The sequence below is a fragment of the Janthinobacterium sp. HH106 genome (assembly GCF_001758725.1).
In the GTDB taxonomy this organism is placed as follows: domain Bacteria; phylum Pseudomonadota; class Gammaproteobacteria; order Burkholderiales; family Burkholderiaceae_D; genus Janthinobacterium.
In genome coordinates, this window is sequence record NZ_LRIC01000026.1 from 1 (window position 1) to 57,671 (window position 57,671).

Genomic DNA, 57,671 nt, shown 5'->3' on the forward strand with positions numbered 1-57,671 from the left:
GCGCCGCGCCATCGGCCAGCCAGGCCAGCGCGGCCGTCGAGTCGAGCGCCAGCGGCTGCGCCTCGCGGCCAAACAGGAAGCCCCAGACCAGGCCCGAGGTGTCCGAGCCGTAGGTAAAACCGGCAGTTTCCATCGCCATCGTGAATCTTTCTCGCGCAGTGTGATTGATCGTCGCGCGATGTTAATACACGGATGTGTCCGGAAAATGACAAGGCCACCGCGATGGGTGGCCTTGTCCGGACTACGGCTGCATATTAATTGCGATGGGGATTATCGGGACGGCGGTCGTCGCGGTTCGGAACGCCGTCGCCGTCGCGGTCGTGGCGGTTGCCGTTGTCGCGGTCATAGCGGTTGGGGATGCCGTCGTGGTCGCGGTCGCCGTTCGGGCCGCGTGGCGACCAGCGGCCTTGCTCCATCTGCCAGCGGCCGTCGCGCTGGTTCCAGGCGGGCGGCGCATACACGTAGCCGGGGCGTTCGGCGATCCATACGCCAGGCGTCCAGGCGTAGCGCTGGCTGCGCCATTCCCAGTGGCCGGGCACCCAGGCGTAGCCGTGGCGGGCGCGCGGGATGGCTTCGCGGCGCGGCGGCGGCGGGGCGATGCGGATGTCGTCATAGCGCACCGGCTGCACCTGTGCGGCGACCCAGCCGCCACGGTCCAGGCGCCAGCGGTTGTTCTCTTGTATCCAGGCGGCGCGGCGGTACTGGTTGCCGCCGCGTTCGCGCAGCCATTCTCCGTCGTTCCACACATGGCGCTGGCCATCCCAGTTCCAGTAGCCTGGCGCCCAGACATAGCCGGCGCGCGGTGCCGGCACGCTTTCAAACCGTGGCGGAGGCGGGGCGTTGCCGACGACAATGCTGACGCCGAGCTGATTCTGTGCCATGGCCTGCGCGGGCAGGAAGGCTGCGGCGCTGATGGCAAGCATGGCTGCTGCGTAGAGTGTGATGGGTTTCATGATGTGCTCCATTTCGGTGATTGCGTGAAATGGACTATAGGCGCTTGCCGGCGGTTTTTTGCCTTTGATTCAACTTATTACAATTGACACAATGCTGTGTGTCCGTGTATCCGTGGCCGATACAAATGGCGGCCTGGCGCGGTCGTGTTCAAACTGGCGCCAGGCGGCGTGGGGGCAGCATCGGTGACTCACAGGGCGCTGGCGGTGGTGTTGCCCAGCAAGGCCTGGCGTTCCTCGATCAGCGAGATTTTCTTTTCCTGTTCCGTCAGGCGCTTGGCGCTGACGACGACGACGGGGATGGCGTTCGCCTGCGCCGCATTGCCGGTTTCTGCCGCCTGTGGCCTGGTGAAGCTGGCATAGCTGGCATAGCTGGCACCGCAGGCGATGGCGACGGCGACGGTGAAGATGGCTTCCATGTTTTTCAAGGCTTTCATGATCGTTCCTTTCGGTGGCGGGTGGGTATGCATGCACTGTAGCCAAGCGCGCGCCGGCCCGCCATGCGCATGCGACCAGCCGTGGTTTTGGCGGGATGGCCTGCAAAAAAACGGCGCTGAAATGCCTGCGCGGGCGACCGCTTGAATTGAGGCCTAATTAGCCCTGTATCCGTGCATATGAATGTACTTGCCGCGTGGCATTATTTGATACTGCGCGGTGTAGCGTGCGCCGCCGGCGCTCCTGCTAGAATCGCTACGGTAGCCAGCGCGCACGCAATCATTCTCATCAGGAGTCACACATGTTCCAATTGTTTGGTTTTGGCGGCGCCCGCTGCCCGCGCTGCGAGCACAAGAACGGCGCTGCCGCCGGCTATTGCGCGCAATGCGGCTTGTCGCTGGGCGCTCCCGACAGCGACGCGGTGCTGCATGCCAATCAATGGCATCTTGCTGATGGGCAACTGGCCCTGTTCTTTGGCGTGCGCGAACTGTCCTCGCTGTTTGGCAGCGCCGCACGCCGCCTGCAGGTGCCCGCCGAGTCGCGCGCCTGGATCGTGCAATCGGACGCTTTCACCTTGATACCGGCCGGCGATTACGACAGCGCCGCCTTCTTTGCGCGCCTGCCCGCGCTGCTGCCGGCACGCCCGGCCGAAGTGCTGATCGCGCGCGCCGACGCCGTGGGCCTGGAATTCGACCTGCCCGCCCTGGCCAGCACGGAACTGCTGAACATCGCCGCCTCGCTGCGCGTGGACATCGCGCTGGGCCAGCCCGATGCGTTCGCGCGCCAGTTCATGCGCGCGCCGGGAGCCGTCACGCGCGCTCACCTGCACGCCTTGCTGCTGCCGTCCGTGCGCCAGATCGCGCTGGAATTCATCGGCAGCCGCGCGCTGCGCGAGATGGACGCGAATGCCGACCTGCGGCCCGAATTGAACGAACGCCTGCAATCGGCCCTGACGCAGCGCCTGGCGCCGTCCGGCCTGGCCGTGGCGCGCGTGGAAACGCTGAGTCTGCGGCACGACAAGCGCGCGGGCGAGGGCGATGCCGCCGCCAGCATCGGCACCCTGTGGCTGGGCGGCTTGCCGGCGCAGGAACTGGAACAGCACAGCCTGGAGCGCATGAAGCAGCTAGACCAGCTGTATGACGAGGAAGAATGGCAGCGCATCCGCCGCGAGGAACTGGCGGCGCGCCACGCGCACCGGCGCGCCGAACTGCGGCAGGACGCGACGCTGGAAAAGGCGGAGCTGGGCCATCAGGAAGCGGAGCGCCTGCAAGCGCTGCGCGGACGCCAGATCGACCTGTATGGCCGCATCCTGGAAGCGAAGTCGCGGCGCCAGGCGCTCGACCATGGCGCCGCGCTGGCGCTGGGCGAGCTGGAACAGGAACTGGCGCAAAAGGGCGCCCAGCGCGCCGATGAGGCGGCCAACTGGGAACACGTGCGCGCGCTGGCCGCCATCAAGATGCGCAGCGAGCTGGAATTGTCGCAGCTGCACGGACGCGAACAGATCCAGATGGCGCAGCAGCGCTTTACGCATCAGGTGCATTTGCAGTCGATCGCGCAGCAGGTGGAAAGCGCGCTGCTGATCGACGACGAGACGGGCCGCCGCACCCAGCTGGCGCGCCTGCGCCAGGCGGAAGCGGATGCGGCCCAGCGCGAGGCGCAGCTGGAGGCGGAGCAGCACCAGGCGGCCTGGCAGGGCCTGATGCTGGCCAACGCGGCGCGCAAGCGCGAGGCCGAGCGGGTACAGGAGTGGGAAGACCAGATGCAGCTGGCGCGCCAGCGCGAACTGCTGCGCGCCGAGGCGCACAAGGATGAAGCGGCCCAGGTGCAGGCGGCGGAGATCGCGGAAAAGGTGGCGGCGCTGCGGCGCGGCGGCGCGCGCGAGGAGGCCGTCGCGCAGCAGGAAAAGCTGCTGCGCACCATCGAGGCCGACGGCGTGCACGCGCGCCAGCTGCAGCAGCAATCGCAGCTGGCGCAGCTCGACGCGCTGGCCATCGAGGAACAGCGCCAGCAGCTGCGCCAGCTGGAACAGGAAGCGCAGTGGCAGCGCGACTTGCTGGCCATGACGCAGCAGCGCGAAAGCGATTACGCGCGCTGGAAGGGAGAATATGAGGCGTTGCTGGCGCAGCAAGCGCATGCGGCCGAACTGGCGCGCATCGATATCGACCGCATCGAGAAAATCGGTTCGCTGAGCGATACGGGCAAGGTGGCCATGGCCGCCGGGCAGAACGCGGCCGCGCTGGCGCAAGTGCTCAAGGTGCAGCTGCAGGCCGGCATGAGCGCCGAGCAGATTCACGCGCTGGCGGCGCTGGCGGCGGCCGAGAACAGCGTCGCGCCGCTGGACGCGCTGCGCATGGCGCAGGACAGCGTGGCGCAGGAGCGCAGCTACCTGGAAGGCCAGGCGGAACGCGAACGGCGCCAGCAGCTCGACCTGATCAACCTGCAGAACGCGGCGCACGCGCACGGCCTGTCGGCGCAGGCGCAGCTGGGCGTGGCCGTGGCGCAGGCGCTGCAGCCTGGTGCAGCTTCCGCCGCGCCGGCATCGGCGCCGGCCCGCTGCAAGAACGGCCATGCGCAGCGCGCGGGTCACCCGGAAGATAAATTCTGCGCCGCCTGCGGTGTCGCCCTGCAGCCTTGATGGAAGCGTTTCACCCCAGATGATGCAAAAAGCACGAGACAAACTGCGGGAACTGCGCGCCCTCCACGACGACGGGCTGCTCAGCGAGCAGGAATTTGAACGCCGCAAGAACGCCATCCTCGACGCCGAGTACGCGCCGCCCGGCGCCGCTCCCGTGGCCGCGCCGTTGCCCGTGCGCCAGGGCACGGAGCTGGGCTTCATGACGGGCCAGGAAATCGGCCCGCAGAACCGCCGCTACCGGCTCGAACGGCTGATCGGCACGGGCGGCATGGGGCAGGTATGGCAAGCGACCGACCTGGCCACGCACGCGGAGCTGGGCAGCAGCGAAATGGTGGCGCTGAAGATCTTGCCGCCGCAGCTGACGCAAAGCGCCACGCATGCCAAGTTGCTGATCGAGGAAGCGACCCAGGCGAGGAAGCTCGCGCATGAAAACATCGTGCGCGTCTACGAGTGGGCGCAGGACCCGGCCACGGCCAGCTATTTCATCATCATGGAATGCCTCGATGGCGAAGACCTCGAGCATTATCTGGCGCGCGAGGGCGCGCTGCCTCTGTCCACGGTGCAGCAACTGCTGCAGCCGGTGGCCGACGCCCTGTCGTATGCGTGGGAAAAGCACAAGCTGGTGCACCGCGACCTCAAGCCGGGCAACGTCTTCCTGACGGCGAAAGGCGACGTCAAGCTGCTCGATTACGGCATCGCTTCGCGCGTGCGCAATGCGGACAGCAGCCTGGCGCTGGACATGCCGAATGCGGGCACGCACGGCTACCGGGCGCCCGAGGCCGGCGCCAACCAGCGCCAGCCCAGCCCGCGCCTGGACGTGTATGCGGTGGCCGTGATGATTTACCAGATGCTCGAAGGGCGCATGCCGTTCGACGACGCGCGCAGCGCCAGCCATCTGCCGTCGGCGCCGCAAGCGCTCAACGCGCAGCAGTGGCAGGTGCTGCAGAACGGGTTTTCGCTGACGCCGGAATTGCGTCCGCAATCGGTGCAAGCCTTGCTGGAAAACCTGGAGCGCGCGGCCGGGCCGTCGCCCGAAGAACTGGCGGAGCAGGCGCGCCAGCAGCAGGCGCGCGCGGCGCAGCAGCAAAAGGCGGCGGCGCTGGCCGCCGAACAGGCCCGCGAGGCGGCGCTCAAAGAGGCACGTGCGCGCCAGGAAGAACTGGACCAGCGCCGGAAGGCGGAAATCCAGGCCGCCGCGCTGGAAAAGCAGCGATTGGACAAACTGCGCCGCGAGCAGGAGGCGCAGCGCCATTTCGAAGCGGAAGAGGCGCGCAAGCTGCGCAAGGAAGCGCTGCGCGGCCAGCTGCGCGCGCGCCGCGAAGCCGATGCCGCCACCGCCTTGCAGGAACACCAGGAATTGCAGCGCAAGGCCATCGTCGCCAAGGCGGAGGCGGCCTACCGCGCCGAGCAGGAACGCGCGCGCCGCGAAGAGGCCAGCCGCGCCGCCGCGGCCGCTGTCCCGGCGCCGGCCTCCGCGCCTGTGCCGGAAGCGGACCACGTGGAACCGGTGCCCAATGCGGAAGGCGTCTTGCGCGACGATTTTCTCGATGGCTCGGGACAGGGGCCGGAACTGGTGCTCATTCCCAGCGGCCGCTTCCAGATGGGCGCGCACGAGACGGAACACAAGGCCGCCATCCAGGCCGGCTCGCAACAGGCCTGGCTCGAGCGCGAGATGCCGCAGCACTGGGTCGGCATCTCGCGCCCGTTCGCGCTGGCCCGGCATCCTGTCAGCGTGGGCGAATGGCGCGCCTTCGTCAAGGCGACCGGCTGGGCGGGCGGTTCCGAGACGGACTGGGACAATCCCGGCTTCGTGCAGAACGACCAGCACCCGGTGGTGGGCGTGAGCTGGAATGACGCGCAGCTGTACCTGGCGTGGCTGAGCGAGCGCACGGGCCGCCAGTACCGCCTGCCCAGCGAAGCGGAATGGGAATACGCTTGCCGCGCCGGCACGCGCACGGCCTTCAACGTGGGCGACACGATCAGCACCGAGCAAGCCAACTACGACGGTCTGTATGTGTACAACGGCGGCCCGCGCGGCGTGTACCGGGGCGGCACCAGCCCGCTGGGCACCTTCGCGCCGAATTCCTGGGGCCTGTTCGACATGCATGGCAATGTGTGGGAATGGGTGCAGGACGTGGTGCACGACAATTACGAAGGTGCGCCCGTCGACGGCAGCGCATGGGAAGAGGGCAGCGACAGCAGCCGGCGCATCCTGCGCGGCGGCTCGTGGCTGTACCACCCGCGCTACCTGCGCTCGGCCCTGCGCAACGGTTTTTCCACCGTGCTGTCGAACGACATCGTGGGCTTCCGCGTGGCGCGCACGCTCGATTAGGCAAGTACGGCGCCTGGCGTCGTTGCGCCGGACCCGGAAGAAATGGCGCTGATGGCCGACGCCGTCTTCCGTATCATATGACCAGGTAGCAGGAGAGCGGGCTGCGCCAAGCGGGCAAACGGTGTAAATTGTGGCTTTCCAAACGCACCAAGGAACGCCATGACCATCAAAGCCATCCGCGACCAGTCGCAACCCATGCGCCACATCGTGCACGTGCGCGATCACATCATTTCCGCCGACGCCTCGGTGGAGGAGGGCGGCGGCGACGCCGGCCCTTCGCCGCACGACTTGTACGACGCGGCCCTGTCGGCCTGCAAGGCGCTCACCGTCGTCTGGTACGCCAGACACAAGGGCATCGCGCTGGAACACGTGGAAGTGTCGACCGAGCGCGATGCCAGCGACGAGCGCAAGGGCGTGTACCGCCTGGCCGCCACCCTGCACCTGACGGGCGAACTGACGGATGCGCAGCGCCAGGAATTGCTGGCCGTGGCCGGCAAATGCCCGATCCACAAGCTGATGACGGCCGTCACCACGGAAATCACGACGGTGCTGGCATGAGCGCGGCCATCCTGAAAAGCCACGAGAAGGACTTGGGCGGCGGCTTCATCGTGCGGCGCCTGCTGCCTTCCGCAGTAAAACAGGCCGTCGGCCCCTTCATCTTCTTCGACCATTTCGGCCCCATCGATGTGGCGCCCGACGCCAACCACGACGTGCGCCCGCATCCGCATATCGGCCTGGCCACCGTCACTTATCTGTTCGAGGGCGCGATCGACCACCGCGACAGCATCGGCTCCTGCCAGCGCATCGAACCGGGCGCCATCAACTGGATGACGGCCGGGCGCGGCATCGTGCATTCGGAGCGCACGCCGCACGACCTGGCCGGGCAGCCGCACCGCACGCACGGCTTGCAGCTGTGGGCCGCGCTGCCAAAGGCGCACGAGGAAGATGCGCCGAGTTTCACGCACACGCCGCAGGCCGACATTCCCGTCGTGACGCTCGATGGCGCCGTGGTGAAAGTCCTCATTGGCACGGCGTTTGGCCAGACTTCGCCCGTGCGCACCTACATGCCCACGCTGTACCTGGACGTGGCGCTGCAGGCGGGGCGCGAGTTGCGGCTGGAGGACTTGCCGGCGGAAGCGGCGATCTATCCGATCAGCGGGGAGGTGCTGGTCGACGGCGTGGCGCTGCTGCCACACACCATGGCCTTGCTGGAGGAGGGTAAGGCGCCTGTCGTGACGACAGGCGGCGGGCCGGTGAAGTTCGTCGTGATCGGCGGCGAACCGCTGGACGGCCACCGCTACCTGTTCTGGAATTTCGTCTCGTCGAGCAAGGAGCGCCTGTCGCAGGCGGCCGACGACTGGAGCGCCCAGCGCATGGGACAAGTGCCGGGCGAGACGGAATTCATCCCGTTGCCGAAGGCGCCATTGCGTCCTCCGGCATAAGCTGGCTTAGAAGCGCGCGCGCAAGGTCAGTTGCGCCTTGCGCGGCTCGCCATAGAAATTGCCCCAGGCCGGCGCGCCCACCGTCTGGTAGTAGCGCTTGTCGAGCAAGTTCGTCACGGACAGCGATGCCGTCCAGTTGCGGTCGATCTGGTACGCGGCGCGCGCGCTCCACAAGGCATACGCGCCTTGCGCCACGGTCACGTCGCGCGTGACGCGCGAGCTCTCCGTCTGGAAGTTCACGCCGCCGCCCACGCTCCACTGCTGCAAGGCGCCGGGCAGGCGGTAGTCGCTCCACGTGCGCAGCATGTGGCGCGGCGAGTAGGTGCTGGCGAACATCACGCCCGCGTTCGACGTCTGCTCCAGGTACTTGAAATTGTTCAGCGTGTAGCCGGCGAACAGCTGCCAGCCCGGCGCCACTTCGCCGCTGATTTCCGCATCGAGGCCTTCGCTGCGCACCTTGCCCGTCGAGAAATAGCACTCCGTGCCGCTGGAGCAGGTATTGGCCAGGTCGAGTTCCGCGCGGTTGCGCTGCTCGATGCGGAACAGCGCCAGCGAGGTGTTCACCTTGCCGTCGAACAGTTCACCCTTGACGCCCACTTCCAGGTTGCGGCCCTTGAGCGGGTCGAGCAGGGCGCCATCGGCCGTGCGCTGGTTTTGCGGCTGGAAGATGTCGGAGACGCTGGCGTAGCCGGACCAGCGCTTGTCGAATGCGTAGATCACGCCGCCATACGGCGTGACGACGCCGTTTTCGCGGTACGGGTCGATGTACACCTCGCCCGTGTCGCGGTACACGCTGCTCCATTTGTAGTTCGACACGCGGGCCCCCGCCACCACGGTGAGCGGATCGCTGACGCTGAAACGGGCCACGCCGTAGGCGCCCGTCTGCGTCATTTTTGTTACGCTGGGGTCGCCCCGGTAGCTGTGTTCGCGGAACCAGGCGTCGCTCGGTTCGGCCACGCCGTGATTCGGCTGCAGCGGATTGTTCGCTTGCTGCAGCAGGGCCAGACTAAAATCGCTGTCGCTTTCCAGGCGGTTCGTGCTGATGCCGGCGCTGAAGCCGTGGCGGCGGCCAAAGGCGTTGAATTTACCGTCGAGCGACAGGTCGAGGCCCTTGTTAGTGCTGCCGTAGTCGAACACGCCGCCATACATCATCATGCCGGCCAGGGTGGCGGGGTCGATCGCGCCCTGGCTGAACATGTATTTCACGTCATGCCGCTCGCGCGTGTAGTTGGCGCTGGCCTTGAGCGACCAGTCGGCGTCGAAGTGGTGCTCGAATTCGGCGAAGACGGCCGTCTGGCGGCTAGCCCAGCGGTTCCAGTCGGCACCGAGGAAAGTCTCGCGGGGCAGTTTCGGATCGCTGCCGTCGCGGTAGCGCGGCATGCCGGAAAAGAAGGGCGTCGCGTGCAGTTTTTCGTAGCTGGCGCCCGTCGTCAGCTTGCTGCCCGGCGCCAGGTCGAATTCCAGCACGCCGTACAGCACGTCCGTGCGGCTGTCGGCCACGTCATAAAAATAATCGCGCTGGTCATGCGCGGCCACGGCGCGGCCGCGGATGCTGCCCGATTCGTTCAAGGGGCCGGTGACATCGACTTCGCCGCGCACGTCGTTCCAGCGGCCCGCGCTGAGTGCCAGCTGCACCTGCTTTTCCGCCAGCGGACGCTTGCGCACCATGTTGATGGCGGCGCCCGGCGAGCCCGTGCCCTGCAGCAGGCCCGTGGCGCCGCGCACGATCTCCACGCGATCGAGCATGGCCGTATTGCTGGTGAAGCTGTTCGCCTGCGGGTAGTACATGGCGCGGTTGACGCCGTCGAACTGGTACGTGTCGACCATGAAGCCGCGCGAATACACATAGCGTCCGCCCATGGGGCTGTCGTACATGGTGATGCCGGTGGTGTTGGCCAGCACGGCGTCGATGGTGTTGAGGTTCTGGTCATCCATCTTTTGCCGCGTGACGACGCTGACGGACTGGGGAATCTCGCGCAAGGTCTGCACGCCCTTGCCGACGGTGACGGCGCGCGCCGCATACGAGTTGCTGTGTTCACTGACGGGGTCGCGCTCCATGCTGGCGTTCACGACCACGGGCGCCATGGTCTTTTCCACGCCGGCCGCCGGCGCGGAGGAGGGCGCCGCCTGGCGCAGCACGTAGGCGCCGTTCGGCAGCTGCACCGCTTCCAGGCCGCTGCCGGCCAATACCTGGGCAAAGCCCTGCGCCACATTGTGGCTGCCGCGCACGCCGGGCGAGCGCAGGCCGCGCGTCTGCGCGGGATCGGTCGACAGGCTGACGCCGGCGGCGACGGCAAAATCGTTCAAAGCGGTGGCCAGCGGGCCGGCCGCAATGGCGTAGGCTTGCGGCGCAGCGCTTGAAGCGGCGGCCTGGCCTTGCGCCAGCGCGGGCGCGGCGACAAAGGCGGCGGGGGCGGCGCACGCCATGGCGAGGACGGCCAGGCGGATGGCGCGCGCGGCGGGATGGAGGACGGGGGTGGTCAGGTGCATGCTCGGTCTTTCTGCTCAGGGTAAGGGCTATGGTGGATGAATCGGCTTCTTACCTGTCAAGCCGAAGCAGCGCAGCGAAACACCAACCCCTGGCGCAAAAAAAACTGAAAATAATTAGCTTGAACGGGCCGCCACCGTGGCCCAGTAGCGCGTGAAGTAGGTCACTTGCAGTCCGTGCGAGGCGCACAGGCTTTCCAGCACGGCGTCGATATCGTCGATCCGGTAAGTGCCCGTGACGGGGCGTTTCGCCACGCTTGCGTCACAGGCCAGGCGTCCGCGCCGGTAGCGCGACAGTTCCTGCACCAGCCGTTGCAGCGGCCAGTCTGCCGCCACCAGCATGCCGCGCAGCCAGCTGTCCTGGTGCGCGGGCATGGCCAGCACGGCTTCCAGACCGGTGCCGCCAAAGCGCAGCTGCTGCCCCGCTTCCAGGCGACGCACGGCGTCCGGGCGCGCCGCGCCGCGTACTTCCACGGCGTGTTCGAAGACGCTGACGACGCTGCCACCGTCATCGCAGCGCACGCCGAAGCGCGTGCCCAGCGCGCGGATCACGCCGTGCGGTGTGTCGACGAGGAAGGGGCGCGCATCGGGCGCCGTCGTGACCATGACTTCGCCGTGATGCAGGCGGATGCGGCGGCGCGCGGCGCTGTAATCGACGTCGACGGCGCTGTCCGTATTCATCTCCATCTGCCCGCCATCGGCCAGCGCCACGTGGCGGCGCTGGCCCGGCACCGTGCGCAAGGACGCCGTCCACGCTTGCCAGGGGGCGGACTGCAAGCCCGCCTGGCCCAGCATGATGCCGCCGCCGGCCGCCACCAGCATGGCCAGCACTTTCGCGGCGCTGCGCCGTCGCTGCTGCGCCGCCTGCAGGGCAGGAATTGCCAGCGCCGGCGGTATGATGGCCAGCTGGCCGTCCATGCGTTGCAGCAGCGCCCAGGCCCGGTCATGCTCGGCGCTGGCGTCGCGCCATGCCTGCAGGGCGGCCGGGTCGGCGCTGCCGCACTGGAGTTCCACATGCCAATGGGCGGCGGCGGCCAGCACCTTGCGGGGGATGGGCGCTGACTGCGGGGTGGAAGGGGAAAACATCAGCCGGCCGCCAGCATCAGGCATTCCGTGTAGGCGCGCACCAGGTGCTTTTTCACGGTGGGCAGGGATACGCCGAGGCGCCGGCTGATGTCCACGTAACTCAGTTCTTCGATTTGCGCCAGCAGGAAGATGGCCCGCGTGCGCGCGCCCAGGCGGTCGAGCAGGCGGTCGATGGCGAGCAGGGTTTCGATGATGATGGCGTGCGTTTCGGCGCAGATCGATATCGGCTCGGCTTGCTGGGCCAGCGCTTCCAGATAGGCCTGTTCCAGCGCCTGGCGCCGGTAGCGGTCGATCAGCAAGCCGCGCGCGATGGTCGCCAGGTAGCCGCGCGGCTCGCGCAGCGGCGCCAGCGGTGCCACCTCGCGCTTGCCCAGCAGGCGTAAAAAAGTGTCCTGCGCCAGGTCGGCCGCCTCGGCGCGGTTGCCCAGCTTGCCGCGCAGCCAGCCATACAGCCAGCCATGGTGTTCGCTGTACAAGGTGCTCAGGTGGCTGGCATGGGTGGGACTGACGGTACTCACTGCGTTCTCCAGGCAAGGGATGGGCTGGGCTGACGGAACGCGGGGTGCCGGCTGGCTGGGCTGTTTGAGAATGATACTCATTATCACATTGCCATGCGGGCGGCGTCAATTACTGTCCGTCTCCCAGGCGCCAGCGTTCCTGCCACTGTTGCAGATCCGCCCAGGCTTGCTGCAGGGCAGTAGCGGACCAGCGCAGCAGGCCGTCGAACGCCAGCACGGTGCGCTGCCAGTGGATACCGTCGAAAAACACATGGTCGGCCACGATGGTGGCGGCCAGCCAGGCGGCGATGATGACGATGATGTCGTGGCGGCCGCTTTTCCACCAGCGCAGCGAGTGGCGGCGGAAAATCCACGGCACCCCCAGCGGATTGGGCCAGTCGGCCAGCAGATGCATGATGCCGCCGGCGGCAAAGCCGAACAGGGGCGGCGCCCACAGGTGGTACGGCAATTGCAGATACGTGTAGACGAGCAGGGCGATCCAGGCCAGGCCCCAGTGCGTCCACGTGCGGTGCGTGATCCACAGCTTGTGCGTGCGCGCCCACCAGGCCACTTCCAGCCGGTCCGGCGCCGTGCCGCCCAGCGCCCCCATTACAAAGGCGAGCATGCTCAGCACTTGATAGGGGCCGCCGGCGCCAGCGTGCGCGACGAGGGCCGCGGCGATCACGCCGGCAGCCCAACCGGTCGCATGATGCGCTTTGTTGGAAGCCATAGGAAATGTAAAACGCCGCGCAGGCGCTTTGTGAAATGTTATGGATATTAACTGGATGAATATACAGTACGAAAGGGCGTCGCTGTGGGCTATTTGCGGAATATCTGTCGATAATTTGTTAAATTGTGTGTCGGGATGGACGTGATGGCGGACTCGGCGCCTGATGCCGGCCGGTCAAGTATGTTGTGCGGCTGATAATGTATTTGGCGCAGGGCGCGCTATGCTGAAAGCAGTCTTACGTTTTAAGAGGTGTCGCCATGAAAATCCCGCGCGAATTGCAGATTCCCGCCATCGTGTTTACGCTGGAAGCGGTGTTTATTCTGGGATTGTCGATGATTTTTCTCGTACTGATACCACGCTAGTGCCTTGCGGATAACTGCAGATTTACAACAGTGTTCTTATGCAGTTTGCATGGTGCTATCGCACAGCGCCGCGCCTTCGGTGCGGATGATCCAGCATTCCGGATACGGTTCGCTGGCGAAGCGGTTGTGCCGCGCGAAGCCGCTGAGCTTGTCGAGCGCCGTGGCCGGGGCCAGCGCGGTTTCCTTGCCGCTGGCCGTGTCCAGATGCCAGAAACCGCCGTTGCGGTGGAACAGCACGGGAAGGCAGCCGGCCTGCGGCGTGGCCAGGTGGCTGGCCGGCGTGGGCTGGGTGTCGGGCAGCAGCAGGTAAAAACACTCGGCGCGGGCGCCGTGGTCGATGCGGTGCAGGATCACGCCGTGCGCGAGGATGGCCGTGACGCTGAGCACGACGATGCCCTTAATGCTGGCGGACAATTCGATGCGCATGCCCAGGCGCAGGGGCACGGGTTTGTGCTTGCCGGGCCATACGCCGTCGAGCAGCATGCCGTAGCGCGACACGTCTTCGATTTCAAAGCCTTGCTGGCTGCGCCGGATGATGGCGTGGCGGCCCGACAGGCGGCGCGTCAAGCCGTTGTTGTCCTGGCCGTCGGGGCTGAAATGGCTGAGCAGCACATCGGCTTCGGGGTCCACCAGCTCGAAGCGTCCCAGCATGCATTCTTCCAGCGCGAACAGGCGGATCTGGCGCTGCTCGCCCGCTTCCGGCGCCGCATTGACCAGGCAGGCAGCCTGGCTCGGGTGCGGATGGCAGTGGCTGGCGGCGGGCAGGTCGACTTCGATCAATTCCTCGTCCCAGGCGATGGTGGTAAAACCCATGTCGATCTTGCCTTGCGGCGCCGACAAATCCACGTGGGCGATGCCGGCATTGCGCGCCGTGACGTCGAGGTTGCAGCCGTCGCCGCCCGTCACGCGGGCAATCGAGGCGTCGTCGGCCATCACGCGCACGTTCTTGTGCGTGCTGAGGAAAATCTGGTGGATTTCCGTCAGGGTGGCGTCGCGGCGCGGTACGAGGATGACAAACGTGCATACCCATTTCTGCGCCACGGCGCCGTCGACGTGGCTGTGCACTTCGACCTCGATCTGGTATTGCCCGTGCTCCTTGTTACGCGAGGAAAACTCGACAAATACGGGGCGCCAGTCGCCGCGCGTGGTGCGCACGAAATCATGCTGGACGGCGCCGCGCGGGATCAGGTCCGAGCGCAGGCGCAAGGTCAGCTGCGGCGCGCAGGCGGCGCTCATGCCGCGCAATTCCATTTTCAGGGTTTGCCGTCCGCCTGCCGCGCGGGGATCGAAGCCGCTGATGTGCAGGTGGGCATGTATCGGCTGGTAGGCGGGCGTAGTGGCCGGCTGTGCGGCGGGCACTGGGGTAAATGCCGGCAGGCTGGCGGGGGGCGAGGCTGGCATGGGGTTGGTCAGGCTGGTCACCGCTTGAGCAGCATCGCGTATCACCGCATCGCGCAGCCCGGCATCATGCGCACGGGCGTGCGGAAGCGCCGTTGCCGATGGTTCGGAACGGGCGCTGCGCAGTGCGGTCAACAGGTCGTAGCTGCTGGGGGCATTCGTCGCTTGCGGGTGGTTGCCCGCGCAGACTGTTTCCCCAGGCAAGACCCAGAACGTACAGTGCGGGTGCTCCGGGTTGCTGCATTTTTTCATGACATTCTGACTCGAATCGAGCGGGGACATTGCGCCCTCTGTTCTACATGAGAGCTTACGCGCTTTTGCGCCTGCTTGGCAACTTTCGCGGCGCTTGAATGCGCTCTTTTTGCCCAAATTCATCCCCTTGGTCACACCTTGCCATACATGTCATGGAAACTATTGCTAAAAAACACATTTTATGTCTTTCCAGATATGTTATTTTGATATCGCCAGTCCAGCTGCGTTCAGCTGCGCTGTTTGCTGACGATGACTTCCAGATACTCGCCCGGCACCACCAGCGAGTGAGTGCCCGCTGTATTCAGGCGTTCGAGCAGGGCGAACAGCTCCTGCTCCAGCGCCTCGGCGCCAGGTGCGTCCAGCGCGGCAAAGGCCTTGTGGACGGGGCCGTAATAATCGCGGAAGACCTGCACCCAGTGGTGAGCGGAGGCGTAGCGGAAATTGAAGACCTTGCGCTGGCTGTGCACCTGCTCTGCCGCCTGGCCGAACAGGTCGCGCACATACGCTTCCTCGCCCCAGCGGGCCGGCGACACCACGCCCGCCGGGGGCGGCACATATTTGCCGATGGTCTTGAAGAGTTGCCCGATAAAGCCGTCCGGGGTCCAGTTGGCCATGCCGATGCGTCCGCCGGGACGCAGCACGCGCAGCATTTCGCTGGCCGCGCGCCTGTGGTCGGGCGTGAACAGGACGCCGAAGGTCGACAGGGCTGCGTCGAAACTGGCATCGGCGAAGGGCAGGGCTTCGGCGTCGGCCACGCGGAAGGTCACGGCCAGCCCTTCCGCTTCGGCGCGCGCGCGGCCTTTGTCCAGCAGCGCCGGCACATAATCGGTGGAGACGACGCGGGCAAAGCGGCGCGCCGCCGCCAGGGTGGCGTTGCCGTTGCCAGCGGCGATGTCGATGACGTCTTCGTGGGCGCGGATGTCGGCAGCCTCGGCCAGCGACTCGCCGACCGGCTGCAGGGTCACGCCGATGACGGCGAAGTCGCCACTGGCCCAGCCTGCTTGCTGGCGCTGCTTGATGGCGGCGTAGTCGGGCGCGCCAGCGGCGCCGGCCTGCGGTGTAGGAATGGTGTTGCTCATGGCATGCTCCTGTGACGTTGGAGAGGTCCTTTCGTCAGACCGCGCGCCACGGGCATGGTTCAATTTATACAGGCTGTCGTGAGCGTGGCGGCATTTTGCATTATGCTGGCGCAACTGTTGCCCTCAACGCCGCCTGACGCCGAAAGATGACCATGCCTGCCCAACGCCCGTTCCAGCTTGCCATTGCCTATGGCGCCGCCTTGTGCGTATTTCTGGCCATCGACGCCCTGTGGCTGGCGGTGCTGATGAAACCCGTGTACGCCGCGGCGCTGGGCCCTTTGCTGGCGGACACGCCCCGCTGGGCGCCGGCCGTGTTGTTTTATCTGCTGTACGTGGCCGGACTGCTGGTCTTTGCCATCCTGCCCGGCTTGCGGGCGCGCCGCGGACGCACGGCGGCGGCGCTGGGCGCGCTGTTGGGGCTGCTTGCCTACGGCACCTATGATTTGAGCAACTATGCGACCTTGCGCGGCTGGCCGCTGGCCTTGACGGCGATCGACATGGCGTGGGGCACCGTGCTGTCGGCCGTGTCGGCCACGGCCGGCTACCTGGCTGCTAGCCGCCTGGGACGGTGAATGCCGCATCGAAGCGCAGCGCCACCACGGTAATGTTATCGCTATACAAGCCTTTTGGCGGATGCAAGAGGAAGTCGTCGAACAGGTCGCTGACGGCCTGAGCCGCAGTCTTGCCGGCACACAAGGCGGGCCAGCGGGCGGTGAGGGCGAGCGGATCTTCGCAGGCCCAGAAACCGTCGCTGGCCAACAGATAGTGGGCGCCGGGACGCACGCGCAGCACGCGGCGGTCGCCCAGGTGCGCGAGGAAGGGCGGCAAGGTGGCCGCATCGAGGCCGCGCAAGGGCTTGTCGAGCTGCAAGCTGTCGCTGATGGCGTTGCCTAAAATAAAGGCCTGCGAGATTTGCGGATGGTGCTCGCCGTGCACGGCGGCGCGCCAGCGCGTCTCGTCGAGCGCGCCGCGCATGGCGTACACGGTGGCCGGCACGTGGTCGACGGTGAGGATGCTGGCAACCCCGTCGGCAATTTCATACAGGCGCGAATCGCCCACGTGATACAGCAGCGGCGCTTCGCCGGGCGGCACTTCCAGCAAGGTCAGGGTGGTGCCCGGCGGGCGGGCCTGGGCTGGCGCCGTCCTGGCGAAGGTATCCTGCAAGCGCGTGTGCAACTGGTCGAGTTTGGCTGCCAGGCTGGCCGTGTCGAGGCAGGCGGGTATGGTCAGCAAGCCTTGCACGGCCGCTTCCGCCGCTTCGCGCCCAAGGCCGTGGCCGCCCATGCCGTCGAGCACGGCGGCACGCACGTGGCCGCGCGGCCAGCCCGGCACCTGGCAGTGGAACGGCGCCTGCCGCGACAGGCAGACGGCATGGCCGCTGGCATCGATCAGCAGGAAGTTGTCCTGGTTTTCGCGCCGGGGCATCGGGCCGGCGCCCACGCTGGTGCCGGCGGCGGCATCGAGCCAGGGGCCAAAGTCGAGCGCGTCTTTAATTAAATGCATCGGTTGGTGCGGTCCAGGCGGCCAGCAATGTTGATCGTAGGACACAGCTTAGCCGAAATCGTGCGGGGGCGATACCTTGCCTGTTTCGCAAAAAAACCTGCGGCAGCAAGCTGGCGCAGGTTTTATATGGTGGCGGGTGTCGCTTAACGGCGATGGCCCCAGCCGTGGCCGTGACCGTGGCCACGGTCATAGTAGTCGTAGCGGCCATGGTCGCGGTAGTAGCCGCGGCCCGGCTGCACGTAGACGACAGCCGGCGGGCCGTAGTAGCGCGGTGGCGGCGCGTAGTACACGGGCTGCGGCGCCGGGGCGTAGTACACCGGTTGCGGCGCAGGCGCGTAATAGGTTTCGCGGTAGCCGCCGCGATAGCCGCCACGGTCGTAGTAGCGGTCATTCGTGCTGATGCTGTTGCCGACGGCGGCGCCCAGCACGCCACCGACGATCGCACCATTGCGTCCGCCGGTGCTGTTGCCAATGGCCGCCCCGACAACGGCGCCTGCAACGGTATTGAAGTCGCGGTCACCGGCGACTGCGGCCGAAGACACAGCCACTGCCGCTACCATTACCGCACCCAGGAGTTTCTTGTTCAACATGGCATTTCCTTCCATTCCGGCGAGATCACAATGATCTGCATGAACTGGACTATATCTGCTGCCGCAAGCTTGTTCCACGTCTAATACAACTTATTACAATCGGGGCGGGGCGGTAACAAGTCAGCGCCGGCGCGCCTGCCATTCTGGACGAAGCAGGCTGTACATTTTGGCGTCGCGCATCACGCCGTTGATAAAGAAAGCCTGGCGTATCAAGCCTTCCTGGGTAAAGCCGTTCTTTTGCGCGATGCGCTCGGAGCCGATGTTCAGCGGGTCCATCAGCAGCTCGAGCCGGTGATACGGATAGGCGCTGAACAGGTAGTCGACCACCAGGCCCGTCGCTTCGCTGATGTAGCCGCGCCCGTCCCGCTGCCGGTCGAACAGGCGGTAACCGATTTCGCGCGAGGCTGGCGTGCGGCTCTTGAAGTGCGTGATCGTGCCGATGATGTGCTGTGAGTGATCTTCGATGAGGAACAATTCGCTGTCTTCGGTGACAAAGCCCGATTGCAGGAAGTCGCGCCGCATGGCCTCGGGCGACTTGAATTGCATGGAGAAAAACTCGCCGCGCGAGGGCAGGTCGTTGACGAGGGAAATATAGGTATTCAGGTCGGCAGCCTGCAAATGCCGGATGGTGCAGAGGGTTCCCTTGAGCATGTCGGTTTCCGGTAGCGATCACGAATCTTCATGGTAATCGACTCTGGGGGCAAGAGGCAATCGGTCCCGTAAAAGTTGCTGCAATGACAGAACAAATACGCTATCGTAGACAGCCGCGCCTTGCCCCTGGCCACGGCGTACCCGCTTCGACCTCGTTGACTGGAACTGACATCACATGCAAATCATCCTGACTGGCGCGCCATTGCGCCGTTCCGTTTTATCCATCGCCCTTGGCTGCATCGTCAGCGCCGGCGCCTTTGCCGCCGCACCGGGCAATACGCCGCAAGCGCTGGCGCAGGTGCGCGACACGGCGCTGCAAAGCGACTGGGCCTACGCCCGCCTGGCCGACATGACGGACCTGATCGGCCCGCGCCTGTCCGGCTCCGCCGGCGCGGCCGCCGCCGTGCAGCAGGTGGCCGACGCCATGCGCCAGCTGGGCGCCACCGTCACCCTGCAGCCCGTGAAAGTGCCGCACTGGGTGCGCGGCGTGGAAACGGCGGAAATCGTCGACTATGCGGGCCGTCCGCAGGGTGTCTCGCAGCGCGTGGTGCTCACGGCCCTGGGCGGCTCGGGCGCCACTGCGGCCGCCGGCCTGACGGCACCCGTGATCATCGTCAAGAGCCTGGACGAACTCAAGGCACGCGCGCCGGAAGTGAAGGGCGCCATCGTGCTGATCGACACGCCATTCGACCAGGAGATGGCCGAACGGGGCCTGGCCGGCGTTACCTACGGCCAGGGTTCGCGCGCGCGCTTCCTCGGGCCGAAGGCGGCGGCGGAACTGGGCGCGGCGGCCGCGCTGGTGCGCTCGGTCGGCGGCGCGAACTTCCGCATCCCGCATGCGGGCGCCACGGGCTTGGACGACAACAAGCGCATTCCGGCCGCCGCCGTCACCGTGGAAGACGCCTTGCTGATCGGCCGCCTGGCCGCGCGCGGGCCCTTGAAAATGCACCTGACCCTGACGCCGCAAAATCTGCCGGAAGCGGACAGCTACAACGTGATCGCCGACTGGCCCGGCACGGACAAGGCCGGCGAAGTGGTGGTGGTCTCGGGCCACCTCGATTCCTGGGACCTGGCGACGGGCGCGCACGACGACGGCGCCGGCGTCGTGGCGGCCATGGGCGTGGTGGAAACCTTGAAAAAGCTCGACTACCGCCCGCGCCGCACCATCCGCGTGATCGCCTGGATGAACGAGGAAAACGGCGGCCGTGGCGGCCAGGCCTACTTCGAGGCCCACAAGCAGGCGCTCGGCAAACAATACGCGGCCATCGAGATGGACAGCGGCGCTGGCCGCCCGTTCGGCATCCTCGCCAGCGTGGGGCCGAAGTCGGAAAAACTGTTCGCACCGCTGCGCGCTGCCTTGCTGCCGATGGGCGCGCACGTGTTCACGCGCCGCGACGCGCTGGGCACGGGCGACCTGCACCGCCTGGAAACGGGCGGCGTGCCCAGTTTCGAGCCGCTCGTCGACAGCCACAGCTACTTCCACTACCACCACACGCCGGCCGACACCCTGGACAAGGTCGACCCGGATAACCTCAAGCGCAACGTGGCGCTGATGGCGTCGCTGGCCTGGTTCCTGGCCAATATCGACGGCGAGATCGGCCGCGCGCCGGAGCAGGGCGAGTAAGCGCCAATGTCGCTACCCGATCTGAACCTGTTGATCACCCTCGATGTCCTGCTGGCCGAAGGCAGCGTCACGCGCGCGGCGCGGCGCTTGCGTCTGAGTCCATCGGCCATGAGCCGCGCCCTGGCGCGCCTGCGCGAGACGACCGGCGATCCGCTGCTGGTGCGCGCCGGGCGTGAACTGGTGCCCACGCCGCGCGCGCTGGAGCTGCGCGAACGGGTGGGCCGCCTGCTGGGCGAGGCGCTGGCCGTGCTGGGACCGGTGCAAGCGCTCGATCCGCGCCAGCTGGCGCAGACGTTCACGCTGCGTGCGAGTGACGGCTTCGTGGAAAATTTCGGCCCGGCCCTGCTCGCGCATATCGGCGCGCAGGCGCCTGGCGTGCGCCTGCGCTTCGTGCAAAAGCTCGACCGCGAAAGCGTGCAGCTGCGCGAGGGCAGCATCGACCTGGAAACGGGCGTGATCGGCAGTCTCACCAGCCCGGAAGTGCGCACGCGCAGGCTGTTCGGCGACCGTTTCGTGGGCGTGGTGCGCAGCGACCATGCGCTGGCGCAAGGAGCGATCAGCGCCGAGCGCTATGCGGCCGGCCAGCACGTGCTGGTGGCGCGGCGCGACCAGGATACGGGACCGATGGACGACGCGCTGGCCGCGCTGGGATTGCAGCGCACGATCGCCAGCATCGTCGGCGGCTTCACGGCGGCGCTGGCGCTGGCCGCCGGCTCCGACCTGATCGCCACCGTGCCGGAACGGCATACGGGCAATCTGCGTGCCGGCATGTTCAGCTTTGTGCTGCCGCTGGGCATGCCGGACCTGACCGTGTCGCTGATGTGGCATCCGCGCATGGATGCCGACCCCGCCCACCGCTGGCTGCGCGGCTGCGTGGTCGACGCCTGCGCGGCCCGGATCAGCGCCGGCTGATGGCGCCGGCAGCGGCCTGCTGCACGGGCCCGTCGAAGCCGCCGGCCATGGCCGTGTAGCCGCGCGCCGTGGCGATGGCCACGTCGCGGTGCGCCGTCACCAGCTGCTCCTGCGCGGCCAGCGCAATGCGTTCCGCTTCGAGCACGCCGAGCAGGCTTTCCGCGCCTTCCTGGTAGCGCACGCGCGCCAGGCGCGCGCTTTCCTGCGCCAGCCGGTGCGCCTCGCGCAGTTCCGCTTGGCGGCTGCGCAATTGCACCCATTGCGCGATGGCGCTGTCGGTTTCCTCCAGCGCCAGCGCCAGCGCCTTGTCGAAGCCGGCCTGCGCGGCCTGCACTTCGGCCCCAGCCGCGCGGGCGCGGGCGCGGCGCGTGCCGCCATCGAACAGCGGCAGGGAAAACGCGGCGCCCGCCTGCCAGCGCGCCGCATCGCCGCCATTCCAGTCGCCGGCCACGCCGGAGGCGCCAAACAGCGCGCCCAGGCTGATGCGCGGGAAGCGTTCGGCGATGGCGGCGCCTTCGCGCGCGCTGGCCGCTGCCAGCGCCCGTTCGGCCGCGCGCACGTCGGGCCGGCGCAGCAGCAGGTGAGCCGGCTCATCCGTCAACAAGGTTTGCGGCAGCGTCAGCGGCATCGGCTGGTCGAGCGCCGCCAGTTCCGGCGCATCGAGACGCTGTCCGGTGAGCGTCGCCAGCCGGTTGCGCGCGAGGCGTTCTTCGGCGTTCAGGCTGGGCAGGCGGGCACTGGCCAGGCGCATCTGCGCCTCGGCGCGCATGCGCTCGGCCGGCGCGGCGCGGCCCGCGCTTTCGCGCTCGCGCACCAGTTGCAGGGTGCCGGACTGGTTCGACAGCTGCTCCTGCAGGCTGGCGCGCATCTGCTGCGCGCCGCGCAGCACCAGGTAGGCGTCCACCACCTGCGCCAGGATCAGGCGCCGCACATCGTCGCGCACGGCGGCGCGCTCGTCCGACGATGCCTCGGCAGCGGTGATGCTGTGGCGCACGCGGCCGAACAGGTCGAGCTCCCAGCTGAAGACGGCGCTCCACTGCAGCGGCGAGGCGATGTGCGGCTGGCCGCCGCGGCTCTCGATCGCCGCCAGGCGCGCGCGTCCGGCCTGGGCGTCGAGATCCACCGCCGGCAGGCGGGCGCCGCGCGCGGCCTGCGCGAACTCGCGGGCGCTGGCCAGGCGCGCGGCGGCGATGCGCACGTCGTAGTTGTCTTGCCAGGCGCGCTTGACCAGCTGCTCCAGGCTGGCATCGCCCAGTGCCTGCCACCACAGCGCCGGCGGCGCGCCGGCCTGCAGTTTCGGGCCGCCCGCTGAGGGCAGGGCAGACAGTTGCGCCGGATCGAGCGCCCGCGTCGCCGTGGGCGTGCCGGCGCTGCAGCCGGCCAGGGCCAGCATGGCCGCCGCCAGCAGCGGCGCGGCGCGGCGCGTGTTCAGGTGTGTCATGCGGATCATGCGGCTTCTCCCAGCGCGACCGTGTGCGTGGCCGGCGCCGCGCGGCGCCTGCTCAGCAAGGTGAAAAACAAGGGTGTAAACAACAGGCCCGACAAGGTCACGCCCAGCATGCCGGCGAAGACGGCCGTGCCCATCGACTGGCGCATCTCCGCGCCCGCACCGGAAGACAGCATCAGCGGTATCGCACCCAGCAGGAAAGCCAGCGACGTCATCAGGATGGGACGCAAGCGCGTGCGGGCGGCGGCGATGGCCGCTGCGCGCGCATCGGCGCCGGCCGCCATCGCCTGGCGCGCGAATTCGACGATCAGGATGGCGTTTTTGGCGGCCAGGCCGATCAGCACCACGATGCTGATCTGCGTCAGCACGTTGTTGTCCAGGCCGCGCCACGACACGCCGATCAGCGTGGCCAGCACGCAGCTGGGCACGATCAGCACGACGGACAGGGGCAGCAGCCAGCTTTCAAACAGGGCCGCCAGCAGCAGATACACGAGCAGAACGGCCAGTCCCAGCACCATGCCGGTGCTGGCGCCCGCGTGTTTTTCCTGCAGCGCCAGTTCCGTCCACTCGTAGTCGAAGCCGGCCGGCAGGCGCGCCTTGAGCAGTTCTTCCATCGCGGCGATGGTCTGCCCCGTCGAGTAGCCGGGCCTGGTGCTGCCCTGGATTTCGGCGGCAGGATACAGGTTGTAGCGCGGCACGCGGAACGGCGCCGTTCCTTCGCTGAAGGTGGCCACGCTGCCCAGCGGGACCATGTCGCCGCTGGCGGTGCGCGTCTTGAGTGCGGCCAGGTCGGCCACGCTGCGCCGGTAGGGCGCGTCCGCCTGTGCGGTGACGCGCCAGACCCGGCCCATCAGGTTCATGTCGTTGACAAACACGGGTGCCAGGTAGCTTTGCAGGGTCTCGTTGATGCGCAGCGGCGGCACGCCCAGGTATTCGGCCCTGGTGCTGTCCAGTTCAACCTTGATCTGCGGGCTCATGGCGTTGAACGGCGTGAAGGCGCCCGTCACCGAGGGCAGTTTCCCCGCTTCCTCGGCGATGCCGCGCGCGGCCGCCTGCAAGGCTTGCGGTCCCAGGCCGCCCGTGTCGCGCAGCATCAGCTTGAAGCCGCCGCCGGTGCCGATGCCGCGCACGGAAGGCGGCGGTATCACCATCACGCGCGCCGCGCTGATGGGCGCCAGCTTGCCGCGCAGGGCGCCCAGCATGGCCGGCCCGTCCAGGCCACTGCTGGCGCGCGCGCCGAAGTCCTTGAACATGGTGAAGATGACGGCCGTGTTGGGCGCCGACGTAAACGTGGCGCCGTCGGTGCCGACGAAGGCGGCCGTGTGGGCCACGCCGGGGTGGCTCATCAGGCGTGCCGTGACGTCCTGCACCACTGCGCTGGTGCGCGCCAGGGTCGAGCCGGCCGGCAGCTGGATCGAGACGATGGCATAGCCGCGGTCCAACTGCGGCACGAAGCCGCGCGGCGTCGCGTCCAGGCGCCACAGGGTCAGACCCGCCAGCACGAGATACACGGGCAGCATCAGCCAGCGCCGCGAGAGGATGCGCCCGGTCAGTTGCACGTAGCCGCCCGTCAGGCGGGAAAAGCCGCGGTTGAAGATGGCCATCCAGCGCGCGCCCAGGCTGTTGGCATCGTGCTGCGGCTTGAGCAGCAGCGCGGCCAGGGCCGGCGACAGCGTCAGCGAGACCAGTGCCGAGATCACGGTGGAGGCGGCGATGGTGACGGCGAACTGGCGGTAGAACATGCCGGAGATGCCATCGATGAAGGCCGTTGGCACGAACACGGCCACCAGCACCAGCGCGATGGCGACCAGCGCGAAGCCCACCTCGTTCATGCTGCGCTGCGCCGCGGCGACGGGTCTCATGCCGTCCTCCATGTGGCGCTCGACGTTTTCCACCACCACGATGGCGTCATCGACGACGATGCCGATCGCCAGCACCAGGCCGAACAGCGACAGGGTATTGAGGGAATAGCCCATCGCGGCCAGCACCGTGAACGTGCCGACCAGGGACACGGGAATGGCCAGGATGGGAATGATGGCGGCGCGCCACGAGCCGAGGAACAGCAGCATGGCCAGGCACACCAGCAGTGCCGCCTCGAAGATGGTGTCGCGCACCTTGTCGATCGAGGAACGGATGAATTCCGTCGGATTGTAATAGGCATGGTAGGCGACGTCCTGCGGGAAATCGGCTTCCATTTTGGCCAGCAGCGCCAGCACGCGGTCGCCGGTGGCCAGCGCGTTCGAGCCGGGCAGCAGGCTGATGCTCAGCGCGATGGCCGTGCGGTTGTCGACGAAGCCGCTTTCCGCGTAATCCTGCGCGCCCATCTCGACGCGCGCCACGTCGCGCAGGCGCACCACGCCGCCGTCGGCATGGGCGGCGACGATGATGGCCTCGAATTCGGCCACGTCGCGCAAGCGGCTTTGCGCCTGCACCTGCACCTGGTAGGCGCCATCGCTGCCGCCGGGCGGCTGGTTCAATACCCCGGCGGCGACCTGCGAGTTGGCTTGCCGTACCGCCGCGATCACTTCCGGCGCGCTCAGGCCCAGCGAGGCCACGCGCGCCGGATCGAGCCAGATGCGCATCGAGAAGTCGCGCGCGCCGCGCGTGTAGATGTCGCCGACGCCTTCGATGCGGGCCAGCTGGTCCTTGACGGCGGTGCCGATGAAGTTGGAGATGTACTGCTGGTCGCGCGTGCCTTTCGGCGAATCGAACAGCACTACCATCAGCTGGTCGGGCGAGGCCTTCTTGACGGCCAGACCCAGCCGGCGCACGGCGTCGGGCAGGCGCGCTTCGGCCACCGCCACGCGGTTCTGCACCAGCGACTGCGCCTGTTCGATGTCGGTGCCCGGCTTGAACACCACGCTGATGGTCAGCTTGCCGTCGCCCACCGATTGCGAGGACATGTAGAGCATGCCGTCGACGCCGTTGATTTCCTGTTCGATCGGCGCGGCGACCGTATCGGCGATTTCCTGCGCCGAGGCGCCAGGATAGCTGGCCTTCACCGTCACCGTGGGCGGCACGATCTCGGGAAACTCCGAGATCGGCAGGCGCATGGCCGACACCGCGCCCACCAGGGTGATGAGGATCGACAGCACGATGGCAAACACGGGACGGCGGATGAAAAATTGGGAGAAACGCATGCTTGCTCCTTATGCGCCGCTGGCGCGGGGAGTCGCCACCAGGACCTGGTCGCCCGGGCGCACCTTGGCCGCGCCGGAGACGATGACCCGCTCCTGCGGTCCGAGGCCGGACAGCACGATCTGCTTGTCGCCCTGCAGGCCGCCCAGTTCCAGCTTGCGCGGCGCCACCTTGCCCGCCGCGTCCACGACGAACACCATCTTTTTGTTCTGGTCGCTGAGGATGGCGGCGTCGGGCACCAGCAGGCGCTCTTGCGCCGCGCCGACGGGAATGCGCACGCGCGCAAAGCTGCCCGGCATGACGGCGTGGTCGGCGTTGGCCAGGCTGGCGCGCAGGCGCACCGTGCCCGAGCGGACGCTGATCTCGTTGTCGACAAAATCGACGCTGGCTTCCTGGGCGGGGCCGCCGCCGTCGAGCGCCAGCTGCACCTTGGACGGCAGCCTGCTGTGCTGGCGCAGGCGCTGGAAATCCGCTTCCGACAGGTCGACCGTGGCGCGCACGGGGCTGTGCGCGACGATGGTGGTCAGCACGCCACTTTGCGCGGCGCCGCCGGCCACGTAGTTGCCGACGTCGACGCGGCGGTCCGACACCGTGCCGGCGATGGGCGCGCGCATGGTGGTGAAGGACAGTTCCAGTTCGGCGCTGCGCAATTCCGCCTGGCTCAGCATGACGGCCGCCTGCGCGCCTTCCAGCTCGCCGCGCGCCCGTTCCAGCTCCTCGGTGCTGGCCGCGCCCGTCTGCTGCAGCCGGCTGCTGCGTTCGAACTGGGCCGTGGCCAGCTTGCTGCGCGCATGGGCCTGGGCCAGGCTGGCCCGGGCGCGGTCGCGCGCCGCCGCGAAGGGGCGCGGGTCGATGACGAACAGCGCATCGCCGGCCTTGACCTGCTGGCCATCGCGAAAGGCGATCTGCTGCAAGTAGCCCGACACGCGCGAGCGCACTTCCACGCGCTGCGATGGTTCGATGCGGCCCGTGTAGTCGAGGGTGGCCTGCACCATCGACGTTTCCGGAAGCGCCACGGAAACGGTGGGCTTGGGCGGCGGGCCGCCAGGCGCGGCCTGGGACCGGCCGCAGCCGGACAAGGTGGCGCTGCAGGCCAGGGCCAGCAGCAGTGGGAAGGGCAGGGACGGGGTCGGACGGGGGCGCATCATGCGGGGTCTCCAGAAGGCGTAGGGGGCTTGGCCAGGGCGCGGCCGAGCGCGAAAATGGCCAGCGCGGCGAGTATCAGCGCGCTGGCGACGGCAAAGGTGGCGTGCATGCCACGGATCATGGCGGCTGGCTGGGCGCCGGCGAGATCGCCAGCGCCGGCGGCGAAGACGGCGCCCATCACGGAGGCGCCCGTGACGAGGCCCAGATTGCGCGACAGATTGAGCATGCCGGAGATGAGGCCGCGCTGGTCGGGCACGATGTCGCCCATCACGGCCGTATTGTTGGCCGCCTGGAACAGCGCGTAGCTGGCCGTGAGCAGCATGATCGGTGCGACGTAGCCGGGGATGCCCAGGCTGGCCGGCAGCAGCGACAGCACCAGGCAGGCGGCGGCCACGCCGCACAGGCCCGAGCCGCCCATGCGCTGCGCGCCGTAGCGGTCCACCAGCCAGCCAGACGGCACGCCGCAGAACGCCGCCACCAGCGGCCCGGCCGCCAGCACCATGCCGGTGACGGCCGTGCCCAGGCCCAGGCCGCGCGCCAGGTAGAACGGGCCGACCACCAGGGTCGACATCATGACCGTCGACACGAGCATGCTGGTCGCCAGGCCGGCGCTGAGCACGGGCGCGCGCAGCATGGCCAGGCGTATCAGCGGCGCCGGCGCCTTCAGCTCCACGTAGACGAACAGGGCGCCGCCCACGCAGGCGGCCAGCAGCAGCGCCACGTTGCGCATGCCGAAATGGCCGCGCCCCAGGGTCATGGCCAGCGCATACGCGGCCAGGGTCAGCGCCAGCAGCAAGGTGCCGCGGTGGTCGAAGACGGGCCGCCTGGCGTTGGCGCCATGCTGGTCGGCCGGCAGGAAGCGCCAGACCATCAGCAGCGCCACGCCGGCCAGCGGCACGTTGACGAGGAAGATGGATTGCCAGCCGAAGCGCGCGATCAGCAGGCCCCCCAGCGCGGGCCCGAGCGTGGTGCCGACGGCCGACATGGTACCGAGCAGGCCCATGGCGCTGCCTGTCTGCGCCTTGGGCACGGTGCTGCCGACAAAGGCCATGGTCAGCGCCATCATGACGGCAGCGCCCAGGCCCTGCAGGGCGCGCGCGGCGACCAGCAGCCACAGGGTGGGCGCCAGGGCGCACAGGATGGAGGCGGCGGCGAACAGGGCGATGCCGGCCAGCAGCAGGCGGCGCCGGCCGAGCATGTCGCCGAGGCGGCCCACGCTGACGATCAGCGCGGTGATGGCCAGCAGGTAGGCCAGCACGATCCATTGCACGTCCTGGAACGGCGCATGCAGGGCCCTGGCCATGTCGGGCAGGGCCACGTTGGCGATGCTGGTGCCCAGCGCGGGCAGCAGCATCGACAGGGACAGGCTGGCAAGGGCGCCGCGCACGGGCATGGTGGCGGTGCCGGCCGGGGTGGTCTGCTGGCTTGGAGGTAGGGGTTTTGACGGCGAATTCATAAGGTGGCTTGTCCATCCAATAAGAGTCATTCCATGGTAGCGAGGGATTTGGCATGGCGGAAGACGCATCATTTGCACTATATTGTTGCGTTTGACGCCATGTCTGGTGCGTGGGCGGCGCTGCAGCATCTGGCCCATCTCGAAGGCGGGCGGGCTGTCGGCCAGGTGGCAGCGGACGATGCGCCCGGGAATGCCGGCCACCGTGCAATGGGCGGGCACGTCCTGCAGGACCACGCTGCCGGCTGCCGCCTTGCTCATGGTGCCGATTTCGATGTTGCCGAGGATATTGGCGCCCGCGCCCAGCATCACGCCCGAGCGTATCTTCGGATGGCGGTCGCCATGCTCCTTGCCGGTGCCGCCCAGGGTGACGTTCTGCAGGATGGAGACGTTGTCGTCGACTGCGGCCGTTTCGCCGATGACGATGCCGCTGCCCTGATCGAGCATGATGCCCGCGCCGATGCGCGCGGCCGGATGGATGTCGATGCCGAAGATGCCGGCCGCATGGCTGGACAGGGCAAAGGCGGCCTCGCTGCGGCCCGCCGTCCACAGATGGTGCGCCATGCGGCAGGTTTGCAGCGCGTGAAAACCCTTCAGGTTCAGCCGCGCGTGCAAGCTGTCGGGGCAGGCGGGATCGCGCTGCGCGATGGCCGCAAGGTCGGCCGTGATGCTGGCCAGGATGGGCGGCTGCGTGCTTGGATTGTCCTCGAACAGGGGCCGCAGCACGGCCGGGCGCATATCGCGCGCGCCCAGGCGCTGTGCCAAGATGGCGGCAGCCCGGCGGGGCTGTCGTGCGGCAGTATCAGCTTGGCGAGCTGCTGCGCCATGCCGCGCACCTGCGTCCACACGCCGGGAATGTCGTCGGACTGGCTGGCTGCGGCGGCATCGATGCGGCGCAAGGGCGGCGCAGGCGGCAGGGGGCTGGCATAGGTCAAGTAAGTCATCGTGGTGCCTGTCCAGGCAAAGGAAGGGGGAAAGTGGAGCGCATGGCAACAGGGCCGGCGCCGGCTGGCAAGTGCCCGGGCTCCCGGAAGGCAGGGCCAGGCAATTGCGGATACACGATAAGCCGCCACGAAGGACGAAGCAAATCGTAAATACTGAGCGTGCGGCTCACGATTCCTGATGCTTGGGGAGGCAGCGGCGCATGCCGCGCTGGCGCGCGGGCAGGCGGCGCCAGGGGGAGGTGCGATGAGGCGGGAGGGAGGGGGCGGAGCGTGGCCCCGCGAAATTACAGCGCGTTGAGCGGAATCTTCAGGTAGCGCACGCCATTGTCTTCCGGCTCGGGCAGCTTGCCCGCGTTGATGTTGACCTGGATGGCGGGCAGGATCAGGGTCGGCATGTCGAGGGTGGCGTCGCGGCCCGTGCGCATGGCCACGAATTGTTCTTCCGTGATGCCGTCGCGCAAATGGATGTTGCTTGCGCGCTGTTCCGCCACCGTCACTTCCCAGCGCGGCGCGCGGCCGTTGGGCGGGTAGTCGTGGCACATGAACAGCCGCGTCTGCGGCGGCAGCGCCAGCAAGCGCTGCACGGAGCGGTACAGCAGGGTAGCGGAACCGCCGGGGAAGTCGCAGCGGGCCGAGCCTACGTCCGGCATGAACAAGGTGTCGCCCACGAAAACGGCGTCGCCGATCTGGTACGCCAGGTCGGCCGGCGTGTGGCCGGGCACGTGCAGGGCGCGTACTTCCAGTTTTCCGATATGAAACACCTGGTCGGGCGCGAACAGCTGGTCGAACTGCGAGCCGTCGGCCCTGGCGCCGTCCTGGTGGTAGACGGCGGCGAAGGCCTGCTGCACCGTCTGGATGGCGGCGCCGATGGCCACGTCGCCGCCCAGCTGCTGTTGCAGGTAGGGCGCGGCGGAAAGATGATCGGCGTGCGCATGGGTTTCCAGCAGCCAACGGCACTGCAAGCCGTGTTCGCGCACGAAGGTGATCACCTTGTCGGCCGAGGCGGTTGAAGTGCGGCCCGCCTTCGGGTCGTAATCGAGCACGGAATCGATGATGGCGCAGTCCCGTCCATCCGCTTCGTAGACAACGTAGGTGACGGTGGCGGTGGTCGGGTCGAAGAAAGCTTGGATTTGTGGAGTCATCGCGGCGGCAAGGGACGGGCAAGGGAATGGCATTATATCGCCAGAGTTCGCTAAAAAAATGCTGCAAATTGACATTTGACATGCGAAAAACAGATAAGCGGGCATGCATGCCTCCGTCGCAGCCGTGCGCACGCTCGCGCTTGCAGCATGGTAACCTCATTCTTCCAAGGAGGAATTCATGAACGATATCACTGCACGCAGCGAACAGTACCGCGGTTTTACGATTTCCGTGACCCCGCAAAAAGATAACGACGATTTATGGGATTTTACCTACCGCCTGCAGCGCGACGGTGAGCCGGAAGCGCAGGCGATCACGCGCAGCCGTACCCTGGGCGGCTACGCGGCGCCCGAGACCGCTTGCACGGCGGGCCTGGAAGTGGCCAGGACGGAAGTGGATAATCTGCTGCGTCCTTGAGCCAGCGTAAATCGTTTAGCCTGAAAGTCGGCCTGACCGCGCGCCGGCGCGTGAAACACGTCGCTAGCGGTGCCGCTTCATGCTACGATTTCCAGTATTGAGTCAGTCACCAAGGAGGCACCCCATGAATAGCAGTTCTAAAATTCACTATAAAGGCTGGGAAATCGTTCCCCTGGCCGTGCCCACCACCGATGGCAAATGGTCGGCCAGCTGCGACATTGAACGCGCCACGGCGGAAGGCCTGGAGGTGTTCGAAGGCTCGACCATGCAATTCGTGCGCGACGACGAGGAGGGCGCCATTGCCGCCGCCTGCGAAGAAGCCGTGCGCCAGATCGACAACATCATCGCCAATCCGCTGGTGCGGCTGGCCTAGTCCTTGAATTTCCAGCAAACCTGCAGCCGGCGCCCGCCGGCTGTTTTTTTATGCGCGTCGCCGGTGGCAGTCTCATATGTTTCATGTTTCAATGTTTCAAATGGAATGATTGAAACATATTTGAAACATCATTGGCCTGAATCGTGACATCGCTGTTCCCTGGCGTGACAACGCGTGCAGCGCCGATGCGTGGCCATTTCCCTGGTTTTCACTGTGCCGTGGTGCATTTTCCGCGCGAGCGCATGGTGCTGGCACGGCATTTGCAATATCAATGTTCATAGCCACTCCGTGAAACATTCGGGACCGTCCGAAACCCATAAGGTGAACACATGACTCAATACTCCGCAGGTGCCGCATTCCGCAAGGCCGTCCAGGAAGAATCCCCGTTGCAAGTCGTCGGCGCCATCAACGCCAACCACGCCTTGCTGGCCAAGCGCGCCGGCTATAAGGCCATCTACCTGTCCGGCGGCGGCGTCGCGGCCGGCTCGCTGGGCTTGCCCGATCTGGGCATTTCCAGCCTGGACGACGTGCTGACCGACATCCGCCGCATCACCGACGTGTGCGATCTGCCGCTGCTGGTCGACGCCGACACGGGCTTCGGCGCCTCAGCCTTCAACGTGGCGCGCACGGTGAAATCGATGATCAAGTTCGGCGCGGCCGGCCTGCACATCGAAGACCAGGTGGGCGCCAAGCGCTGCGGTCACCGTCCGGGCAAGGAAATCGTCAGCAAGGAAGAGATGGTCGACCGCATCAAAGCGGCCGTCGATGCGCGCACGGACCCGAATTTCGTCATCATGGCGCGTACCGATGCGCTGGCCGTCGATGGCCTGGAAGCGGCACTGGAGCGCGCCGTCGCCTGCGTCGAAGCGGGCGCCGACATGATCTTCCCGGAAGCCATCACGGACCTGGACATGTACGCCACGTTCGCCAAGGCCGTCAACGTGCCGATCCTGGCCAACATCACGGAATTCGGTTCCACGCCGCTGTTCACGCTGGACGAGCTGCGCAGCGCCCACGTGGGCCTGGCCCTGTACCCGTTGTCGGCCTTCCGCGCCATGAACAAGGCGGCGGAAAACGTCTACCAGGCGCTGCGCCGCGACGGTACGCAAAAGAACGTCGTCGACACCATGCAGACGCGCATGGAACTGTATGAATCGATCAACTACCATGATTTCGAGCAAAAACTCGACGCGCTGTTCGCCGCGCAAAAGAAATAAGCAGAAATAAGCAAAAAGCAGGGACCGCATGCCGGTCCCGCAGTGACGCACCCGAGACTATTCAATCTGGAGAACACAATGACCGCACCGCAAGCCGCCACTTTCAAGCCTAAAAAATCCGTCGCCCTGTCCGGCGTCACCGCCGGCAACACGGCGCTGTGCTCGGTCGGCAAGACCGGCAACGATTTGCATTACCGCGGCTACGACATCCTGGACGTGGCCGACAGCTGCGAGTTCGAGGAAATCGCCTATTTGCTGGTGCACGGCAAGCTGCCGACCTTGGCGGAACTGAAAGGCTACAAGGCCAAGCTGAAGTCCTTGCGCGGCTTGCCGTCGGCAGTGAAAGCGGCGCTGGAAGCGCTGCCGGCCGCCGCCCACCCGATGGACGTGATGCGCACGGGCGTGTCCGTGCTCGGCTGCACCCTGCCGGAAAAGGACGACCATAACGCGCCGGGCGCGCGCGACATCGCCGACCGCCTGATGGCGTCGTTTGGCTCCATGCTGCTGTACTGGTACCACTACAGCCATAACGGCAAGCGCATCGAAGTGGAAACGGACGACGACTCGATCGGCGGCCACTTCCTGCACCTGCTGCATGGCGAAAAACCGTCGGCGTCGTGGGAAAAAGCCATGCACACGTCGCTGATCCTGTACGCGGAACACGAATTCAATGCCTCGACCTTCACCAGCCGCGTCATCGCCGGCACGGGTTCCGACATCCACTCGGCCATCACGGGCGCCATCGGCGCACTGCGCGGCCCGAAACACGGCGGCGCGAACGAAGTGGCGCTGGACATCCAGAAGCGCTACGACAATGCCGACGAAGCGGAAGCGGATATCCGCGAGCGCGTCGCCAACAAGGAAGTGGTGATCGGCTTCGGCCACCCCGTCTACACGATTTCGGACCCGCGCAACGTGGTCATCAAGGAAGTGGCGCGTTCGCTGTCGCAGGAAGCGGGATCGACCAAGATGTTCGACATCGCCGAGCGCCTGGAATCGGTCATGTGGGAAATCAAGAACATGTTCCCGAACCTGGACTGGTTCTCGGCCGTGTCCTACCACATGATGGGCGTGCCGACGGCGATGTTCACGCCTCTGTTCGTCATCTCGCGCACCTCGGGCTGGGCTGCCCACATCATCGAACAGCGCATCGACAACAAGATCATCCGCCCGAGCGCCAACTACGTCGGCCCGGAAGACCTGGAATTCGTGCCAATCAAGGACCGTAAATAATGAGCACCGCAATGAGTACCCCCATGAATACCCTGTACCGCAAACCCTTGCCGGGAACAGGGCTGGACTACTTCGACACGCGCGCCGCCGTCGATGCGATCGCCCCAGGCGCCTATGCCACCTTGCCCTACACCTCGCGCGTGCTGGCCGAAAACCTCGTGCGCCGCTGCGACCCGGCCACCCTGAACGCCTCGCTGAGCCAGTTCATCGAACGCCGCCGCGACCTCGATTTTCCGTGGTTTCCCGCCCGCGTCGTCTGCCATGACATCCTGGGCCAGACGGCCCTGGTCGACCTGGCCGGCCTGCGCGACGCCATCGCGGCCCAGGGCGGCGACCCGGCCCTGGTCAATCCGGTGGTTCCCACGCAGCTGGTAGTGGACCATTCGCTGGCCGTCGAATGCGGCGGTTTCGACCCCGACGCCTTCGCCAAGAACCGCGCCATCGAAGACCGCCGCAACGAAGACCGTTTCGACTTCATCGACTGGACCAAGAAAGCGTTTAAAAACGTCGACGTGATCCCGCCCGGTAACGGTATCCTGCACCAGATTAACCTCGAGCGCATGTCGCCCGTGATCCAGGTGCAAAATGGTGTAGCCTATCCCGACACCCTGGTGGGCACGGATTCGCATACACCGATGGTCGATGCGCTGGGCGTGATCGCCATCGGCGTGGGCGGCCTGGAAGCGGAAAGCGTGATGCTGGGCCGCGCCTCGTGGATGCGACTGCCCGATATCATCGGCGTCAAGCTGACGGGTAAACCACAGCCGGGCATCACGGCGACCGACACGGTGCTGGCGCTGACGGAATTTTTGCGCAAGCAGAAGGTCGTCTCGTCCTACCTGGAATTCTTCGGCGAAGGCGCATCGCACCTGACCCTGGGCGACCGCGCCACGATTTCCAACATGGCGCCGGAATTCGGCGCCACGGCCGCCATGTTCTACATTGACGCGCAAACCATCAAGTACCTGAAGCTGACGGGCCGCGACGACGAACTGGTGAAACTGGTGGAGCTGTACGCCAAGGAGACGGGCCTGTGGGCAGACAGCCTGGTGGACGCGCAGTACGAGCGCGTCTTGAGCTTCGACCTGTCGTCCGTCGTGCGCAATATCGCCGGGCCGTCGAATCCGCACAGCCGCGTGCCGACGTCGGAACTGGCCGCGCGCGGGATTTCCGGCGTGGTGGAAAACGAGCCGGGCAAGATGCCGGACGGCGCCGTGATCATCGCCGCCATCACCAGCTGCACCAATACGAACAACCCGCGCAACATGATCGCGGCCGGCCTGATCGCGCGCAATGCGAACCGCCTGGGTCTGACGCGTAAACCATGGGTCAAATCGTCGCTGGCGCCCGGCTCGAAAACCGTGGAACTGTACCTGCAGGAAGCGGGCCTGATGCCGGAACTCGAAGCATTGGGCTTCGGCGTGGTCGCTTTTGCCTGCACCTCGTGCAACGGCATGTCGGGCGCGCTCGACCCCGTCATCCAGGACGAAGTGGTGTCGCGCGACCTGTACGCCACGGCCGTCCTGTCGGGCAACCGCAACTTCGACGGCCGCATCCACCCGTACGCGAAACAGGCTTTCCTCGCCTCGCCGCCGCTGGTGGTGGCCTACGCGATTGCCGGCACCATCCGCTTCGACATCGAAAAGGATGTGCTGGGCCATGACGCGGACGGCAAACCGATTCTGTTGAAAGATATCTGGCCGTCGGACGAGGAAATCGACGCCATCGTCGCGTCCAGCGTCAAGCCGGAGCAGTTCCGCAAGGTGTATATCCCGATGTTCGCCGCGCAGGCGGATGACGGCATCAAGGTCAGCCCGCTGTACGACTGGCGTCCGCAGACGACGTATATCCGCCGTCCGCCGTACTGGGAAGGCGCGCTGGCAGGCGCGCGGCCCTTGAAAGGCATGCGTCCGCTGGCCGTCCTGGGCGACAACATCACCACCGACCACTTGTCGCCATCGAACGCCATCATGCTCGACAGCGCGGCCGGCGAATACCTGGCGAAGATGGGTTTACCCGAGGAAGACTTCAATTCCTACGCCACGCACCGGGGCGACCATCTGACGGCGCAGCGCGCCACGTTCGCCAATCCGACCTTGAAGAACGAGATGGTCATCGAGGACGGCAAAGTGAAGGCCGGTTCGCTCACGCGCATCGAGCCGGAAGGCAAAATCTCGCGCATGTGGGAAGCCATCGAGGTGTACATGGAGCGCAAGCAACCCCTGATCATCATCGCTGGCGCCGACTATGGTCAGGGTTCCTCGCGCGACTGGGCCGCCAAGGGCGTGCGCCTGGCCGGCGTGGAAGCCATCGTGGCCGAAGGTTTTGAACGCATCCACCGCACCAACCTGGTGGGCATGGGCGTCTTGCCGCTGGAATTCCTCCCTGGCGTGAACCGCAAGACCCTGGGCCTGGACGGCAGCGAAACCTACGACGTCGTGGGCGAGCGCACGCCGCGCTCCACCTTGACCCTCGTCATCCACCGCAAGAACGGCGACAAGGTCGAAGTGCCCGTCACCTGCCGCCTCGATACGGCGGAAGAGGTGTCGATCTACGAGGCGGGCGGCGTTCTTCAACGATTCGCGCAGGATTTCCTCGAATCTTCGAAAGCCGCGTAACGGTAGGTCGGATTAGCGCTTGCGCGTAATCCGACCTTATCTGCCGAAACGCGCCAACAATGTGTCGGATTACGCGTGGCTAAGCCACGCTAATCCGACCTACCTCTTCCAGGAAAATTCATGACCCACGTACCCCAAATCAAAATCCCCGCCACCTACATGCGCGGCGGCACCAGCAAGGGCGTGTTCTTCCGTCTGCAGGATTTGCCCGCCAGCGCGCAAGTGCCGGGCGCGGCGCGCGACGCCTTGCTGCTGCGCGTGATCGGCAGTCCCGACCCTTACGGCAAGCAGATCGACGGCATGGGCGGCGCCACGTCGAGCACCAGCAAGACGGTGATTCTGGCGAAAAGCACGATGCCGGAGCACGACGTCGACTACCTGTTCGGCCAGGTCTCGATCGACAAGCCGTTTGTCGACTGGAGCGGCAACTGCGGCAACCTGTCGGCCGCCGTCGGCTCGTTCGCCATCGCCAGCGGCCTGGTGGACGCCGCCCGCGTGCCTGCCGACGGCATCGCCACGGTGCGCATCTGGCAAGCCAATATCGGCAAGACCATCATCGCCCACGTGCCCATGACGCAGGGCGAAGTCCAGGAAACGGGCGACTTCGAACTCGATGGCGTGACCTTCCCGGCCGCCGAAGTGAAGCTGGAATTTCTCGATCCGGCCGCGGACGAGGAGGGCGGCGATGGTGGCAGCTCAGCCATGTTTCCTACTGGCAACCTCGTCGATGACCTCGACGTGCCCGGCATCGGCGTGTTGAAAGTCACGATGATCAACGCGGGCATCCCGACGATTTTCGTCGATGCGCACGCCATCGGCTACACGGGCACGGAACTGCAGGACGCCGTCAATGGCGATCCGGCCGCGCTGGCCCGCTTCGAGACCATCCGCGCGCATGGCGCGCTGCGCATGGGTTTGATTTCCCATCTTGATGAAGCGGCGAAGCGCCAGCACACGCCGAAGGTGGCCTTTGTTGCCAAACCGGCCGGCTATGTGTCGTCGAGCGGAAAAAAGGTGGAGGCGGGCGACATCGACCTGCTCGTGCGCGCTCTGTCGATGGGCAAGCTGCACCACGCCATGATGGGCACGGCGGCAGTTGCCATCGGCACGGCGGCGGCTATTCCCGGCACCCTGGTCAACCTGGCAGCGGGCGGCGGACCCCGCAACTCGGTGCGCTTCGGCCACCCGTCGGGCACCCTGACGGTGGGCGCGCAAGCGCAGCAGGTCGATGGCCAATGGCGCGTCACCAAGGCCATCATGAGCCGCAGCGCGCGCGTGCTGATGGAAGGCAGCGTGCGCATTCCCGGCGACGCGTTTTAAGGCCAGGTAGACCGATGCGCAGGCAGATCAGTTGATATTTCTGCTAGCAAAGAAACGGAGCGACAAGGAAAATGGGGGAGCGTCAGCCGCGATGCGTGCAGCGCAGACGCTGGCGACCTCCCATACTTCCCGACGGGTGAACTGATGTTATTTAACTCTTACGTCTTCCTGTTCGCGTATCTGCCCATCACGGTGGCCGGTTTTTTCATCCTGGGACGGCGCAGCGAATTATGGGCTGCCGCCTGGCTGGCGTCGTCGTCGCTGTTCTTCTATGCGTACTGGGATTACCGCTACCTGCCGCTGTTGCTGGGCTCCGTTGTCTTTAACTATGGCTGCGCGGCCTGGCTGGCGACCAGCCCCCGGCCGCGCAAGAAATGGATACTGGCTGCCGCCATTGCCGCCAACCTCGGCTTGCTTGCCTACTATAAATACGCGGGATTTTTCGTTGCCAGCCTGGCGCAATTGCTGGCGCAGCCAATTCCCGCTTTGCACGTGATTCTGCCGATCGGCATCTCGTTTTTCACGTTTACGCAGATCGCCTTCCTGGTCGACACCTGCAAGGGCAAGGCACAGGAAAGCCGCTTCGTCCACTATCTGCTGTTCGTCACGTATTTCCCGCATCTGATTGCCGGTCCTGTCTTGCATCACAAGGAAATGATGCCGCAATTCGCCGACCGGCGTACCTTCCGCCTGTCGGCCAGCAATATCGCCATCGGCAGCACGATTTTTTTCATCGGCCTGGCCAAGAAGGTGCTGATTGCCGACAATATCGGCGCCTATTCGGCGCCCTTGTTCAGTGATCCCGCCGCGCCATCCTTGCTGATCGCCTGGGCTGGCGTGCTCGCGTATGCCTTCCAGCTGTACTTCGATTTCTCCGGCTATTCCGACATGGCCATCGGCTTGTCGAGATTATTTGGCGTGCGGCTGCCGCTGAATTTTGCTTCGCCCTATAAAGCGCGCAATGTCGCGCAATTCTGGCGCCGCTGGCACATGACCCTGTCGCGCTTCCTGCGCGACTACCTGTATATCCCGCTGGGCGGCAACCGCTGTGGGCCCGTGCGGCGCTACCTGAACCTGATGATCACCATGGTGCTGGGCGGCCTGTGGCATGGCGCCGGCTGGAATTTCATCGTCTGGGGCGCGCTGCATGGCGCTTACCTGGCGATCCACAAGGCCTGGAGCACGGTGACGCGCAAGCTGCACCTGCCGTCCGATACGCGCGTTGGCAACATCCTGGCGACGGTCCTCACTTTCATTGCCGTCTGCGTCGCCTGGGTCTTCTTTCGCGCACCCGACATGGCAACCGCCCTGACAATCATCCAAGGCATGGCGGGCGGCTTTGGCCTGGATTTGCCAGATGCGCTGGCTCCCCATTTGCTGCCGCTTCAGTCTGTGCTGGCCGCCATGGGCATGGGCTATTACCTGGGCGGCGGCACGGTGTTCATTGAAAGCTGGACGTGGATAGCGGTGGCAGCGCTGATTACTTTTTCCATGCCGAATACGCAGCAGATCATGCGCCACTTTGATCCGGCGCTGGATTTTCCTGCCGGTGGGCAACACCTGCGCGCCTGGCTCACCTGGCGCGCCTCGCCTGCGTGGGCGGCCGCCATCGCCGTGCTCGCGCTGGCGAGCATGCTGGCTCTGAACCGGCCCGCTGAATTCCTGTATTTTCAATTCTAGAGAGGGCGCATCATGACGGCATCCCCTTTCAAATCCTATCTGGCCGTACTGGCGCTGGCGCTGGCGGGGGGCGCCGTGCTGGCGGGCGCCTTCGTTTTCGTTGTCGACCCTTATGGCCTGTATGGCGTCGTCCGGCGCGATAATTTCAATGCCGTCAAGCCGGGCCTGAGCCGCTACCAGAACCAGATCAAGCAGGAACATGCGCTGCGCAGGCAGCCGCGCTTCATCATCCTCGGCAATTCGCGCGCGGAGATCGGCTTCGATCCGCGCGCCAGCGCCTTGTCGGCGCTGGGCGCCGGCTACAATCTGGCGATTCCGGGCACGGGCCTGGCGACATCCGCCAGCCAGTTTGCGCAACTGCGCCAGGCCGGCGTCAAGCCGCGCACGGTCATCGTGGGCATGGAATTCATCGATTTTCTCAATCCCGCCGTCGCACCGTCCGCACGTCCGGCGCCAGCGGCCGCCGCGCCGGCGCATGGCCGCGCGTTCTGGCGCTTCGATGCGCTCTTTTCGCTGGCCTCCGTCAAGGATGCCGTGCACACGCTGCGCATTCAGCACGACGATGAGGCGGCCACCTTGTCGGCCGATGGCTTCAATCCCTTGCTGGAGTACGGCGCCCATGCGCGCCGGGATGGCTACCACAAGATGTTCACGCAGCGGGCGCAGGAAAGCGCCGCCAACTTGCGCAGAAAATCGACGCGGAGCCTTGCCACCGAAGACTTTCGATTGCTGCGCACCTTTTTGCTGGCGATGGCGGCCACCGAGGCCGATATCAAGCTGGTGATCTATCCGTATCACGCGCAAATGCTGGCCATGTTCGAGGCTGCCGGGCTGTGGCCCCTGTTCGAAGTATGGAAAGCACAGCTGGTGCGGGAAATGGGCGCGGTCAAGGCGCGCTACCCGGATGCGCATATTTCCCTCACGGATTTCAGCGGCTATGGCGCATACAACTGCGAGCCGATACCCGCCGCCAATGAGCGCGGCACTGCCACGCGCTGGTACTGGGAGGCCGGACATTTCAAGAAGGCGCTGGGCGATATCGTATTGCAGCGCGTGATGTCGCCGCAGGATGTTGCGCCTGGCGATGGGCAGTTTGGCATGCCGCTCGATGACGCCAGCCTCGAGGAAAACCGCGCGCGGATCGCGCAGGAACGCAACAGTTGCGCGGCGGCGCAGCCGGCATTGTTTTCAAGGCAGCTGCTCGCCACACAGCATAGCCACACTGGAGGAAGCAGATGAACAGATAAGCAGAACATGCACGAACAAAAAAACACAGATTGCACGCCTACCGGAGGAGACATGAATTTCGCAGCATTTTATCAACGCTCGATCGACACGCCTGACGTTTTCTGGCGCGAGGAAGCCGACAAGATCGACTGGCATACCCCGTTTTCGCAGGTCCTCGATTATTCCCGCCCGCCTTTCGCCAAATGGTTCGTCGGCGGCACCACGAATTTGTGCCACAACGCCGTCGACCGCTGGGTGGACCGTCAGGGCGATGCCGCCGCGCTGATCGCCATTTCCACCGAAACGAACACGGAGCGCAGCTACAGCTTTCGCGAGCTGCAGCGCGAAGTGGAGCGCTGCGCCGCCATATTGCAGTCGCTGGGCGTGGTCAAGGGCGACCGCGTGTTGATCTACATGCCGATGATCGCCGAGGCGGCGTTTGCCATGCTCGCGTGCGCGCGCATCGGCGCCGTGCATTCCGTGGTGTTCGGCGGCTTTGCCGCCAACAGCCTGGCCAGCCGCATCGACGATGCGCAGCCAAAATTGGTGTTTTCCGCCGATGCCGGTTCGCGCAACGGCAAGGCGATTGCCTACAAGCCGCTGCTCGACGATGCCATCCGCATCGCCGCGCACAAGCCGCAGCATGTGCTGCTGGTCGACCGCCATCTGGTGCCGATGGAACGGACGCCTGGCCGTGACGTCGATTACGCGGTCCTGCGCGAACAGCACCTGGACGCGCAGGTGCCAGTCGCCTGGCTCGAATCGAACGAGCCGTCGTACGTGCTGTATACCTCGGGCACGACGGGCAAACCGAAGGGCGTGCAGCGCGACGTGGGCGGCTATGCGGTGGCGCTGGCGTCGTCGATGCAGTACAACTTCTGCGGCAAGCCCGGCGAAACCTTCTTTGCCACCTCGGATATCGGCTGGGTGGTGGGACACTCCTACATCGTCTACGGCCCGCTGATCGCCGGCATGGCCACCATCCTGTACGAGGGCTTGCCCATCTGTCCCGATGCGGGCATCTGGTGGAGCATCGTTGAAAAATACAAGGTCACGCGCATGTTCTCGGCGCCGACGGCCATCCGCGTGCTGCGCAAGCACCCGGTGGAACTGATGCGCAAATACGATTTGTCTTCCCTGAAGGCCCTGTACCTGGCAGGCGAGCCGCTCGATGAAACCACCTCGCAGTGGATCGCCGATGAACTGAAGGTGGACATCATCGACAACTACTGGCAGACGGAGACGGGCTGGCCCATTCTCTCGGTGGCCAAGGGCATTGCCGACACGCCGACGCGCCTGGGCAGCCCCGGCCAGGCCATGTACGGCTACCGCGTCAAGCTGCTCAACGAGGCGACGGGCCAGGAGTGCGGCGCCAACGAGAAGGGCGTGCTGGTGCTGGAAGGCCCGCTGCCGCCCGGCTGCATGCAGACGGTCTACGGCGACGACTCTCGTTTCGTCGACACCTACTGGTCCACCTTCAGCGGTCGTCAAGTGTATTCGACCTTCGACTGGGGCGTGCGCGACGCGGACGGCTATTACTTCATTCTGGGCCGCACGGACGACGTGATCAACGTGGCCGGACACCGCCTGGGCACGCGCGAGATCGAGGAAAGCATCACCAGCCATCCGAACGTGTCGGAAGTGGCGGTGGTGGGCGTGGAAGACAAGCTCAAAGGCCAGGTGGCGATGGCTTTCGTGATCCTCAAGGACCCGCGGGGTTTCGACAGCGTCGAGGCGAAAACGGCGCTGGAACGCGAAGTGATGGCCGTGGTCGACCGCCAGCTGGGCGCCGTGGCGCGGCCCGCGCGCGTGCTGTTCGTGGCGCAGTTGCCGAAGACGCGCTCGGGCAAGCTGCTGCGCCGTTCGATCCAGGCCATCTGCGAAGGGCGCAGCCCGGGCGACCTGACGTCGATGGATGACCCGGCATCGCTGCAGCAGATCCAGGCAGCGCTGGCTTAAGCGCCATGACGAGAACGAAGTTTATCAATCGATAAACTTCGTTCTCAGATCCGGTCGCTTTCCTTGCGCACGACCCTGCCGACGATCAGGCATTCATTGCCGCGGCACAGCTTGCGGTGGTATTTGCGCTGGTCGGGGTTGTCCGACGTCAGCCACCATTCGCCGATGTCGCGCGCCATGCGCTTGACCACCGGTTCGCCTTCGTAATTGATGGCAAACACGATGCCGTCGGCCGGCCGGTTGTCGGCCGTATTGATGATCACCACATCGTCCTCGTACAGGGCCGGCTCCATGCTCTCGCCCTTGACCTTGATCGCCACCAGTTTTTCAGGGTGGTAGCCATTGCGCTCGACCCAGCTGCGCGGCACGCTGATGGTGCTGCCGTCGTGCGTTTCCGGTTCGATGGCAAAGCCCGTGATGCCGGCCGACAGGCGCAGCTTCACCTTGCGGATCGGGTAGAAGCGTTCATCTTCGCCATCTTCCACGACCACGGGCTGCACGCCGGCCAGCGCGCGCGCGGCCATGGCCGCCTGGTCGGGCGCCGCGCCCTGGTCGAAGTACATGCTGTCCAGCTGCAGGTCCGCTTCCAGCTTGCGCGCGATCTTTTCGCTGAACGCGCGTCCCTCGCGGTAGGTGGGCGAGAGGATTTGCGAGATGCGCGCCTCGCTCCAGCCGCTGACGTCGGAAATTTTCTTGCGCGTGTTGTCGTAGTGCTCGCGGATCAGGGCCAGCAGGCGGTCGCGTCTGTATTGATACATATTCATCTCCACATTAAACCTGAAATTTACCGTTTGATAAATTACCAAATGCTTGACTTTAACATTAGCGATTGATAAAGTCCACTCGTTGCCTGTCGCAAACGCACTACAGCGTTTGCCGGTTGGCGACACCACGGGAGGTCAGGCAGATGTTGAACAGCAGTCAGTCGGTTGAAAGCAGGGCGGCGCCGCGGCAGGGGCGCCAGTTACAGGGACGCAGCAAGAAGTCGCAGCTGCATATTGCCCGCATCGCGCAGTACATTCGCGAGCAGGGCCAGGCCAGCGCGGCGCAGTTGTCCGCCTTGCTGGGACTCGACGCGGGCACCATGAGCCGCTATTTGCGCCACATGTGCGGCATGGGGCAGATTCACCTGGCGCAGCGCCATTGCACGGAGCCGGGACGCCAGCGGCCAGCCCTGTACGCGCTGGGCGAGCAGGACGACGAGGTCGACGGCTGGGCCGAACTGCCGCCGCAGGTGCGCCGCACGGCCAGCTGGCCACGAGGTGCGGCGCGCCGCGATCCGCTGGTGGCGGCCCTGTTCGGGCCGGCGCGAGAAAACTAAGACAAGAATCAACGAGGAGAAAATCATGGGGTTTGCAGAAAAATTCATCGCATCGCTGTCGTCGCAGAACCTGCGCGACGATGCCGTCCACCACGACCTGGACGTGATCGCGGCCGCGGCGCTGGCCGGCGACATGGGCGCCTTGCTGTGCCGCGTCAAATACGCGGACGGCACCGTCAGCCGCTTGTTCGAGGGCAATGCCGGCAACCTGGCGCAGCTGCTGCGCACCTGGACGGCGGCCGTGACGCAGAAGGGCCGCGCGCGGCGCTGGGTCAAGGCGCAGACGGCCTGGGATGCGCAGGCCGCCAATACCTTGTACCGCCGCGTGGCCGAAGCGTCGCTCGCGCATTGGCTCGACAGCAAATGCAAGGTTTGCCACGGCACGGGCGTCGTCGCCGCCATGCAGGCGGGCGCACCGGTCGTCTGCAAGGCGTGCCACGGTGCCGGCGAAGCGGCCATCAGCTGCTCCGGCGGCTTCGAGCTCGAACGCATCAAGGATATGGTCAGCGAGCTGGAAGGCATCTTCCAGTCGCACGGGGCCCGCGCCATGCGCCGCCTGGGTCACTGAAAAGTTTTTTGCAATATGCCTGGCGCTGAAAAAAATGCCCCTACAATAGAGTCTCGATCACGCAGCAACAGCAACACCGGCAACACCGCAGGACCACATGCTTCTCCACTCGTAATAGACGCGCTTTCGGCGCGACACCGATAGGGGAAATCAGCGCAGCGAACGGCCTTTATGGCCCCTTCGCCCATCTTCCGTCCGGCACGGCCCCGCGCCATCCGTACGCCAGCCCGCCGCCTCACCGCGCGCGGGCTTTTTCGTTTCATCTCCCATTTTTCAGTTTCTCCCACAAGACCGCCCCGGCGGTTTTCATCCCACGAAAGGTATTACTTATGGCATCGACAGCAAACGGCATCGACAGCTTGATCGTTATCAGCAAACAAAGCGCCGAAGGCAGCAAGGCCGCCGCCGGCGGCGGCCAGATTTATCCCCGCGTCACGGCCACCTTCGACACGGAAGCGGACAAATATGCGAGCGCCGAGATCGACGCCAGCCAGCAACAGGGCGATACCCGCCTGGGCAATTTCCGCACCACGGGCGCCATCAAGGCCGAAGCGGCGTGCGGCACCTACGCGCCGCTGATGGCGGCGCTGCTGCGCCGCGACTTCACGGCCGGCGGCGTCGCTGCCGCGCAAACCACCATCGCTGCCGCCGCCTCCGGCCTGACGCGCAGCGCCGGTTCCTGGCTGGCAGAAGGTTTCCGCGCCGGCAGCGTGGTGCGCATCACCGGCATGACGGCGCCGGCCGCCGCCAACAATGCAAAGAACTTCTTCGTCACGTCGGTGACGGCGACCAACCTGAATGGCCAGTTCATGGACGGTTCGGCCATGATCGTCAAGGCGGCCGGCGACTCGGTCGGCGTGGCGGCCGTGGGCAAGCGCAGCTTCACCCCTTTGAGCGGCCACACCACCGACTGGTTCACGGCCGAAGTGCAGGACCCGAAGATCGGCGTGCACCGCAGCTTCGTCGACCAGCTGGTCAGCAAGATGGACATCGCCGTGCAGCCGAACGGCATCACCAGCCTGGACTTCACCCTGATGGGCAAGGCGGAAGGCCCGACCACGGCCGTGCCGTACTTCCCCACGCCGCTGGCCGCGCCGGGCACCGGCAAGTTCTCGGGCGCCACGGCGATGCTGTCCGTGAACGGCATCCCGTCGCAGATCTGCACCGGCATGTCCGTCTCGCTCGACGGCCAGGTCAAGGTCGACCCGGTGATCGGCTCGAAGTACTCCACGGCCACCTCGCGCGGCAAGGTGATGGGCTCGGGTCAGTTCACGGTGCTGCTGCAGGACGCCACCTACCTCGACTACTTCAAGTCCGAGATGGAAATCCCGCTGGCCTACGCCATGGCGTCGGGCACGGCGCCAACCGCCGACGTGCTGGCGCTGGCCATGGGCCGCATCAAGATCACGTCGGCCAAGATCGACGACGGCGAGAAAAACAAAATCGTCACCTGCGCCTTCGACGTCCTGCGCTACAAGGGCACGGATGCGCAGCATGAAGCGACCACCTTGAGCATCCAGGACAGCGCGCTGTAAGCGGCTGACGCTTGCTACGGAGCCGCCGTGATGGCGGCCTTTTACTTTTTACTTCATACAGAAAGCAGCACACATGAACAACGCACAAAAAATCCAGGCAGGTTTCGACATCGGCAATATCCACGCGGCTGCCACGCCCGTCACCTTCGACGTGCCCGTTATCTTCGACGCGGACGGCGAAGCGGTGGCCGGCCTGACCATCGTCGGCAAGAACAGCGAGCAATACCGCCTCGCCAACAACGCCGTGCGCGCAGAAGGTTATAAAAAATCGGCGCGCCGCAAGACGGCCATCGATGCCTCCACCGACGAAGGCGCGGAACTGCTGGTGCAAGCGATCGACGGCAACCAGAAACGCTTGGCCCTGGCCGTGGTCACGGGCTGGTACGGCTTCACCAGTAACGGCGCACCAGTGCCGCTCGATGCTGCGCTGCTGGAAGCGGCCTTTGAAAAATACCCGACCTGGCAGGAAAAAGTGACCACGGCGCTGGAAAACGAGTCGAATTTTTTGAAACTCTGACGGCCAGCCTGCTGCGCTACGCCGGGCACCAGTTCGAGCGCGGCGCGCGGGCGGCCGATGGCCATGCCAAGGGGGAGCATATCGATGCGGCCCGGCGCCATCCATTGTTCCGCGCGCCGCCCGAGGAAGCTGCGTCGCCCATGCCGTTCGAGCTGGCCCACGTGTGGGAATGGTTCGCGCAATTGAACCGCAAGCGGCAGAACGGCATGGCCGTCAATCCCATCGCCAGCACGGAAATCCTCGCCTGGCAGGCGCGCCACGGCATCGCCATCGAGCCGTTCGAGCACCAGCTGCTGGACCAGCTCGACGCGCTGTTTTTGTCGCACCAGCATGCGGCGGGCTGACCCGCATTTTTCAACCCGGCCGCCATGCGCGGCTTTTTTTATGGGCCAAACATGCCAGAGATAACTGAGTTAAAGATTGCCGTGAATACGGCGGAGATAAAGACGGGGACGCAGGCGGTGAATGACCTGGCTGCCGCCAGTAAACAGACAGGCGAACAGGCCGAGCAAGCCAGCACCAAGTTTCGCAACTTCGAACCACGGGTGCGCGCGCAGGCTGAAGCGGCCCGCATGGCGACCGAGATGAACGTTGCCATGGGCAAAGGTGGCAGCGATGCTGCGGACGGCTTGCTCAAGGCAATGGAGGCGGTCGATGGCTTTGCCAAGGCCTCGGCCAAGATCGGTGCAGGGGGATTGAACGCCGACATCGGGCAAATAAAGGATGGCCTGGGCGAGATGGCCAATGCCACCGGCTTGACGGAGCTGGCCATGAAGCGCCTGGGCGCGGGGCCGCTGCTGGTGCTGCAGATGGCCGCCGACGTGGCGGCGTTCGTGGCGGAGGCCTTCGTGCAGGGCCAGCTGGAATCGGACAAGTTTTCCCGTGCGCTGGAACTGACCGGCAATGCCGCCGGCATCACGGAAGGTCAGTTCAACACCATGGTGGCGTCGGTCTCCGATGCCAGCCAGGGCGGCCTGGGTGATACGCGCGTGGTCTTGCAGACTCTGGTGGAAACGGGGCAGTTTACCAGTGAAGCGCTTAATTCCGTAGGTGCCGCGGCCGTCACGATGGCGCAAATGAATGGCCAATCGGCCGGCGCCGTGGCTGCAGACTTCGCGGCGATGGCCGATGGCGTGACCAACTGGGTCGATACGCACGATAAGAACTACAACATCCTGACGGGCGCGCAGTATGCGCATATCGCCGCGCTGGAAAAGGAAGGCAAGACGCAGGAAGCCATGGTCGTGGCGAGCGACTTGATCAACGCGGGTCTGCAAAAACGGGCTGAAAAGCTCAGCATGATCGGCACCTTGCTGCAAGGCAGCAAGAATCTCTGGTCCAGCTTCATGGATGGCATGCGTTCCATCGGACGCGAGGAGACGCCGGAAGACGAAATTGAAAAAATCAAAAAACGCACGGCCGACGTGCGCCGTACCGGCCAGCTGGTTCCCGGCACGCACCCGGCGGCACGTCTGACTGGCGAGCAGATGCAACAGTTCGAGCAGGAGCAGGCCAAGGCGTTGGCAGTGGCAATGAGCAAGCAGACGCAGCTGGAAGCAAAGGCGAAGGCTGATCAGGCGGAATCGAAACGCAATGCCGACTCGAAGCAGGCTGTGAAGGACCTGGACGAAATGCAGAAGCGCTATGTCACCAAGGCGGAACGTGAGAGCGCGGAAATAAAGAAGCTCGAGGAAACCTTGGCCAATGCCAGGGCCGGCGGTGTCGCCGTCTCTCCCGAAAAGGAGAAAGAGTTGCGGCAGAAAGTGCACGCCTCGTTTGCGGGATCTGCCAAGGTTGCCGCGCCCCCTGCGGCTGGCTCGGATCCCCGCGACGCCGTGCTGGCAGGTGAGCTGCAGGCGATACAAAGCGCATTGCGCATCAAGACCGAAGGTTATGACCAGCAGGCCAAGCTCGATGAAGCGCGCCGCAAGGGCGGCGCCTTGAGCGAGGATGAGTTTTTTGCGACCCGCCGCATGGCCATCAGCGCGCGTGGTGCGGCTGAGGTGGCGGCCTACCAGCAGCAAGCCGACGTATTAAAAGGTTTTCAGGCGAAGACGGCGCAGGGCCGCCAGGAAAACGCCAACAAGATCGCCGAAGCAGGCGCGGCGCAGGTGCGCGTGCAGCAGCAAGTCAACGCCGATCTGGCGCAACTGGAGGAAACGGCGCGCCAGGAAAAAGAAGCGGCGGCGAAGAAACGCGATGAGGAGGCCAAGACAAAAGAGACCAAGAACCGTGCCGATGCCAAGGCGGCGGATGAAAAAACGTGGAAAGACATGGTCGATGGCGCCAAGGCCATGGGCGACGCGCTGGAAAAAGCCTTCGGCAAGGCTGGGGCCGCGGTAGGCAAGCTGGGCACGGCCTTTGCCGATTATCAGAAGGCCCAGCGTGATGTTCAGCGCACCTTGGGAGAAGGGCTCAAGGACGCCGGCAACGATGAACCCAAAAAAGACGCTGCGTATGCGAAGGCCCGCGAAGATGGCGCGCAGGCGCAAATCAAGGGCTATCGTGACATGGCGGGTGCGGCCAAGGGATTTTTCAAGGAAAACAGCGCGGGCTACAAGCTGATGGAAGGGGCCGAAAAAGCGTTTCGGGCGGTGGAAATGGCCGGCCAATTGCAAAAACTGGCCACCAGCCTGTTTGTCTCGGGTTCGTCCGCCGCTGGCGTGGTTGTCGGGCAGGCGACAGAGACCGGCGCGGTAATGGCTGGTCAGGCCGCGCAGAATGCGGCCAAGGTACCCGGCGTGTTCATGTCCTTCATGAGCTCCATGGGGCCGTGGGGCTATGCTGCAGCGGCAGCGGCGATTGCCGCCGTGCTGGGCGGCGCCTTCAGCGGCGGCGGTGGCGGCGTCGACACGACGGCCAAGGATCGCCAGGCCGCCAACGGCACTGGCACCGTGCTCGGCGATTCATCCGCGAAATCGGCGTCGATCGCCAAGAGCCTGGAAATCATGGAGAAAAACTCCGGCCTGGGCCTGGCGTATTCCTCGTCCATGGTGGTCTCGCTCAAGCAGATCGTGTCGGGGATCGGTGGTCTGGGCAGCTTGCTGGTGCGCTCGGACATCCTGACGTCCGCATTGGGAACCAAAGGCAGCTCCAGCGGCGGCTTCATCGGTAATGTCGTCAGCAGCATCTTTGGCGGCAAGACCACGGTGCAGGATGTGGGCATCGTGACCAACTCGTCAAGCCTTGGCGCGCTGGAAAAATCCGGCTTCAATGTGAATTCCTATGTCGACATCAAGAAGCCCGGCGGCTGGTTTTCCAGCGACAAGAAGTCCACGAACCTCACGGCCATGGGCGCAGAAACGAACGATCAGTTTACCAAAATCGTGCTGGGCCTGCGCACGAGCATCGTTTCGGCTGCCGACTTGCTGGGTATTGGCGGCGATGCCTTCACGGCGCGCTTGAATTCCTTCGTCGTCAGCCTGGGCAAGATCAGCCTGAAGGATTTGAAGGGCGAAGAAGTACAGAAGGCGCTGGAAGCGGCTTTTTCGAAGCTGGGCGACGACATGGCCAAGTTCGGCGTGGGCGGCCTGGAAAAATACCAGGCCGTGGGCGAGGGCTATCTGGAAACATTGGCGCGTGTGGCCAACAACTACATGCAGGTGACGGACGTGCTGGCCGTGTTGGGCAAGTCGTTCAACAGCTCCGGTCTTGCCGCCGTGGCCCTGAGCGAAAGCCTGATAAACGCGGCTGGCGATCTCGATACCTTGACCAGCGGCACCAGCTTCTTCGTGCAGAACTTCCTGAGCGAAGCCGAGCAGATGGATCCCATCACCAAATCGGTGCGCAGCGCGATGGCGGCGATGGGACAGTCCGGCGTGACGACGAGCGAGCAATTCAAGGCGCTGGTGCTGGCACAGGACTTGAACACGGCCGCCGGCCAGAACATGTATGTGCAGCTGCTTGCCATCGCCGAGCCGTTCAAAAAGGCGGCCGACTATGCGGCAGACCTCAGCGCCGCCACCGGCGAGCTCGCCGAAGTGAGCAAGACAGCCAGCAATATCGCCAGCGAGCGCAAGGATATGCAGCAGCAGTTGAACGAATTGACGAAGACGGAAGCGCAGTTGCTGGCGGCTCAACGCAGCAGCGTTGCCGAAGTCAATCGCGGGCTGTTCGACCAGATCCAGGCCGTCAAGGCGGTGACCAGCGCGAAGGATGCGCTGGCCAAGGCCTACGAGACGGAATCTACGGCGGCCAAGTCGGCGCTGGAGAAATCGAAATCGTGGGTGACGACTTTGAATGGCCTGAACTCCAGCATGGCGCTGGGCGCCCAGTCGACGCTGACGCCGGAGCAGAAGTACGCCGAGGCGCGGGCGCAGTTCGAGAAGACACTGGCGGCGGCGAATGCGGGCGACGCGACGGCGCAATCGGGCTTGTCTGCCGCCGAACAGGCGTTTTTGACGGCATCGCAAGTGGTCAATGCGTCCGACGCCCGCTATGCGGCCGATTATGCCCGTGTGGTGGAAGCGAACAAGGAAGCATTGAAATGGGCGGCCGCGCAGGTCGACGTGCAGCAGGCCAGCCTCGATGCGCTCAATGCCCAGGTATCGGGCTTGATCACCATTAACGACAGCGTGCTGACGGTGGCGCAGGCCATTGCCGGCTTGCGGGCGGCGATGGGCGGTGCGGCGGATCTGGGTGTACAACTCGGTAATCCTCCCGTCATCGCCGCACTGGCCGCGATGACTTCCCCTGTTGCAGCGGCCGTCTTCGACCCCGTGCGCTACTCGTCGTCGGCGAACGTCGGCTCCGACGTCCTGGTTGCCGAAATCCGCGGCCTGCGCGAAGACAACCAGGCCATGCGCGTGGAGCTGGAAGGCTTGCGCGCCGACCAGCGGGCGCAAACGGGCGCCACCATCCAGGCCACCTTTGAATCGAACGCGAATGCCGCCAGGACGGTGGTCGATGGCGTGGATAAATCGTCCCGGGCATCCGCCTGGGCCAATGCGGTGAAAGGAGAATACGCATGACTGATGCGCAATTTCAGAAATGGCTGCAAAGCCCGTCGGCCATCCGCATGGTGCTGATCGAGGCGCAAGTGAATGTAGCCGGCAGCGAGGTGACGCGGTATATCGCTTCGCGGCCCTATGTGACCGGCCCGCAGGAGGTGCCGGAAAATACCGCCTACCTGCCGCTGGCCAAGGGCGGCCTGGCCTTCACGGAACAGGTCAGCCTGTCCGGCGAGGCGGGACTGTCGGGCGGCGATATCGAACTCGATAACGCCGACGGGGCTCTCGATGGTTGGCTGGATGACGTCTGGATGAACCGGCCGATCAAGGCCTGGGCCGGCGATCCTTCCTGGCCACGGGCCGACTTCCAGCTGGTCTTCGACGGCATCATCGCCGACGTGGCCAGTGCGGGGCGCGAGTCGGTCAACCTGGTGCTGCGCGACAAGCTGCAGCGCCTGAATACGCCGATCTCCGAAACCAAGCTGGGCGGCACGACGCCCAACAAGGACGCCATCCTGCCGATACCGTTTGGCGAGTGTCACAACGTGGCGCCCTTGCTGATCAATCCCGCCACCCTGGAATATGGTTTTCTCGGCGCGGTCGAGTCGACGTTCGAGGTGCGCACGAACGGCAAGCCGATTGCCGTGGGCTTGAATGACCAGACGGGGCGCTTCAAGCTGACGACTGATCCGTTTTCCACCACGATCACGGCCAGCGTGCAGGGGGACAAGGGCGGCGGTTATGCGCCGCGCATCGCCCCGCTGGTGCAGCGCATCGCCACGGCCTACGGCAAGGCGGCCGACCGTTTTACCGTGGCGGACCTGGATATGGACAACCTGGCTGCCTTCGATGCGGCCCACCCGCAGCCGGTGGGGCTGTATGTTGCGGACCGCACGAACCAGGCGCAGGCCATCCAGCAGCTGGCGGCGAGCGTGGGCGCGCAAGCGCTGATGTCGCGCACCGGCCAGCTGCGCCTGGTGCAGATCGCATTGCCGGCCGCCGGCGTGCCGGTGGCGATCGGTCTGGAGCAGATGCGCGAACGCTCGCTGCGTCCCGCTCAGCGCTTGCCCGTGACGGCGGCCGTGAAGATCGGTTTCGACCGCAACTACACGCTGCAGGCTGGCCTGATGACCAGCATTCCGCCCGCGCATGCGGATTTGTATGCCACGGAATGGCTGACCGAAACGGTGGTCGATGAAGCCGTGCGCACACGTTACCGCCTTTCCGACGACCCGGCGCAGATCGATACCTGCCTCAAGACGCGGGCCGACGCCCGCGCGGAAGCGCAACGGCGCCTGGCCTTGAACAAGGTGCCGCGGACCATTTACGAATTCGATGGAGAACCCGAAATGATGATGCTGGAACTGGGGCAGCCCGTACAACTGCGCGCCGAGCGCTTTGGCTTGCAGGATGGCATGCCGGGCGTGGTGGTGCTGCTGTCGCGCTTCTGGCTGACGGGCCGGGTGACGGTGGGGGTGCTCGTATGAGCGCGATTGTGGGGGAGCGTGACAGGTTGATCATGAGTACCGTCCGCGCTTCGCACCGGCCAACGACCGCGTGCTGCTGCTGGCGGCGACTGCACAGGCGTTCAAGGTGGCCGCCACGACTATTGCCGCTCCTGCCAGCATCGATTTCACGGCTGGCCTGGTGAACATGCAGGGCCAGGTGGCGTTCACCGCCAGCAATGCCAGCGTGCTGACGCGCGTCGGCAACGTGGCCAGCCTGGCGTATGCCGGCATGGTGGGCGACAGCGTGACGATCACGGCGACCATTGTGGCTGACGGTTTGACCTACACGGCCAGCCAGACGGTGAGCAAGATTTTCGACGGCGTGACGGGCAATTCTGCTCGCGTTGCCTACAGCAAGACTACGTTGCTGTCGCTGGCCAGCGCCCCGGCGACGCTCAGTACGCAGGGCGATGCATCTTTCCCGCCAATTGACACCTGGGGCGCAGGCACGGTGTGGGAGGGTTCGCCGCCGCTGTTTGGCGCAGGTGAATCGTTGTACCGGTCCGATGGTATTTTCAATCCGGCCAGCGGCACGACCAAGTGGGCGGCGCCGTATCTGAATGCGCTGAAGGTGGGGCAGTTGAGTGCGATTTCCGCCGATCTCGGCAAAGTTACTGCCGGCGATATTTACAGCGCGACGCTGCACGGCGGTAGTGGTTATCCCAACAATGCCTATGCATGGCCAAGCAATGGCGGTAGCGGTTTTCATCTGAGCGAGAGTGGATTGCTGTTTGGCAATCCGGGCCTGGGAAAGTATGTGCAGATCGATGCGGCAGGCAATATCTATGCGCCTGGCTTTTCCATCATTAATGGCCGCGCCGTTTTCAGCGGCAATCTGGACAGTGTCGATGGGAGCTTCACCGGTGAGTTAAAAGCGGCGAAGGGCAGCTTTGCCGGTGTGTTGGATGCAGCCAAAGGAAAATTTTCCGGTGAGCTGGACGCTGTGAAAGGTACATTCTCTGGCGATCTTTCGTCTGCACGTGTGTCTGTTGGCACTGCCTCCGCTGCAACGGCATTTTTCGAACCCGGTTATCCATCGATTTCCCTGCAATCGTCCGCATCCGGAGTATTTGTTGAAGCTTCGTCGCTCAATTCTGCTGCCGTATTTACGAATCTGGAAGTGCTGTTCAAGCACAACGCTCCAGGGTGGCCTGCCGCGCTCCGTATCCGCTCTGGCAGAGTCTTTTTTTCAATCGTTTGCACGGCGGTGGTCGACGATCAACTGAGCATCTGGTATCGCATCAATAGCGGGAACTGGCTCTGGTTGAGCGGAGTCCAGGAGCGGCAGGATGGCGATGCTCCTGCCGCAACGGTCTACGGACTTACCTTGGATATCAACGTGGGTGACACCGTGCAGTTCGGTGTTTCCGGCACCAATGCATACCTTACCGCTGCGAATATGGGCAAGCTTTATGTTAAACAATGTCAGGCGATTGTGATCGCAAGGAATTTTTAATGGGAACAATAATTATTAACAGTGACGGCACTCAAACAAACGAGCGCACAGGAAAAACGATACCGCCCCAGCCCAGCGAATATCACGAATATGATGTGGCGGCAGACATGTGGATAGATGCAAGAACGCTGGATGGCGTCAAAGCGCGCACTTGGGATCGCATCAAGGCGGCACGCTGTATGGCTGAAGCTGCGGATTTCGCGTGCGATGGCGTCGTGTACCAGGCAGACAAGGATCGCATAGTTGGTGCGACGCAGCTGGCCCTGATGGCGCAGGCTGCCGGCCGGCCATACAGCATTGACTGGACCTTATCAAATAACACCCACCTGACGCTCGATGCTGCCGGCATGATCGCCGTTGGCGCAGCTCTGGGGGCGCAAGTTGCCGAGGCATTCGCCATTGGCCTTCACTTGCGCCAGCAGATCGCGGCAGCGAATTCCTTTGAAGAACTTGAGGCCATTGTTTGGCCAGCGCGGAGTGACGTATGAACAACTTGCGCATCATCCATGACAACGCCGGCGACCGGGCGGTGCTGACCGCGTCCAGCCAGGCTGGCGCGCTGGGGCCGGCCAACCTGCAGCACGAGGGCAAGTATGACGTGCTGCGTTCGCTCGGTCAGGCCTTGACCATTACGGCCACCTGGCCCACGCCCGAGATCATCGGCGGCGTGGTTCTGCCATTTTGCAACCTGACGCCGACGGCGACGATTCGCGTGCGCGGCTACGTCGAGCCAGGGGATGCCGTACCCGATTTCGATATCGGCACCGTGCCGGCATGCGAGTACGCGCGACTGGGCATGTGGAACTGGGGGGCGCTGCCCCTCGGTGTGAATGCATTCAGCTACGGAGGTGGCACGTATGGCCGCAGCTGGTTCCAGATGCGCAGCGTCAAAAAACTGGTGATCGACCTGGTCGACCCCGACAACCCCGCCGGCTACATTGAGGCTGCGCGCCTGGTGGCCGGCGCCTGGTGGAGCCCCGAGCAGAACGCATCTTACGGCGCCGGCGTCACGCCAGGCGATACCAGCAGTCAGTACCGCAATGGCGCCGGCGAGCAGAAAGTCGAGCGCGGTGCGTTGTACCGAAAACTGTCGATTTCTCTCGACCACATGACGCCACTGGATCGAGCCGAGCTGTGGCGCATCGTGCGCGGGAATGGTCTGTCGCATCCGCTATTTGTCAGCCTGTTTCCGGACAGCGACGACGTCGAGCTCGAGCAGACTCACCAGGTGTATGGGCGCCTGGCCAACTTGGCCGCCATCACCACGCCATCTTTCCAGGCATATACCACTACCATTGAAGTCGAGGAGCTGTAATGACTGATGCTTTTAAATACGGCCAGCAGGATCTGATCTATCAGCTGAACCAGTTGGCCAAGGCGAAGGATATTGTTGATATCCCGCAGAATTCCGCGGCGGCGGCCGCGAGCGCTGCTGCTTCGGCGGCTGCAGCCGCTGCGGCGGCAGAGTCGGATGGTACTGCTGCCATCGCTGCCTCAAAGGCGGAGGCAGCGCTCAAATCGCTTGAAGTGCGCTATCTTGGCGCCAAGGCGCTTCCGCCGGACGTTGACAATAATGGCGGTGCGCTGCTGGCCGGCGCGACCTACTGGGACACGGTGCTGAACGGCGGCTGCCTGCGCGTATTCCAGGCTGGCGCCTGGGTGACGATTCCGACGAACGTGGCGTCGCAAGTTGCAAGCACGCCGGCGGGTGGCATCGTTGCGACAAACGTGCAGGCGGCTCTGGCCGAATTGGATACCAAAAAAGCGGCACGCGCGACGACGCTGGCTGGCTATGGCATTACTGACGCCCTGCCGGGCTCATATGTGCCGACCTGGGGCAGCATTACTGGTAAACCACAGTTTGCGGCGGTGGCCACGTCAGGCAGCAAAAACGATGTGGGCCTGAGTAAAGTGGACAATACAGCCGACGCGAATAAACCGATCAGCCTTTTGCAGCAGGAAGCGCTGGACCTCAAGGCAAATGCAGCGTCCCTGGATAAAGTGAGCAATACATCTGATGCTAACAAACCCGTGAGTATTCTCCAGCAGGAGGCAATGAATTTACTGGCTCCGAAGTCCAACCCTTCATTCACAGGACCAGTGCGGTCGACTGTCGGGTACCTGATCGGTGCCAGCGGGTATGGCCTGTACTCGCCTGTAGCAGGCACACTGTCAATGATTACAAATTCGGTTGAGCGATTCCGTGTAGCGGATACCGGGGTGATGACGTTCAGCAATTTAGTTTCAGTAGCGATGAATTCTCCTACGTTGACGGTAACATCCGGGGGGTCAACTGAAATTATCTCCCAGGGACAAAACGGATACGGCGTTTTCTCTGCGAAGGCCTCGGGCCTGAATCCCTCAATATGGGATTCGTATAACGCCAATGGCCTGTGTGGGCGGATGTTATGCAATAACAGTGCCGTGGATTCTACGTTCGCATTTCAGTTGCGAAAAGGTGGCGTGTTAAGCGATATCGTCGCCATTAATCCGCAACAGTTGTACCCAACGTCAGATAGCGTGTTGTCCCTTGGCGCGCCCGCATCCAGATACACCACCGTATATGCCGTTACAGGCGCCATCAATACCTCGGACGCCAGGATGAAGACACCTATCCGCCCAATGACAGACGCTGAGATCAGTGCGGCGGAGACCATCGCTGAAAGTGTCGGCACTTACAAGTGGTTGGAGTCGATCCAGGCCAAAGGGGCGGATGCTCGCCGGCACGTCGGCGGCACGGTCCAGGGCATCATTGCCATCATGGAGCAGCATGGACTCGATCCGTTCGAATACGGATTCATCTGTTTCGACCAGTGGCAGGAGGAGCTGGGTTATCTGCCGGCCGTGCCCCCTCAGCCTGCTTTTACCGATGCCGATGGGAATGTCGTTGTTCCTGCAGCTGAGGCCGTGGAGGCAACGCAAGTGGTCATCAGGGAGGCAGGTAGTCTGTATTCCCTGCGCAACGATCAGCTCAATCTGTTTATCGCCCGTGGCCTCGTGGCTCGTATCTCCAGAACAGAGGCGCGCCTTGCTGCGCTCGAGGCGTCCTAGTCCATATCATTCATCGTCACCACAAACCCGCTTCGGCGGGTTTTTTCATTTCCACCACCTGAAAGGCAACCATGGCCCTCGAAACCACCGCCGCCGGCGGCGCATTGATCAAACTGTTTGGCGTGCCCGTGCTGGCCGGCGCCACCGCCACGTCGCTGGGCTTCATGTTCATGTGGCCCCAAACCACCAAGGAGGCATTTATTCGTTTTTGTTCCAGCATCATCATTTCCACCTTTCTCGGCCCCGTGCTGGTGGCCGCCGTGCTGTCGTGGTGGCCCAGCCTGTTCGACAGTGCGAAAACCGTGGCGGGCCTGTATGGCGGCGACCCGGCCACGGGATTTTTATTTATCGCCGCGCCGCTGATGGTGGCGGCCGGCTTGCCTGCCTGGTGGGTACTGGGCGCCTGCGTGCGCTGGTTCGACAAGCGGCGCGGCAAGGATATCGGCGAACTGGCGGCCGATGCGGCCGCTGCCGTCAAGGATGTGCGGG

Annotated in this window: 45 protein-coding genes (1 of these 45 running past the window's edge); 28 read left to right on the top strand and 17 right to left on the bottom strand. The window is 65.2% G+C overall.

The annotated features are described in order from the left end of the window. Nucleotides 1-254: 254 nt before the first annotated feature. Nucleotides 255-953, bottom strand: a complete 699-nt coding sequence (locus tag JAB8_RS29900; protein ID WP_254679503.1) for a YXWGXW repeat-containing protein — start codon at nt 951-953, stop codon at nt 255-257. Nucleotides 954-1,141: 188 nt separating this feature from the next. After that, entirely contained in the window at nt 1,142-1,387 is a 246-nt protein-coding gene (locus JAB8_RS11855) for a hypothetical protein (protein WP_070289640.1), read from the bottom strand. 299 nt (nt 1,388-1,686) lie between these two features. Here JAB8_RS11855 and JAB8_RS30145 point away from each other — a divergent pair, with 299 nt between their 5' ends. From JAB8_RS30145 to JAB8_RS11875, 4 genes are all read left to right on the top strand, one after another. After that, nucleotides 1,687-4,020, top strand: a complete 2,334-nt coding sequence (locus tag JAB8_RS30145) for a hypothetical protein (RefSeq protein ID WP_070289641.1) — start codon at nt 1,687-1,689, stop codon at nt 4,018-4,020. Between the two features lie 19 nt (nt 4,021-4,039). Further along, nucleotides 4,040-6,352 (top strand): SUMF1/EgtB/PvdO family nonheme iron enzyme, encoded by a 2,313-nt coding sequence (locus JAB8_RS11865; protein ID WP_070289642.1) that lies wholly within the window; start codon nt 4,040-4,042, stop codon nt 6,350-6,352. A gap of 159 nt (nt 6,353-6,511) precedes the next feature. After that, nucleotides 6,512-6,910 (top strand): OsmC family protein, encoded by a 399-nt coding sequence (locus JAB8_RS11870; protein ID WP_070224653.1) that lies wholly within the window; start codon nt 6,512-6,514, stop codon nt 6,908-6,910. Next, a complete protein-coding gene (locus JAB8_RS11875) occupies nt 6,907-7,794 on the top strand; it encodes a pirin family protein (protein ID WP_070289643.1) in 888 nt (295 codons plus the stop codon). Before JAB8_RS11870 ends, JAB8_RS11875 begins: the two co-directional genes overlap by 4 nt. 6 nt (nt 7,795-7,800) lie before the next feature. Here JAB8_RS11875 and JAB8_RS11880 read toward each other — a convergent pair whose 3' ends face one another. The 6 genes from JAB8_RS11880 to JAB8_RS11905 all read right to left on the bottom strand — a co-directional run bounded on the left by JAB8_RS11880 (nt 7,801) and on the right by JAB8_RS11905 (nt 15,685). Further along, entirely contained in the window at nt 7,801-10,284 is a 2,484-nt protein-coding gene (locus tag JAB8_RS11880; RefSeq protein WP_070289644.1) for a TonB-dependent receptor, read from the bottom strand. 114 nt (nt 10,285-10,398) lie between these two features. Continuing rightward, on the bottom strand, nt 10,399-11,367 hold the full coding sequence (locus tag JAB8_RS11885; protein WP_070289645.1) for a FecR domain-containing protein: 969 nt from the start codon (nt 11,365-11,367) through the stop codon (nt 10,399-10,401). Beyond that, complete coding sequence (locus tag JAB8_RS11890; RefSeq protein WP_070289646.1) at nt 11,367-11,885, bottom strand: sigma-70 family RNA polymerase sigma factor; 519 nt, start codon at nt 11,883-11,885, stop codon at nt 11,367-11,369. The genes JAB8_RS11885 and JAB8_RS11890 overlap by 1 nt, the downstream gene beginning before the upstream one ends. Before the next feature lie 109 nt (nt 11,886-11,994). Then, complete coding sequence (locus tag JAB8_RS11895) at nt 11,995-12,594, bottom strand: metal-dependent hydrolase (protein ID WP_070289647.1); 600 nt, start codon at nt 12,592-12,594, stop codon at nt 11,995-11,997. A gap of 398 nt (nt 12,595-12,992) precedes the next feature. Continuing rightward, entirely contained in the window at nt 12,993-14,606 is a 1,614-nt protein-coding gene (locus JAB8_RS11900) for an FHA domain-containing protein (protein WP_254679504.1), read from the bottom strand. 227 nt (nt 14,607-14,833) lie between these two features. After that, entirely contained in the window at nt 14,834-15,685 is an 852-nt protein-coding gene (locus JAB8_RS11905) for a class I SAM-dependent methyltransferase (RefSeq protein WP_070289649.1), read from the bottom strand. Nucleotides 15,686-15,837: 152 nt separating this feature from the next. Here JAB8_RS11905 and JAB8_RS11910 point away from each other — a divergent pair, with 152 nt between their 5' ends. Then, nucleotides 15,838-16,257 carry a DUF2177 family protein gene (locus tag JAB8_RS11910; protein ID WP_070289674.1) on the top strand — a complete coding sequence of 140 codons (420 nt, stop codon included), beginning with the start codon at nt 15,838-15,840 and terminating at the stop codon, nt 16,255-16,257. Here the strand turns inward: JAB8_RS11910 and JAB8_RS11915 are convergent. From JAB8_RS11915 to JAB8_RS11925, 3 genes are all read right to left on the bottom strand, one after another. Further along, nucleotides 16,238-17,188 carry a protein phosphatase 2C domain-containing protein gene (locus tag JAB8_RS11915; RefSeq protein ID WP_070289650.1) on the bottom strand — a complete coding sequence of 317 codons (951 nt, stop codon included), beginning with the start codon at nt 17,186-17,188 and terminating at the stop codon, nt 16,238-16,240. The genes JAB8_RS11910 and JAB8_RS11915 overlap by 20 nt on opposite strands. A gap of 143 nt (nt 17,189-17,331) precedes the next feature. Next, entirely contained in the window at nt 17,332-17,778 is a 447-nt protein-coding gene (locus JAB8_RS11920) for a glycine zipper domain-containing protein (protein ID WP_070289651.1), read from the bottom strand. 120 nt (nt 17,779-17,898) lie between these two features. After that, nucleotides 17,899-18,429: a GNAT family protein gene (locus tag JAB8_RS11925; RefSeq protein WP_070289652.1), complete on the bottom strand. Its 531-nt coding sequence runs from the start codon at nt 18,427-18,429 to the stop codon at nt 17,899-17,901. Nucleotides 18,430-18,604: 175 nt separating this feature from the next. On the opposite strand from JAB8_RS11925, the gene JAB8_RS11930 reads away from it, so the two are divergent. Next, nucleotides 18,605-20,053, top strand: coding sequence for a M20/M25/M40 family metallo-hydrolase (locus JAB8_RS11930; protein WP_070289653.1), 1,449 nt, complete (start codon nt 18,605-18,607; stop codon nt 20,051-20,053). Nucleotides 20,054-20,059: 6 nt separating this feature from the next. Beyond that, nucleotides 20,060-20,965: a LysR family transcriptional regulator gene (locus tag JAB8_RS11935; RefSeq protein WP_070289654.1), complete on the top strand. Its 906-nt coding sequence runs from the start codon at nt 20,060-20,062 to the stop codon at nt 20,963-20,965. Here JAB8_RS11935 and JAB8_RS11940 read toward each other — a convergent pair. From JAB8_RS11940 to JAB8_RS11960, 5 genes are all read right to left on the bottom strand, one after another. Further along, the gene (locus tag JAB8_RS11940) at nt 20,952-22,415 is read right to left on the bottom strand and encodes a TolC family protein (protein ID WP_070289655.1); all 1,464 of its coding nucleotides are present in this window, start codon (nt 22,413-22,415) and stop codon (nt 20,952-20,954) included. The two genes, JAB8_RS11935 and JAB8_RS11940, sit on opposite strands and share 14 nt — an antisense overlap. After that, nucleotides 22,412-25,552, bottom strand: coding sequence for a multidrug efflux RND transporter permease subunit (locus JAB8_RS11945; protein ID WP_070289656.1), 3,141 nt, complete (start codon nt 25,550-25,552; stop codon nt 22,412-22,414). Before JAB8_RS11945 ends, JAB8_RS11940 begins: the two co-directional genes overlap by 4 nt. A gap of 9 nt (nt 25,553-25,561) precedes the next feature. Beyond that, a complete protein-coding gene (locus tag JAB8_RS11950) occupies nt 25,562-26,698 on the bottom strand; it encodes an efflux RND transporter periplasmic adaptor subunit (RefSeq protein WP_083287680.1) in 1,137 nt (378 codons plus the stop codon). Then, on the bottom strand, nt 26,695-28,914 hold the full coding sequence (epsC, locus tag JAB8_RS30240) for a serine O-acetyltransferase EpsC (protein ID WP_083287681.1): 2,220 nt from the start codon (nt 28,912-28,914) through the stop codon (nt 26,695-26,697). The genes JAB8_RS11950 and epsC overlap by 4 nt, the downstream gene beginning before the upstream one ends. A gap of 463 nt (nt 28,915-29,377) precedes the next feature. Beyond that, nucleotides 29,378-30,235, bottom strand: coding sequence for an MBL fold metallo-hydrolase (locus JAB8_RS11960; protein ID WP_070220958.1), 858 nt, complete (start codon nt 30,233-30,235; stop codon nt 29,378-29,380). Nucleotides 30,236-30,413: 178 nt separating this feature from the next. Here JAB8_RS11960 and JAB8_RS11965 point away from each other — a divergent pair, with 178 nt between their 5' ends. The 9 genes from JAB8_RS11965 to JAB8_RS12005 all read left to right on the top strand — a co-directional run bounded on the left by JAB8_RS11965 (nt 30,414) and on the right by JAB8_RS12005 (nt 42,277). Further along, a complete protein-coding gene (locus JAB8_RS11965) occupies nt 30,414-30,650 on the top strand; it encodes a hypothetical protein (RefSeq protein ID WP_070220955.1) in 237 nt (78 codons plus the stop codon). Nucleotides 30,651-30,774: 124 nt separating this feature from the next. Then, the gene (locus tag JAB8_RS11970; RefSeq protein ID WP_034751890.1) at nt 30,775-31,023 is read left to right on the top strand and encodes a hypothetical protein; all 249 of its coding nucleotides are present in this window, start codon (nt 30,775-30,777) and stop codon (nt 31,021-31,023) included. A gap of 329 nt (nt 31,024-31,352) precedes the next feature. Then, complete coding sequence (gene prpB / locus JAB8_RS11975; RefSeq protein WP_070220951.1) at nt 31,353-32,240, top strand: methylisocitrate lyase; 888 nt, start codon at nt 31,353-31,355, stop codon at nt 32,238-32,240. Nucleotides 32,241-32,318: 78 nt separating this feature from the next. Continuing rightward, the gene (gene prpC, locus JAB8_RS11980; protein WP_070289657.1) at nt 32,319-33,473 is read left to right on the top strand and encodes a 2-methylcitrate synthase; all 1,155 of its coding nucleotides are present in this window, start codon (nt 32,319-32,321) and stop codon (nt 33,471-33,473) included. A 23-nt stretch (nt 33,474-33,496) separates the two neighbouring features. Continuing rightward, nucleotides 33,497-36,091 carry a Fe/S-dependent 2-methylisocitrate dehydratase AcnD gene (gene acnD / locus JAB8_RS11985; RefSeq protein ID WP_070289658.1) on the top strand — a complete coding sequence of 865 codons (2,595 nt, stop codon included), beginning with the start codon at nt 33,497-33,499 and terminating at the stop codon, nt 36,089-36,091. Nucleotides 36,092-36,211: 120 nt separating this feature from the next. Further along, nucleotides 36,212-37,411 (top strand): 2-methylaconitate cis-trans isomerase PrpF, encoded by a 1,200-nt coding sequence (gene prpF / locus JAB8_RS11990; RefSeq protein WP_070289659.1) that lies wholly within the window; start codon nt 36,212-36,214, stop codon nt 37,409-37,411. Between the two features lie 144 nt (nt 37,412-37,555). Continuing rightward, on the top strand, nt 37,556-39,091 hold the full coding sequence (locus JAB8_RS11995; protein ID WP_070289660.1) for an MBOAT family protein: 1,536 nt from the start codon (nt 37,556-37,558) through the stop codon (nt 39,089-39,091). Between the two features lie 12 nt (nt 39,092-39,103). Then, nucleotides 39,104-40,330: a hypothetical protein gene (locus tag JAB8_RS12000; RefSeq protein WP_070289661.1), complete on the top strand. Its 1,227-nt coding sequence runs from the start codon at nt 39,104-39,106 to the stop codon at nt 40,328-40,330. Nucleotides 40,331-40,390: 60 nt separating this feature from the next. Next, nucleotides 40,391-42,277 (top strand): propionate--CoA ligase, encoded by a 1,887-nt coding sequence (locus JAB8_RS12005; protein ID WP_070289662.1) that lies wholly within the window; start codon nt 40,391-40,393, stop codon nt 42,275-42,277. Between the two features lie 44 nt (nt 42,278-42,321). Here the strand turns inward: JAB8_RS12005 and JAB8_RS12010 are convergent, their stop codons facing one another. After that, nucleotides 42,322-43,035, bottom strand: a complete 714-nt coding sequence (locus JAB8_RS12010) for a S24 family peptidase (RefSeq protein WP_070220944.1) — start codon at nt 43,033-43,035, stop codon at nt 42,322-42,324. Between the two features lie 149 nt (nt 43,036-43,184). Between JAB8_RS12010 and JAB8_RS12015 the strand changes: the two genes are divergently transcribed. The 12 genes from JAB8_RS12015 to JAB8_RS12070 all read left to right on the top strand — a co-directional run. Continuing rightward, entirely contained in the window at nt 43,185-43,598 is a 414-nt protein-coding gene (locus JAB8_RS12015) for a FeoC-like transcriptional regulator (protein WP_070289663.1), read from the top strand. Between the two features lie 25 nt (nt 43,599-43,623). Then, complete coding sequence (locus tag JAB8_RS12020) at nt 43,624-44,166, top strand: zinc finger-like domain-containing protein (RefSeq protein ID WP_070289664.1); 543 nt, start codon at nt 43,624-43,626, stop codon at nt 44,164-44,166. Nucleotides 44,167-44,495: 329 nt separating this feature from the next. Further along, a complete protein-coding gene (locus JAB8_RS12025; protein ID WP_070289665.1) occupies nt 44,496-45,701 on the top strand; it encodes a phage tail tube protein in 1,206 nt (401 codons plus the stop codon). A 73-nt stretch (nt 45,702-45,774) separates the two neighbouring features. Continuing rightward, complete coding sequence (locus JAB8_RS12030) at nt 45,775-46,218, top strand: hypothetical protein (RefSeq protein WP_070289666.1); 444 nt, start codon at nt 45,775-45,777, stop codon at nt 46,216-46,218. Between the two features lie 104 nt (nt 46,219-46,322). Then, on the top strand, nt 46,323-46,562 hold the full coding sequence (locus tag JAB8_RS12035) for a hypothetical protein (RefSeq protein WP_139143023.1): 240 nt from the start codon (nt 46,323-46,325) through the stop codon (nt 46,560-46,562). A gap of 51 nt (nt 46,563-46,613) precedes the next feature. Then, on the top strand, nt 46,614-51,188 hold the full coding sequence (locus JAB8_RS12040) for a phage tail length tape measure family protein (RefSeq protein ID WP_175445188.1): 4,575 nt from the start codon (nt 46,614-46,616) through the stop codon (nt 51,186-51,188). Next, nucleotides 51,185-52,654 carry a hypothetical protein gene (locus JAB8_RS12045; RefSeq protein ID WP_070289669.1) on the top strand — a complete coding sequence of 490 codons (1,470 nt, stop codon included), beginning with the start codon at nt 51,185-51,187 and terminating at the stop codon, nt 52,652-52,654. The genes JAB8_RS12040 and JAB8_RS12045 overlap by 4 nt, the downstream gene beginning before the upstream one ends. Before the next feature lie 70 nt (nt 52,655-52,724). Then, on the top strand, nt 52,725-54,131 hold the full coding sequence (locus JAB8_RS29060; protein ID WP_070289670.1) for a hypothetical protein: 1,407 nt from the start codon (nt 52,725-52,727) through the stop codon (nt 54,129-54,131). Next, complete coding sequence (locus JAB8_RS12055) at nt 54,131-54,619, top strand: DUF4376 domain-containing protein (protein ID WP_070220928.1); 489 nt, start codon at nt 54,131-54,133, stop codon at nt 54,617-54,619. The genes JAB8_RS29060 and JAB8_RS12055 overlap by 1 nt, the downstream gene beginning before the upstream one ends. Continuing rightward, nucleotides 54,616-55,446, top strand: a complete 831-nt coding sequence (locus JAB8_RS12060) for a hypothetical protein (protein ID WP_070289671.1) — start codon at nt 54,616-54,618, stop codon at nt 55,444-55,446. Before JAB8_RS12055 ends, JAB8_RS12060 begins: the two co-directional genes overlap by 4 nt. After that, nucleotides 55,446-57,182 (top strand): tail fiber domain-containing protein, encoded by a 1,737-nt coding sequence (locus JAB8_RS12065; protein ID WP_070289672.1) that lies wholly within the window; start codon nt 55,446-55,448, stop codon nt 57,180-57,182. The genes JAB8_RS12060 and JAB8_RS12065 overlap by 1 nt, the downstream gene beginning before the upstream one ends. Before the next feature lie 71 nt (nt 57,183-57,253). Next, on the top strand, nt 57,254-57,671 hold the 5' portion of the coding sequence (locus tag JAB8_RS12070) for a hypothetical protein (RefSeq protein WP_070289673.1). 11 nt of this gene lie beyond the right edge of the window; the window shows 418 of its 429 coding nt (coding positions 1-418); its start codon is at nt 57,254-57,256; its stop codon lies beyond the right edge, outside the window.

Bases quoted from the DNA above. Each gene is read 5' to 3' on its own strand.
- JAB8_RS11915 (WP_070289650.1), bottom strand. From the start codon at position 17,188: ATGCATTTAATTAAAGACGCGCTCGACTTTGGCCCCTGGCTCGATGCC.
- JAB8_RS12045 (WP_070289669.1), top strand. From the start codon at position 51,185: ATGACTGATGCGCAATTTCAGAAATGGCTGCAAAGCCCGTCGGCCATC.
- JAB8_RS12020 (WP_070289664.1), top strand. From the start codon at position 43,624: ATGGGGTTTGCAGAAAAATTCATCGCATCGCTGTCGTCGCAGAACCTG.
- JAB8_RS11960 (WP_070220958.1), bottom strand. From the start codon at position 30,235: ATGACTCCACAAATCCAAGCTTTCTTCGACCCGACCACCGCCACCGTC.
- JAB8_RS11855 (WP_070289640.1), bottom strand. From the start codon at position 1,387: ATGAAAGCCTTGAAAAACATGGAAGCCATCTTCACCGTCGCCGTCGCC.
- JAB8_RS11875 (WP_070289643.1), top strand. From the start codon at position 6,907: ATGAGCGCGGCCATCCTGAAAAGCCACGAGAAGGACTTGGGCGGCGGC.
- JAB8_RS12065 (WP_070289672.1), top strand. From the start codon at position 55,446: ATGACTGATGCTTTTAAATACGGCCAGCAGGATCTGATCTATCAGCTG.
- prpB (WP_070220951.1), top strand. From the start codon at position 31,353: ATGACTCAATACTCCGCAGGTGCCGCATTCCGCAAGGCCGTCCAGGAA.
- JAB8_RS11870 (WP_070224653.1), top strand. From the start codon at position 6,512: ATGACCATCAAAGCCATCCGCGACCAGTCGCAACCCATGCGCCACATC.
- JAB8_RS11935 (WP_070289654.1), top strand. From the start codon at position 20,060: ATGTCGCTACCCGATCTGAACCTGTTGATCACCCTCGATGTCCTGCTG.
- JAB8_RS12005 (WP_070289662.1), top strand. From the start codon at position 40,391: ATGAATTTCGCAGCATTTTATCAACGCTCGATCGACACGCCTGACGTT.
- JAB8_RS11885 (WP_070289645.1), bottom strand. From the start codon at position 11,367: ATGTTTTCCCCTTCCACCCCGCAGTCAGCGCCCATCCCCCGCAAGGTG.
- JAB8_RS29900 (WP_254679503.1), bottom strand. From the start codon at position 953: ATGAAACCCATCACACTCTACGCAGCAGCCATGCTTGCCATCAGCGCC.
- JAB8_RS11880 (WP_070289644.1), bottom strand. From the start codon at position 10,284: ATGCACCTGACCACCCCCGTCCTCCATCCCGCCGCGCGCGCCATCCGC.
- JAB8_RS11950 (WP_083287680.1), bottom strand. From the start codon at position 26,698: ATGATGCGCCCCCGTCCGACCCCGTCCCTGCCCTTCCCACTGCTGCTG.
- JAB8_RS11895 (WP_070289647.1), bottom strand. From the start codon at position 12,594: ATGGCTTCCAACAAAGCGCATCATGCGACCGGTTGGGCTGCCGGCGTG.
- JAB8_RS11945 (WP_070289656.1), bottom strand. From the start codon at position 25,552: ATGCGTTTCTCCCAATTTTTCATCCGCCGTCCCGTGTTTGCCATCGTG.
- JAB8_RS12055 (WP_070220928.1), top strand. From the start codon at position 54,131: ATGGGAACAATAATTATTAACAGTGACGGCACTCAAACAAACGAGCGC.
- prpF (WP_070289659.1), top strand. From the start codon at position 36,212: ATGACCCACGTACCCCAAATCAAAATCCCCGCCACCTACATGCGCGGC.
- JAB8_RS12025 (WP_070289665.1), top strand. From the start codon at position 44,496: ATGGCATCGACAGCAAACGGCATCGACAGCTTGATCGTTATCAGCAAA.
- JAB8_RS11865 (WP_070289642.1), top strand. From the start codon at position 4,040: ATGATGCAAAAAGCACGAGACAAACTGCGGGAACTGCGCGCCCTCCAC.
- JAB8_RS12010 (WP_070220944.1), bottom strand. From the start codon at position 43,035: ATGTATCAATACAGACGCGACCGCCTGCTGGCCCTGATCCGCGAGCAC.
- JAB8_RS12015 (WP_070289663.1), top strand. From the start codon at position 43,185: ATGTTGAACAGCAGTCAGTCGGTTGAAAGCAGGGCGGCGCCGCGGCAG.
- JAB8_RS12000 (WP_070289661.1), top strand. From the start codon at position 39,104: ATGACGGCATCCCCTTTCAAATCCTATCTGGCCGTACTGGCGCTGGCG.
- JAB8_RS11930 (WP_070289653.1), top strand. From the start codon at position 18,605: ATGCAAATCATCCTGACTGGCGCGCCATTGCGCCGTTCCGTTTTATCC.
- acnD (WP_070289658.1), top strand. From the start codon at position 33,497: ATGAATACCCTGTACCGCAAACCCTTGCCGGGAACAGGGCTGGACTAC.
- JAB8_RS30145 (WP_070289641.1), top strand. From the start codon at position 1,687: ATGTTCCAATTGTTTGGTTTTGGCGGCGCCCGCTGCCCGCGCTGCGAG.
- JAB8_RS11995 (WP_070289660.1), top strand. From the start codon at position 37,556: ATGTTATTTAACTCTTACGTCTTCCTGTTCGCGTATCTGCCCATCACG.
- JAB8_RS11965 (WP_070220955.1), top strand. From the start codon at position 30,414: ATGAACGATATCACTGCACGCAGCGAACAGTACCGCGGTTTTACGATT.
- JAB8_RS11900 (WP_254679504.1), bottom strand. From the start codon at position 14,606: ATGAAAAAATGCAGCAACCCGGAGCACCCGCACTGTACGTTCTGGGTC.
- JAB8_RS11970 (WP_034751890.1), top strand. From the start codon at position 30,775: ATGAATAGCAGTTCTAAAATTCACTATAAAGGCTGGGAAATCGTTCCC.
- JAB8_RS11920 (WP_070289651.1), bottom strand. From the start codon at position 17,778: ATGTTGAACAAGAAACTCCTGGGTGCGGTAATGGTAGCGGCAGTGGCT.
- JAB8_RS12060 (WP_070289671.1), top strand. From the start codon at position 54,616: ATGAACAACTTGCGCATCATCCATGACAACGCCGGCGACCGGGCGGTG.
- JAB8_RS11910 (WP_070289674.1), top strand. From the start codon at position 15,838: ATGCCTGCCCAACGCCCGTTCCAGCTTGCCATTGCCTATGGCGCCGCC.
- JAB8_RS12030 (WP_070289666.1), top strand. From the start codon at position 45,775: ATGAACAACGCACAAAAAATCCAGGCAGGTTTCGACATCGGCAATATC.
- JAB8_RS11940 (WP_070289655.1), bottom strand. From the start codon at position 22,415: ATGATCCGCATGACACACCTGAACACGCGCCGCGCCGCGCCGCTGCTG.
- prpC (WP_070289657.1), top strand. From the start codon at position 32,319: ATGACCGCACCGCAAGCCGCCACTTTCAAGCCTAAAAAATCCGTCGCC.
- JAB8_RS11925 (WP_070289652.1), bottom strand. From the start codon at position 18,429: ATGCTCAAGGGAACCCTCTGCACCATCCGGCATTTGCAGGCTGCCGAC.
- JAB8_RS12040 (WP_175445188.1), top strand. From the start codon at position 46,614: ATGCCAGAGATAACTGAGTTAAAGATTGCCGTGAATACGGCGGAGATA.
- JAB8_RS11905 (WP_070289649.1), bottom strand. From the start codon at position 15,685: ATGAGCAACACCATTCCTACACCGCAGGCCGGCGCCGCTGGCGCGCCC.